A 42,422-nucleotide genomic window follows, 5' to 3' on the forward strand; every position below is an offset into this window, starting at 1 on the left:
TGAAGTCCTCCAGCGAGGGCCCGTGTCCGTAGACCGGCGCGTTGTCGAAGTACGGGCGGAACTCCCGTACCGCGTCCTGCGAGTTCTTCCGCATGAACACCTGGCCGCCGAGGCCCACGACGGCCTGCTCGGCGGTGCCGTGCCCGTAGTGCGCGTACCGCTGCCGGTAGAGCCTCACCATCTTCTTCGTGTGCTCCATGGGCCAGAAGATGTTGTTGTGGAAGAACCCGTCGCCGTAGTAGGCGGCCTGCTCGGCGATCTCCGGGGAGCGGATGGAGCCGTGCCAGACGAACGGCGGGACGCCGTCCAGCGGGCGCGGGGTCGCGGTGAAGGACTGCAGCGGCGTACGGAACTTGCCCTCCCAGTCGACGACGTCCTCGCGCCACAGCTTGTGCAGCAGGGCGTAGTTCTCGATGGCGAGCGGGATGCCCTGGCGGATGTCCTTGCCGAACCAGGGGTAGACCGGTCCGGTGTTGCCGCGGCCCATCATCAGGTCGACCCGGCCGTCCGCGAGGTGCTGGAGGGTCGCGTAGTCCTCGGCGATCTTCACCGGGTCGTTGGTGGTGATCAGCGTGGTGGACGTGGACAGGATCAGTTTCTCGGTGCGGGCGGCGATGTAGCCGAGCGTGGTCGTGGGCGAGGACGGGACGAACGGCGGGTTGTGGTGCTCGCCGGTCGCGAAGACGTCGAGGCCGACCTCCTCCGCCTTCTGCGCGATGGCGAGCGTGGCCTTGATCCGCTCGTGCTCGCTCGGTGTCCTGCCGGTCGTCGGGTCGGTGGTGACGTCTCCGACGGTGAAGATGCCGAACTCCATGGCGCCCGCCTCCTGAGCTGATGAATGGTTTTTGTTGAACGTTGAACTATGTGAACACACCCTACAACGGGGTGCCTCCCCGGCCTATTCCGCGCGGTGCCGTGGCGGCCGTACGTACCCTGGACAGGATGCGCGGGCCGGACGCGACCCGTGCCGGACGGAGGCACGGAGGCGGAACTGTGGGCGAGAACGACGGGAGTGCCGGCGATGGCGTCGGCGGCAGCGGTGGCGGCAGCGAGCGCTGGAAGGAGCGCGGTGTCGCGCTGAGGGTCTTCGTGTACGTCTTCGCCACGCACCTCTTCGCGGGCTTCGTCTGGATCCTCTTCTACGTGGGTGAGCACGCCGAGAAGTGACGGACGGCCGGGTGCCCCCGCTGTCCCCGCAGCAGCCGCCGTGAACCGGTACGGACCGGCACGGGGCCGGTCATGGAAATGACCGCCCGGGGCGCAGCCGCGCCGCTAGAATCGCCCCCATGATCCCCGTACCGTGCCGCAACTGGTGGCGCTCCTCCTAGGAGCGGCCACTCCATCTGCACGGAACCAGGGCCGTTCGAAACGGACGGCCCTTCTTCTTCGCCCTCGCACGGGTTTCGCCCTCGTACGGGTACGGATGCCGCCGAAGGCGGCGGGGCCGTCCTCCACGCAAACCGTACTCGCGAGGAGACAAGCCCCATGAGCAGCACAGCCGCGGTCACCGCCGCCGCATCCGCCACCACGGAACCCGACCCCGCCCGGCACCGCACCGCCGAGCTGGAGCAGCGGATCCTCCGCGCCCCGGACCGGTTCCGGGTGATGACCGGGGACCGGCCGACCGGGCCGCTGCACCTCGGGCACTACTTCGGCACCCTCCACAACCGGGTCCGGCTCCAGGACCTCGGCGTGGACGTCTTCGTGATCATCGCCGACTACCAGGTGCTCACCGACCGGGACGTCGCCGACCGGCTCACCGAGCACATGGAGGCCATGGTCCTGGACTACCTGGCCGTCGGGATCGACCCCGACCGCTCGACGATCTTCCACCACAGCGCCGTGCCCGCGCTCAACCAGCTCATGCTGCCCTTTCTCAGCCTGGTCTCCGTCGCCGAACTGAACCGGAACCCCACCGTCAAGGACGAGATCGCGCATTCCCGGCAGTCCGCCGTCAGCGGGCTGATGTTCACGTACCCCGTGCACCAGGCCGCCGACATCCTGTTCTGCAAGGGCAACCTGGTGCCGGTCGGACGGGACCAGCTACCGCATCTCGAAGTGACCCGGACCGTCGCGCGGCGCTTCAACGAGCGGTACGGGGAGGTGTTCCCGGAGCCGGACGCCCTGCTCTCCGCCGCGCCGCTGCTGCTGGGCACCGACGGCACCAAGATGAGCAAGAGCCGCGGCAACTCCGTCCCGCTGGCCGCCACCGCCGATGAGACGGCCCGGCTGATCAGAAGCGCGACGACCGACGCTGACCGGCGCATCACCTACGCACCGGAGACCCGGCCGGGCGTGTCCTCGCTCGTCCTGCTGGCGGCGCTCTGTCTGGACCGCGACCCGCACGCGGTGGCCGAGGAGATCGGCGACGGGGGCGCCGCCGCGCTCAAGCGGACGGTGACCGAGGCCGTCAACAGCCGGATGGCGCCGGTCCGGGCCCGGCGGGCGGAGCTCGCGCGGGACATGGGGTACGTGCGGTCGGTGCTCCGGGCCGGGAACGTGCGCGCGAACGAGGCCGCCGAGGCCACGCTGGGGGAGGTGCGGGAGGCGATGCGCGGCGTGGTGTGACGACCGCGGGCGGGGCCGTGCGCGGCATGGCCGGGGCCCGTACGTGGCGTGGGCGGGGCCCTGCGCGGCGCGGGTGACCGTGCTCCGTCCGTCTCTCGACCGCCGGCCGGTCGGGTGCCCGTGATCCGGCACCCGGCCGGCCGCTCAGGTGTCCTGTCGGTCCTCCGTCGGCCAGGCGCCCCGGGCCGCCGTGTCCAGGATCAGGGCGGCGATGTTCCAGGCGTCGTCGGCGCCGCTGTGGTGGCGGCCCTCCAGCGGGAGGCCCGCCACCCGCAGCGCCTCGGCCATGCCGGGGCGCTTGCGCAGACCGTGCGCGGCAGTGAAGGGCAACTTGGCGTTGGTGTGACGGTGACCGAACGGGTAGCGGGTGCCGGTGGCCCGGCACTGGCGGACGAACTGGTTGCGGTCGTAGTCGCCCCAGCTCGCCCAGGGACGTATGCCCGCCCGGTGCTCCGACGCCAGCAGCCGGCAGGCTTCGGCGAAGGACACGCCCGTGTCCACCTCGGCCTGGGTGAGACCGGTCAGTTCGGTGCAGAAGGCGCTGACCGTGGACCGGGCGGGCCGGACCAGGATCCGGTGGCGGGCCACCCTTCCCCGGGCTCCCGACCCCGTTCGCGCAGGGGAGACCCCGTCGGGCGCGCGCAGGTCGAGGACCGTCAGCCCGATCTCGATGATCTCGCTGACCGCACCCGGGGGCGGTTGCCCGTCCCAGCAGGTCGCCTCGATGTCGATCACGTTGAGGAGGTCGGGGAAGTCGGTGTCCATGGGGGCAGGGTAGGGGCGGGCGCATGGTGGGGCACCCGGATTTCGGCCGTGCGAACCGCCCCGAGCACCCCTCCCCGTGGACTGCTCCCGAGGCCTTCGGGGCCATCCGGCCGCCCTCAGGCCCCCGGGCTCATCCGGCGCCGCCCCCGCAGCAGTTCGGCGAGGCCGCGACGGGTCGCGGCGATCACCACGCGGTCCTGCGGGCGCAGTACGTACCCCGGGTGCAGGTCCCAGACCAGTCCCGACGGGCGGTCCGGGCCGCCCGGGGCGGCCATCGTCAGATCCGGGCTGCGGTCCTCGGGCGGGGTGGCGTCCAGGGCAAGCACCCGCCAGGCACCCGGCTGGAACGCCTGCTCCACGGTCCGCCCCTCCAGGTGCCGGTGGCCCGCCACCTCGATCGCCGCGAACAGCATCACCTTCCGTTCCACCGGGATGGCACCAAGAATCTGACGCCCCATCATGGCGACCGCGAACGACGGGGCCGCGAGGTGGGAGACGGACCGGGAGCGGGTCACGGCCTGCGGGTGGGCGGTGCGCAGGGTGCGGTAGACGGCGGTCGCGAACTCGTCGTCGAACAGCCGCAGCGCCACCCGCAGGTCCTGCTTGACCGAACGGGCGTAGAGCGCGGCCTCCAGGTTGGTGGTGTCGATGCTGGTCAGGGCGAGCAGGGCGCGGGAGCGGTGGATCTTCGCCGCCTCCAGTACGCCTTCCTGGGTGACGTCGCCGATGACCACCGGGACGTGCAGCCGACGGGCCACCGGGATGCCGCGCGCGTCCGGGTCCTCCTCCACGCACACCACGGGAATGTCCAGTTCGCGCAGCCGGACCAGGACCCGGGTGCCGATCTTGCCGAGCCCGAGCAGCACCACATGGCCCGACAGCCCCCGGGGCGGACGGCGCAGCGAGGACACCGTGCGCAGCGAGCCGAAGGCCTCCAGGACGGCCGCGACGAGCAGCGGGAGCAGCATCAACCCGGCGACACCGGAGAGGAGCTGGATGATCTGGCGCGGCGCCTCGTCCTCGACGGCGGGGTCGCCCATCGCGAACAGGTCCAGCAGCGTCAGGTACGCGGCCTGCAGCGGGCTTTCGCCGGTGGTGAGCGTCGACGCGACGGCGAGGGCGACGACGGCGAGGCCGACACCCAGCGCGGACCAGCGCAGCCGCCGCGAGAAGATCTGGCTGAGCGGTGCGCCCCTGCCGCCCATCCGGGTCGGCGGTGCGGTCGGGTCGGCCTGGCTGACCGCTTCCAGGACGACCGTGCCGCGGCCGGTCGCCGAGGCGATGTCCCTCTCGTCCGGGAGGAGTTGGGGGCCGTCGGCGCTGCTGTCGGAGCCCTCGGTGCCCGCCGGGTCGTGCGTGGTGGAGGACAGCAGGGCGAGGGTGCACAGGCCGGGGTCGGCGATCCTGCCGTCCTCGGGCGGGGTGCGCTCGGCGGCGCGCAGCAGCAGGCCCTCGGCCTGGATCACCTTGCTGGAACCGGTGAGCGCGGTCGCGGCGAGGGCGGGGGCGGCGGTGTCGGCGTCGGAGAGGACGGTGGTGGAGGCGTCCAGCGCGGCCCGGTCGAGGCCGGGGGCGGTGACGGCGGCGGCCTGGTCGAGCAGCGTCTCCAGATGCTGGCCCAGCTTGCGGTTGTAGAGCCGGATGACCAGCCGGAGGCGGGGGTTGAGGCGGCGTGCGGTCAGCGCGGCGCGGATGTTGCGCTCGTCGTCGTCGTAGACCAGGGCCAGTGCGGATGCCGTCTCGACTCCCGCCTCCTCGAACGCCTCGTCGGAGGGTTCGGGGGCCTCCAGGATGCGTACCGCCTCCACGCCGGCGTTGGTGTCGGAGCTGTCGATGGTGAGCACGCCGGAGGCGGTGTCGGACTGGTCGTCGCCCGGGGCTCCCCCGTTGCCGGCGCCGCCCAGGTTGCGGTTCATCGCCGCCGACATCCGGCCGAAGAGGGTGGCCGCGCGTCCGCGGCCGGTCAGCGGCAGCTCGGAGCGGCGTGCGTCGGGTCCCGGCGGGAGCAGCAGGGTGACCCGCTCGCCGTACACGTAGCGCAGTTCCACCGCCAGCCGGCGGGCGAGGGCGTCGTCGCCGCAGACGACCATGTGGCCGTGGGATGAGGACCGTTGGGGCTGTGGGGGGAGAGTCGACACGTGTCCCAGCATGCCTTGCCCTCCCCGTGTGTTCGAGTGTTTCGGACCGTTCAGTGATCGTCGTCGACCGCCGGGCGGGGGGCCGCGTGCCGGGGCGGTGGGGTGGTGAGGACGTGGCGCGGGTCGGCGACCCGGACGATCGCCGACTCGACCGCCGCGATCCGGTCCGCGAGCAGTCCCAGCGCGGCGACGGCCCGTGCCATGGGGTCGCCGTCCGGGCCGCCGAGGGCCTGGGTACGGACGTAGGAGGCGGTGATCTCCGCCCAGCGGGCCGCCTGTCCGGCGCTGAGCCCGCCGCGCAGTGCGGCCAGCTTCAGCAGGTTGGACTCGGCGCCCGTGGTGAGGGTCTGCGCCTCGCCGGAGTAGTGGTCGTCGATGACGGCCGCGATCTCGGCGTCGTTCATCACCGGCACGATCCGTTCGGCGATCTTGTTCATGTTGCGGTACGAGCCCTGGAGCCGGAACGGTGGTTCGGTGCGGGTCTCGTCGGTCTGCGCGGCCGAGGCGATGTACGCGGCGTTCACCGCGAGCACCGTGTCCCGGGCGGTCAGCAGATGGCGCAGCACCGCCGTGATCCGCTCCACCTCGGCGGGCGGGTACGGGTGGTCGAGCCGGTCCGGGCGGGCGTCGGGGTCGGTGCCGGAGGCGAGCCGCACGAACAGCGCGAGGTCCTCGCGGGAGCGTCCGGCGAGCGGTGCCAGCACCGGGTTCGCGGTGAGCGCGTTCTCGACGAAGCTCAGCGCGAAGACGTCCTCGCGGCCGGTCAGCACGTCGCCGAGGTTCCACACGTCGGCCCGGTTGGCGAGCATGTCGGGGATGCGGAACCTGGCCCCGGACTCGGTGTACGGGTTGCCCGCCATGCACACCGCGAACCGCTTGCCGCGCAGGTCGTAGGTGCGCGGCTCGCCGTCCCGCACGCCTTCGATCCGACGGGTGGCGTCGCACAGCGGGATGAACTTCTGGAGCAGTTCGGGCGAGGTGTGCTGGATGTCGTCGAGGTAGAGCAGGGTGTTGTTGCCCGCCTCCAGCGCGAAGTTGATCTTCTCGATCTCCTGGCGGGCGGTCGCGCCGCGTGCCTGGGACGGGTCGAGGGACGTCACGTCGTGGCCGAGGTTCGGGCCGCTGATCTTGACGAGGACCAGTCCGAGGCGGTCGGCGACGTACTCCATGAGCGTCGTCTTGCCGTATCCGGGCGGCGACACCAGGAGCAGCAGCCCCTGCGAGTCGGTGCGCCGGTCCGCGTCGGCGGTGCCGAGCTGCTTGGCGAGGCTGTCGCCGATCAGCGGCAGGTACACCTCGTCCAGCAGCCGGTTGCGGACGAACGCCGACATGACGCGCGGCCGGTGGTCGTCCAGGCGCAGCCGGGTGCGTTCTGCGGAGACGAGTTCGGTGCGCAGGCGTTGGTAGGCGCGGAAGCCGGGGACCGCGGTGGCGCGGAACTCGGCGGTGCGGGCGAGGAGTTCGTCGAGCCGGACGGTCATCCGTCCCCGGTCGACGCGGGGGTGGGTGCCGAGCAGGCCGTCGACGGTCGTGGTGAGCGGAGCCTCGCAGTCGTACCGGTCGAGCGCCGGTGCCGGGCACAGCTCCACGGCGACGGCCTCCGCCAGGTCGCCCGGGCCGATGTCGTGGCCGCTCGCCGACGCGTACGAGGTGAGCCATCCCTCGACGACCTGGCGGCGGGCGGGCAGGTCGTCGCGGAGGGCGGCCAGGTCCTCGTCGTATGCCGAGGAGCCGGTGGCGCGGCGGAACTTCTCCAGGAAGGTGCGGGCCCCGGCGCTGGTGACGAAGCCGTCCGGGCCGCCGGTCAGCTCCTCGAAGAGGTACCCGGCGACGGCTTGCGGGGCGACGGCCCCGAAGTCCCCGGCGCCGATGACGCCCGCCCATTCCTCCTGGAGGGCCGCCACGGCCGGGGCGAGGCCGAAGGTCTCCCGGGCGCGGGCCAGGGACGCGGCCCGCCGGGTCCAGGAGGTGCGCCTCGCCTCGTCCGTGCCGTGCGCCCAGAACAACTGGGCGGCGGCCCGGACGGCGGGCGGGAAGCGCAGCAGTCCGGCCCCGGCGCGCAGCTCCAGCAGGGCGGCGAGGATCGCTGTCGCGTCCTCGTCGTGCACCCCGCGCTGGTGCCCCTCGTCGTACGCGGCGGCGGCCGAATCCCGTACCAGAGAGGAGAGTTCGGCGGGTTCCAGGCCGGCGAGGGAGTCCGCGCCGTGCTCGTCGAGCAGTCGGGCGGCCAGGTGCTCGGCGCGGTAGACGTCCGCCGATTCGGAGGGCAGGGTCCGGTCCCAGTACGGGCGGGTCGATGCGAACTCCGGGTCGCCGACCGGGGCCCGGTAGTCGGTGCCGGTCAGGGCGAAGGCGAGGGCGTCGCCCTGCGGCACGAGCGTCAGGTCGAACGGCTGGGTGTTCACCGCGAACCGGTGCCGTCCCAGCCGGATCGTGGCGCCGCCGTCCGCGTACAGCTCGCCTCGGTCGCGCAGCGCCCGCCCGGCCTCCTGGCGGGCGGCCAGCAACCGCCCGTCCAGTTCCTCGGCACGCACCGGGTCGCCGAGTTCCCGCAGCTCGTCCGCGGTGCGACGGACCTTCGCGACCATCGGGTCGGACGCGAAGTAGGTGTGCACGGCGTCCGGGTCGGGCAGCGCGGCGATCCGCCGGGACACCGTCTCCAGGACCCGGGACGCCGAGTCCGCGAGCCTCTCCGCCCGCCGGGCGCGGGAGTCCTGGAGGGTCTGCTTGCGGGCCGAGAACGCCTCGTACACCTCGGTACGGCGTTCGCCCAGTTCCGCGAGGAAGTCGTCGAACTCCGCGAACCGCGACTCCAGGTTCTCCAACTGGAGCAGCAGACGGGCGAGTTGTTCGTCGCAGGCGTCGGGGGTGTTGGCGGCGGCCAGGGCCCCGGTGACGGCCTGTCCGAGCAGAGCGAACTCGGCGGCGAACTCGGCGCGGCCCTCGTGGTCGAGGAGTTCGCGGCGGCGCGCGTCCAGGGTCGCGCGGGCCCGGTTGACGCCGCCCAGGACCTCGGCGATCCGCTCCAGGATCGACGTGCGGACGGTGGCGTCGCCGATGTCGAGCCCAGCGACGACGTCCGTGACGGTGCTCAGCCCGTCCGTCATCCCGGTCAGCCGGTCGCCGAGCGCGGCGGCGTCCGCGACGGTGGCGAGTGCCGCCGCCTGTTCGGTGAGCCGGGCGATGTCGGCGTGGTGGTCGGCGAACGCGTCGTCCCTGCCGAGGAAGGCGACGGCGCGTCGGCCCGCCGCCTCGATGTCCTCGGCGGTGGCGGCGGTCAGCTCGGCGATCTTCTCGGTGTCCGCGTACCGCATCTCGGCGAGCGACACCACTTGGCCCTGGGCGTTGCGGAGTTCGGTGAGCTGGGCGACCCAGTCGGCGGCCGATCGCGGGGCCTCGCCGCGGATGCGGCGGACCAGCGCGGTGAGCCGGTCGGTGGTCCCGTCCAGCGCCTCGGCGGCCTGCCGGGTCAGCTCCCGTACCGTCTCGAACTCGCCGACGACCTGCTGCGCGGTGGCCCGCAGCTCCGCCAGCGGGTCGGCGAGGTCGCCGAGTTCGGCGTCGCCGAGCCAGTGGTAGCGGTCGGTGGTGCGGGCGCAGTCGGCGACCAGTCGCGCGTAGACGGCGGAGGTCGGGGTGGTCTCGGTGGCGCTGTGCGCGAGCGCCAGGCAGTCGGAGATGCCGCGCACCAGGTCGGCGTTGCCGATCCGGGCGAGCGGGCCCGTCCCGGCGGGCCGGGAGGCGGCGTGGGTGTCGGAGACGAACGGGGTCAGCCAGCGCTGCACCGGGTGGACCCGTGCCGGTTCGTCGCCCGCGGTGCCCGCCCGCAGCAGGACGAGGGTGCCGTCGTCGAGCAGGGCGTGGCCGCGGCCCTGGAGCGGGGTGGCGACCTCCTGCCGGATCAGGTTGTACGGCAGCAGCAGGCCGCGCCCGTCGACCGGGGAGCGGAAGACGTACAGGACGTCCTCGCCGTTCGGGGAACGGACCGCGCCCTCGAAGACCGGGTCGGTGAGCGGTTGTGCGATGTCGAAGGTCTTCACGGTGCCGGTGGTGAGGTAGTAGCCGCCGGGGAAGATGATCCCCTGGTCCTCCGGGAGGCGGTGACAGGCGGGCCCGATGCCGTCCAGGCGCTCGACGGTGCCGAGCAGCGTGTTGAAGACCAGGTGCCGCCGTTGCTCCTCGTTGTACGGGCGGACGCGCAGCAGTACCAGGGGGCCGATGACGGCGTACTCGACCTCGGCGTCGGCCAGCGACTGGAGGGGTTCGGCTACCGGCTCCTCGTAGATCCCCTCGGGGGTGTCGGTGTCGTTGACCGTCTTGACGGTGAGGGTGCCGCCCAGGGTGTCGACGAACAGGATCCCGCCCGTGCCGTCCGCGTCCCCGCCGATCGCGATGTGCGGGTGCCGGCCCGGCACGTGGGACTCCCGGCCCGCGACGGTCCAGGTGAAGTCGTGCGACGGCGGGAAGACGTGGTCGCGGTCGCCGCGCGCGTCGAGGAAGGCGCCGGGCGAGCCGTCCGGCCCGAGCGCCCAGCGCAGCACCCGGACGTCGTCGGCGTTCACGCCGGTGCGGAAGACGGCGAGCAGCTTGCCGTCCACCCGGCGCAGCCGCAGCAGCCGGGCGTCGCGGTAGTAGCGGTGCAGCGAGGCGAACTCGCGGACGAAGCTCTCGTCGGCGAGCAGACCCTCCCCGTCCGGTTCGGCCAGCTCGGGCCCGTAGAGCGCGAGTACGTCACCGACCGGGACCGGGTCCACCGCCCCGGGCCCGCGCTCGAAGCCGAACAGCAGCCGTCCGCCGACGGCCACCAGGTCGCGCGGTACGCACGCCTGCTCGGTGCGGATCTGCTCGGTGCCGGCCAGCCGCAGCTCGGTCGAGCCGAACTCCTCGGTGCGGCGGGCGTTGAGCTTCTCGGCGCGGCCCGCCAGTTCGGCGGCCCGCTCGTGGAGCCGACGGCGCAGCACCTCGTACGTTCCCGCGTCCACGGGGCCGCCGGCGGGCGGTGCGGTCGTGGTCTCGGTGTCCATGCGTACGGCTCCCTACGAGGTGTGCGGTGCGGGTGGTGCGGGTGGTGGGGCCCGTCCGGCTCTCAGGGCCTGCCGGGTGACCTCTGACCGGGTGGCCACGACCTGGCACGCACGCTTCCGGTGTTGCCGGAATGACCGAGCAGCTCCACCACTGGGTCATCCCGACACCTTGGAATCGCACGCACCGTGCCGCGCCCGCCTTCCGGTCGAAGGCCACCCGCCAGGCCCTGAGCCGTGCCGTCGAACCAGTGGCGTCCTGCCGGACGCCGGCGGATACCGGTGCGACGACACGACCCGGGGACGTGAGCGGTCGCCGGACGGGCCCTGTCGCCCGGTCCCGGAGGCCGCCGGGGCCGGGCCGTCTGGCCCGTCGGGCCGTGTCCGGCACGTCCCGCCGTTCCTCCGTGGGCACGGGGCGGGCCGGGCCGGACGCGGCCTACGCGACCGGCGACCCGTTCTGTGCGGCGGGCACCTCCGGGGCACCCGCCCCGGGCACGACGGCCCCGGGCAGTGTGCCGCTCGGCGCGGTCCCGCCGGCCGTCCCCGCCGTTCCGGTCAGCCCGGACACCGGCATGTCCGCCAGGCCCAGCTTCTGCGCGGCGGCCAGCAACTGCTGCACCTGCCCGGGAGCGACCCCGGCACCGGGCTCGCGCATCATCCGCATCAGCAGCGCCGACACCGTCAGGTTCCGCACGTCCCCGGTCGACACCGAGCCCAGCACCTTCGTCAGGTCGTCGGTGAACGACGAGGTGCCGTTCAGCCACGGTCCGGCCAGCGCCTTCGCGGTGTCCGAGTTCTCGACGAAGCCGTCAAGGCTCTTGCCCATCGAGATGGACGAGACCAGCCGGTCGAAGAAGACCGACTCCCCGCCGACGATGTCGATGTCGGCGTTCTCCAGACCGGTGGCCAGCACCGTGGCCTGTGCCTCGGCGACCTGCCGCTGCACGTCGAGCCCGGCCAGCCGGATCTCCTTCTCCGCGGCGAGCCGCAGCCGGTACTCCTCGTGCCCGCGCGAGGCGTCGTCCAGCGCCGCCATCGCCGCGGCCTTCTCGGTGAGTCCTTCCGCCTCGGCCTTCAGCTTCTCGCCGATCATCGCCGCGTCGGCCGTCGCCTGGGCCTGGGTGCCCTCGGCCTCGGCGAGGGCCTTGAGCCTGGCCCCCTCCGCCTCGGCCTTCAGCTTCTCGCCGATCATCGCCGCGTCGGCCGTTGCCCGGGCCTGGGTGCCCTCGGCCTCGGCGAGGGCCTTGAGCCTGGCCCCCTCCGCCTCGGCCCGGAGCCGGGCGGACGTGGCCTCGGCCTCGGCCAGACCGGTCTTCTCGATGACCTCGGCCGCTGCCTCCTGGACCTCGACCTCGGCGAGGCCGGGCGCCGCGGACTCGGCCCGCATGCCCTCGGCAAGCCGCAGCTTCGCCTGGGCGTCCAGGTCCGCGGTCTTCAGCCGGGCCTCGGCGAGCGTCAGCTGCTCGGCGGCCAGGTGGGCTGCCGCCGCCTCCGCGGCCTCGGCGGCCTTGATGTCCTTGACCAGCTTCTCCTGGGCCTCGGCCTCGGCGGCGATGATGACCGACCTGCGGGTGCGCTCGGACTCCTCGACGGCCCGCAGGGTCTTGATGGACTCCTCCTGCTCGGCGACCGTGCGGTCCACCGCGATCCGCTCCCGGATCACGTCGGCGACCTCGCGGCGCTCGGCCTCGACCTCCTTCGTCGCGGCGATCCGGTCGAGCTCGGTCTGCCGCTCGCGCCCGATGACCTCGATCAGCCGGTCCTTCTCGATGCGCTCGTTCTCCACGGCGATGACCCGCTCGCGGTTCTTCTGCGCGACGGCGATCTCCCGGGCCTGGTTCTCGCGCTGGATGCCGAGCTGCTCCTCGGTGCGGATGAACGCGGCCTGGGCGCCGAGCCGTTCCTCCTCCTGCACCTTGGCGGTCACCGCCTCCTCACGGGCCCGCAGCGTGTCGACCTCGCGGCGCTGCTTGATCTCCGCCTCGGCCTGACGGCGCTCCAGCTCCAGGATGGTCTCCCGGGCGTCGACGTTCTGCCGGGTGATCTCCTTCTCCTCGGTGCGCTGGTACTCGTTGGTGCGCACGTGCTCGATCGCCGTCAGCTCGGTGATCTTGCGGATGCCCTGCGCGTCGAGGATGTTGGCGCCGTTGAGCTGCGCCATCGGCGTCTGCTCCAGGAAGTCGATCGCCGCGTCGTCGAGGTGGTAGCCGTTCAGGTCGGTACCGATGACCCGGATGATCCGGTCCCGGAACTCCTCGCGCTTGGTGTACAGGTCGACGAAGTCCAACTGCTTGCCGACGGTCTTGAGCGCCTCGGCGAACTTCGCGCCGAAGAACTCCTGGAGCGCGGCCTCGTCGCTGGCCCGCCCGGTGCCGATCGACTGGGCGACCTTGATGACGTCCTCGACGGTCTTGTTGACCCGGACGAAGAACGTGATGTGGATGTCGGCGCGGATGTTGTCCTGGCAGATCAGGCCCTCGCGACCGGTGCGGCGGATCTCGATGGTCTTCACCGAGATGTCCATGCTCTCGGCCTTGTGCAGCACCGGCAGGACGACCGCCCCGGTGAAGGTGACATCGACCTTCTTGGTCTTGGAGATGATCAGCGCCTTGCCCTGCTCCACCTTGCGGAAGAGCCGCGTGATGACGAGGAGCAGGGCGACGGCGACGAGCAGGACGACGGCGACGAGTACGCCGAAGCCCAGAGTGATGGCATCCATGGCAGTCCTTGACGGCTGGTGCGGAAGGTGGAGATGAGGTGGGTGGGCGCCCGGGCGGGCGCGACTTCACCGCTCGGGTCGCGGTACGGCCGGGGCCCGGGGCGACGGACGCGCGGTTCGGCTCCTGCCGGACGCGTGGGCCGGGTCGGGTCGCGGTCCGGTCGGCGAGCGGTGCCCGGCGCGGCTGCGAGGTGTGGGGCGCGGTGACCGGTCAGCCGGAACGATGAGGGGCGCGACGCGCACCGGGCCGGGCGGCCGTGCGCGGGCCCGTGCGTGGCTCCGGCGGTCCGGGATCCAGCGCCTTGTCGTACGGCGAGACCCAGAAGAACTCGCCTTCGTCGTCGTACGCGTACAACAGCCCCGCGCTGCCCGAGGTGAGCGACGCCTCGTCCGGCGGGCGCAACAGCCTGACCTGGACGATCGCGGTGGAACCGTCGTCCGCCATGACCTCGGCCTGCCCGAAGTCGGAACTCACGGAACCGGTGCGGATCGTGCAGACCCGGCCGAGGAAGTCCTGTCGTGACGGAGGAGGCACCTCCGGGAGCCGTCGACGCAGCAGGCGCACCAGCGCCCGTGTGACGGTCCAGCCGATCAGCAGCGCCCCGGCGAGCACGGCGCAGGCGAGCACCGCGCGGACGGTGCCGGTGGCGTCGCTGCGGTGCAGCAGGACGGTGCCGGTGAGGCTGGTGAACCAGCCGACGACGACCACCGAGGACACCGAGACGGTGACAGGTACTCCGCCGATCCCGGCCAGTCCGGTGTCGAGATCCGTGTCGAACGAGTGGTGGTCGGCCGCGCCGGCCAGTACGAGGAGCCAGAAGAAGACGACCACGGCCAGTGCCGCGCCGAACAGTACGGCCGGAAAGGCGGTCGCCGCGCTCAGGAACTCCTGCATTGGTCCACCCCCTGTCTGTTGCGGCGGGGGCCCGGTGACGGCGCGGTGGCGGTTTCCGGGCGGCCCCGGCGCCGCGGCCCGCTCGGAGCGTGCCGCGACAGCCGGTTTCCTTCCCCGTGATCCCCCGTGATCCCCCGTGGACCCCGTGTTTTCCCGTGTTCCCCCGTGGTGCTGAACCGATCGTGCCATTCGGGGCGTGCGCATCGCACTGCCGGGATCCGGCAAACTTCATACGTCCTCGATGCCGGGCTCCGGCAGCGCCCCGCGGATGCCGTGCGGGCGCCGGACGGATACCGGAACCGTGTCAAGACGTGAGGAGTGCGCATGGCCGCACCGGAGATTCCCGACGAGTACCTGGGTGACTATGCCCGCATTCTGTCCGAAGTCGCCGTCACCGGGCGCCGATTGACCCGGGATGAGCTGGAGGCCCGTCGGCTGGTGGGCAGACAGGCCGCCGAGGAGGGCTTCCAGATACGCGCCCTGGTCGGCCTCCACCTCGCGGCCACCCGCACCCACTGGCCGTGCGGCCCGTCGGCCGACGCCGCCACGACCGACTCCGTGCTGGCCGCGGTCGAGCAGGCCGTCGACGCCTTCGCCGACGGATTCGAGCGGGCCCAGCGGCTCACCGTGCGCCGGGAGGAGGCCGCCCGGCGGGAGTTCATCGACGATCTGCTGTACGGACGCAGCGACCTGGGCCGGCTCGCCGCGCGGGCCACTCGCTTCGGGCTGCGGCTCTCGCGCGCCCACGCCGTCGCGGTGGCCACCGGTCCGGACGCGTACACGGAGACCGATTCCGTGCCGCGCACGGTCGAGGCGGCGATGCTCGCACGGTTCAGCGGCCGGAAGATCCTCATCACGACGAAGGACGGACGGCTGGTCTGTATCGCGCCGGGCACCCAGCCCGACGTGCTGCGGTACTTCGCCAAGCAGTCGCACGCGGCGACGGACGGCGGCCGGGCCGCGGTGGGACGCCCGCATCCGGGCCCCGGGGGCGTGGTCCATTCCTACGAGGAGGCGCTCGACGCACTCGATCTCGCGGAGCGGATGAATCTGGACGATCCGGTGCTGTACGCGTCCGATCTGCTGGTCTACCCGGTGCTGACCCGGGACCGGCAGGCCATGGCGGATCTGGTGCGCAGTCAGCTCGGCCCGCTGAAGCGGGCGCGCGGCGGGGCGGAGCCGCTGCTCAACACGCTCATCACGTACTTCGACGCGGGTTGTGTGGCCGCCGAGACGGCCCGTCGGCTGTCGCTGAGCGTGCGGGCGCTCACCTACCGGCTGGAACGGATTCACCAGTTGACCGGTGCCGATCCGTCCGACCCGATGCACCGCTACACGCTCCAGACGGCGGCCATCGGCGCCCGGTTGCTGGACTGGCCCGCCAAGGAACTGTGACCGGGAGCCGCGCGGCGCGACGGCCCGGAGGAGAGGTGGCCGGGGAAGCGGCGGCCGGGAAGGCGGCGGCCGGGAAGGCGTCCGGGCAACGGGCGCGGACGAACGGCGGGAAGCACTCGGACACGGGGCCCGGCCTGGGCCCGGCCCGGGCACGGCCCGGGCACGGCCCGGGAGTGGCCCGGGAGTGGCCGGGGGCGTGCGTCGGGGGAAGGCGCACGTCCCCGGCCCGCCGGATGCCGACCGGTGGTCAGCCGGTCCGCGGGTGTTCCGGCGGTATGGGGGCGGACCGGGCGACCGGTCCGCGGGCGGGAGACCCGGGACTACAGGTCGAACTCGTGCGGCGGCAGGTCGAGCGCGAAGCACGCCTCCCGCACGACGGCCCGTTCCGAGGCGTCGAAGTCGCCGTCGGCGCCGCCGATGACGATGCCGATCTGGATGACGGCACGCGCCTCGGCCGGCTTCTTCTTCGCCTTGCCGATCTCCTGGAGGATGGAGACCTTGCCGAAGTCGAAGTCGGCGGTGAGCTTGTTCACGTAGTCGTTGAAGCGACGCTGGAGGTCGTCCGCCGGGAAGTTCTGCAGGACGTTGTTGGAGGCGATCAGCGCGGCGACGCGCTGGCGCTCGGACGGGTCGACGGAACCGTCGGCGGCTGCGACAAGGGCGCACATGGCCATGCTCGCGTCACGGAACGCCCCGCTCTTCAGGTCGTTCTTCTTCGCTTCCAGCTGCGACTGCATCGACGAAGCGGATTCCTTGATCCGATCCCACAGTGCCATGTCGTCTCCATACGTTGCGTTGCGTTGTGTTGCCGGAACCAACTGAACTCTACAGGCGTGTAGAAGTTGGCGGGGGGTGTTCCCGGAGTGTTCCCCGTGTTCCGTGAACAGCACTGGGTACAACGAGCAGGCCGCCGGGGAAGTGCCCCGACGGCCAGTGACCTCTCCGGCCCGCGTCTCTCAGACTTCGTACCGGCCGTGCTCCAGGAAGTAACGCATCTCCTCCGGCGTGCCGTTGAGTGCCTTCTCGGCCGCCGCCCGGAGGGCCTTGTCGGCCTTCTCGTCGATGACGATCAGAAAGATGGCGTAGCGGTCGTCCTCGGCCCGGGCGAGGCGGTAGCCGGTTTCGAGGAAGGCGCGGAGGTGTTCGGGGGCTTCGGGGCTGTTGTCGTTGAGGACTTTGTTGATTTCCCGGATGACGGCTTTGTCGGTCTTGTTGTCGGTGCCGGCGAGGAGGGTGAGGATGGCGACGCGGTCGTCCTCGGTCTGGGCGACGCGGTAGCCGGTCCTGAGGAAGGCGCGCATGTCCTCCACGGTGCCGTTGAGGGCCCTGTTCGCGTCCCGGGCGACTCCCCTGCCGCTCTCCGGCTTCGCCATGATGCGAAGGATCGCCAGGCGGAGTTCCTCCTCGGACATCTCGTCCACCGGCGTGGTGGGCTCGTCCGTCGCCGGTGCCGCCGTGACGGCGGAGGCCGCGGACGCGGCGGTGGCCGGCGGGGCGGCGACCGCCGGGGCGGCCAGGAGCAGCGCCGGAGCCAGCGCGGTGGTCGCGAGAACGAGGGCCGGGCGGGTCAGTTTCATGCGTGGGCCTGCCTTGTGAGCGCGGTGGATTCAGGAATCCGGTAGCCGTGTGACACCTACCGGTACCGAGATGATGCTTCTCGTGGTCATTACAAGTCACTGCTGTGTCCCGGCAGTTGTGACTGACCCGTGGTTGCCGTGTGCACACTGTGCCGTTCGTTGCCGCCGTGTTCGCGGGTGGTGCGCGCCGCCCGCGAGCCGTCCGGTGCCGGTGCCGGTGCCGACGTGATGCTGACACCGAACTGAAACCGAAACCGAAACCGACGCCGACGCCGACGCCGACGCCGATGCGCGCGAGGGCGGTGCGACGCCCTCGCGCCGTACCGCCCTCGTCGTGCCGGGTGCTTCCCGGCCGGTCCTTCCGGCCGCGCCGTCTACTCGGCGGAGGCCGTGACCCCCTCCGGCGTGGCGGGCGCGGTGGTGGGGGTCGTTGGGGTGGTGGAGCCCTTGCCCGCGGGGGCCGCGGCGGCCGGGGTGCCGGTACCGTCGCGTCGGCTGAGGATCTTGGTGGCGATCGGCTGGGTCCAGCGCGCGGTGAGCGGCCCGGCGATCACGAGGATGAGAACGTACGCGGTGGCGATGGGCCCGATCCGGGGCTCGGTCGCCACGGCCAGACCGGCGATGACGATGGAGAACTCACCGCGGGCCACCAGTGTTCCACCGGCTCGCCAGCGTCCGTTCGATCCGATTCCGGCCCGGCGGGCCGCGTACCAGCCCGTGCCGATCTTGGTGAAGATGGTGACGACGGCGAGGATCGCGGCCGGGAGCAGCACCGGCGGGATCGCGGCCGGGTCGGTGGAGAGCCCGAAGAACACGAAGAAGACGGCGGCGAACAGATCGCGCAGCGGCGTCAGCAGCTTGCGGGCGCCCTCGGCGACCTCGCCGGAGAGCGCGATTCCGACCAGGAACGCGCCGACGGCCGCGGACACCTGCAACTCCTGCGCCACGCCGGCCACCAGAACGGTGAGACCGAGCACGACCAGCAGCAGCATCTCGGGGTTGTCGGAGGACACGGCCCGGCTGATCAGCCGTCCGTGCCGCAGGGCCAGATAGAGCACGAAGCCGACGGTGCCGAGCGCGATGAGCAGAGCGATGCTGCCCCCGGCGAGGCCGACTCCGGCGAGCATCGCGGTCAGCAGCGGCAGGTATACGGCCATCGACAGGTCCTCGATGACCAGCACACCGAGGATGACGGGCGTTTCACGGTTGCCCAGCCGGCCGAGGTCGGTGAGCACCTTGGCGATCACGCCGGACGAAGATATCCAGGTGACTCCGGCGAGCGCGACGGCGCCCACCGGGCCCCAGCCGAGCAGCAGCGCGGCCACCGCTCCTGGGGTGGCGTTGAGGACGAAGTCCACGGCGCCCGAGGGGTATTGTGTCTTGAGGCTGGTCACCAGCTCCGAAGCGCTGTATTCCAGGCCGAGCAGGAGCAGCAGCAGAATGACGCCGATCTCGGCGCCGACGGCGGTGAACTCCTCACTCGCGCCGAGGGGCAGCAGCCCGCCTTGTCCGAAGGCGAGCCCTGCCAGCAGATACAGGGGGATCGGTGAGAGACCCACTCTCCCTGCGAACCGCCCGATGATTCCCAGCCCCAGAATGACGGAGCCGAGCTCCACCAGCAATGCGGTCGTGTCGTGCACTGTCAGCCCTCCGCAATGATTTCGGAGAGCGCGTCGACGCCCTCCCTTGTTCCGACGACGACGAGCGTGTCCCCGATGCCCAGCCGGAAGTCCGGCCCGGGCGACGGATGCGCACTGTGCGTGCGCAGCACCGCGACGATCGAGGCCCCCGTACGGGTACGCGCCCGGGTGTCCCCGAGCAGTCGTCCGGCGTACGGGGAGCGCTTCCCGAGCGGGATGTGCTCGGTGACCAGGTCGATGCCCTCGGTGCGTACCGCGTCGATGGGTGCCGCGTCGATGAGGTGCGCGAGGCCGGTGGCCTCCTGCGGTGTCAGCGGTACCGAGAGGCGGCATGAATCAGGGTCGTCCTGGTCATAGAAGCCGATGAACCGACGCCCGTCGTGATGGACGACGACGGAGATGTGCTGACCCGACTCCGTGGTGTAGTCGTACTGCACGCCGACTCCGGGCAGAGTGGTGCGGTGGGTTCCCATGGCTTCCTCCCGAGGTGCGCGACGGCGGAACGCGTCGCACTTGGTGATCTTTTTATTCGCGCATTACTTTATCCGGAGGGTTTCGCCGCCCCCGGGGCGTGGGACTGCCGAGCGCGGAGGACGCGGGATTTTCCGGCTCGACCCGGACCACGGCTTCCTTCCCCCGAACCGGTCGTGTCCATGCCGCCACGCAGCGCCTCGCAGCAGGCGGCCCCGCAGCCCCCTGAACGCACACACCCCGCCGCCCTTCTCGGGCGGCGGGGTGTTTCGTCGTGCCGGATCAGGTGGAAGTGATGAAAAATGCTGTGCTGGCCGCGTAAAGTCCCAGGTCAGTCAGCCTGCTCCCCGCGTACGCGGGGATGGTCCGTTGTGCGCTACTGGAACACTCGCGCGGCTCTACTGCTCCCCGCGTACGCGGGGATGGTCCCCGGGTGTGGCAGGAGCCGTCGCTGCTGCCGTCGCTGCTCCCCGCGCATGCGGGGATGGCCCCTCGGTGTACGCCTGGACACGGTCCAGGTTCTGCTGCTCCCCGCGCACGCGGGGCTTCGCCCTTGGAATCCGCCGGCGCGGGGAGGGGCGGTCTCGTGCGTCCGGTGTCAGTCGAGTGGCGTGGACTGGTGCGCTGCCGCAATGGCATCGATCCGAGCCGCAAGGTCGAAGTCCGCCTCGGTCAGCTTGTAGTCGGCGTCGTGCGTCGTGACGGCGATGTGCAGGTGGTCGATCCGCAGGTCGATGTCTGCGTGGTGACCGATGCGTCGTTCCCGGTCGGCGATGTGCACGATCACCGCCACCCCTGCGTGATACCGGATGTCCACCCGTCGCGTGATTTCGTCGCCGTCCCGCGTCCACTCCGGAAGCCCGGCCAGCCGCGCCTCGATCTCCTCGTCCGTCAGCGGCTTCGGTACGCCTGCCACGTCATCCCCTTTCGGTCACGAGATCCAGGATCTCCGTAAGATCCCGGTCGGCCGGGGCACCCTGCCACGGCCGCACCGCTCGTTCCAGGGTGACCAACTCCCCCGCATCCCGGGCCGAGCGGGCCTTCACGGCCAGCCGGTTCCCCTGCTGCTCCACTCAGACCGCGCGCTCCAGCTCGATCCCGCCGCTTGGCCGGAGCCTCGTAGGCTCATCCGGGTGAAGACGAAGACGATCGTTTTCGACATCGGTGAAACCCTCGTGCGAGACGACCTCTACTGGGCGTCCTGGGCCGACTGGCTGCGTGTCCCGAGACATACCCTGTCCGCGCTCGTCGGCTCCGTCACCGCCCAGGGCCTCGACAACGCTGAAGCGCTCCGTCTCCTGCGCCCCGATATCGACATCGCGGCCGAGTACGCCGCGCGCGAGGCTGCTGGTCGCGGTGAACACCTCGACGAATCCGACCTGTACGACGACGTACGCCCCACGCTCGGCGCGCTGCGGGACCTCGGCATGCGGGTCGTCATCGCAGGCAATCAGACCGTGAAGGCAGGAAGTCTGCTTCGAGACTTGGACCTGCCAGCCGACTTCATTGCCACCTCCGGAGAATGGGGCTGTGCCAAGCCGGCCCCCGAGTTCTTCGCTCGTGTCCTCGGAGCCTCCCAGGCCCGGGCAAGGGACACCATCTACGTCGGCGACCATCCGATGAATGACACCTTCTCCGCCCACGCTGCCGGACTTCGCACGGCACATCTGCGCCGAGGGCCGTGGGGGCATCTGTGGGCAGACGATCTCCAGGTACGGAAGACTGCGGACTGGGTGGTCGATTCGCTCACGGACCTGATCACCGTCGTCAACGAGCAGTCGACCCCTTAACCGCACAGTGACAGAACGGATACGTTCGGGTCGTGACCGTCGACTCTCCGCGCGAGGTCGGTGAGCGGATCGCCGCGCGCCGCGTGGCACCTCTGCCAACGGCTGCTTGCCGAACTCGCTGCGGACGAAGACGGGTTCTTCGCACAGATCAAGGAGTGCACGACCCGCATCCGCGCGCACGAACGCGCCTGGTGCCGACACCTGCGGGCGGTTTCGTGCGTCCGGGGGCGGTCATTGTTTTCGGGATCGGCTGATGCCTCACTCGAAAAGGGCCCTGCCCCATACTCTGGCAGTGACGAGCTGTCCAGAGAAGGGGCAAGGCCATGCCAGACGATGCTACCCCGGACCCGTACACCGACCCGCTGGCTTTCGGGCAACGCATGCAGATTCTCCGTACGCGCCGCGGAATCTCTCGCCCGGTGGTAGCTGGTCTGCTGGGAATGTCCCCCTCATGGGTGAAGCAAGTCGAGGCGGGACAGATCGGAATGCCGAAGCTTCCTGTAATCCTGCGGATCGCCGAGTTGCTGCGGGTCCGTGACCTCTCCGACCTGACAGGCGATCAGAGTGCCCCGATCGAATTGTTCGTCGGGCCCGGGCACACACGCCTGCCAGCTGTCAGGGACGCAGTCAACGCCCTGACTCTCAGCGGAGATCGGGAGGCCCCGTCGACCGAGCACTTGGCGGCCCGGCTCGCGAAGGCATGGGCGGCCCGGCACCAGGCGGCAAACCACCGCGACGTCATCGGTGCGCTGCTCCCCGGCCTGATCCGTGACGCGCAACTCGCCGTACGGCAGTCGGAATCGGCATCATCCCGACGCGGGGCACAGGCCGCTCTCTCCGAGGTCTACAGCCTCAGTCAGTTCTTCATCGCGTACCAGCCGGACCCCGCCCTGTTGTGGCGGGTGGCCGAGCGCGGCATGGTAGCGGCACAGGAGTCCGAAGACCCGCACGCGATCGGCGTAGCCGCGTGGCTGGCCGCCCAGGCCCATCGCGACGCCGGCCCGGACCACTTCGACGCGGCCGACAGCATGGCTCTGGAAGCCCTGGCGTACATGGAACGGTTCCTGCCCGGTGCCGACGATCGCGTGCGTGCGATCGCCGGGGCGCTTCAGTTCGAAGCCGCATACACCGCGGCCCGGCGCGGCGAGACCGGGGCGGCGTGGGGATGGTGGGACAAGGCGAACGCGACCGCGCGGCGCCTGCCCGTCGGCTACTACCACCCCGTCACCAGCTTCTCCCAGGCCATCATGGGCGCGCATGCCGTCACCGTGGCGGTGGAGCTGCGAGCGGGTGGGGAGTCTGTGCGGCAGGCCATGGGGGCGGACGCAACGGCGATTCCGTCGCGGCCTCGGCTGGCCCGGCACCGGATCGAGGAGGCCCGGGCGTACCACCTGGACGGGCAGCCCGAGACCGCGCTCGCCACGCTGGAGAAGGCGCACAAAGCCGCACCTGAAACGATCCGGTACAACGGGTACGCGCGGCGCATCGTGCTGGAGGAGACAGAGTCGAAGGCCCCGGCCCGACGGCAGCGGGCCGCAGCCCTGGCGGACCAACTCGACCTTCTCGCCGCGTAGTACATGGTCGAACCCATGAGCGAGGGGCAGGATTCCTGCCTCTCGCTTTGTTTGTGCGCTCCTACCGTGCTGTGCACCAGCCACAAGGAGCCGAGCATGGCGATGACAATCAGGGTGTACGAGGTCGACCGGTTCGGTCGGACGCGTGTGGTGCGTCCGACGGCCGAGGTTGTTCCGCTCAGGCATCCGCCGATGACGGCCGATTATCCGGCCTGTGGGTGCGATCGGTGCGGTGGTCGCCGCCCGGCCGGGCAGGGGGCGTTGGTGGGTGCGCCGCGATGACGACCTGGCAAGAGCCGGTGATCGAACTGCCTCACTACAGCCTTCCCGAGGCTCCCGGCCCGGTCGGTGGCTGTGACGTCTGTGCCGCCCTGGCCGATCAGCGGGCGGCGGCGCAGCGGGTGGGCGACCTGTCGAGGGTGGTGGACTGCAATGTGGAGATGCGCAGGCACCCGCATCCGGGCCGACGGGGGCGGCGATGATGTACGACAAGCTGACGGCCGCCGCGCGCGGCGCCGTGGACGATGCACCGATCCGGCCCGCGAACCAACCTGCGAACCAATCCCCGAACCAATCCCCGAACCGGTCTCCGCTTGTTCCGGTTCCGGAGTTCATGGGACTGCCGAGCGCGGAGAACGCGGGATTTTCCGGCTCGACCCGAACCACGGCTTCCTTCCCCCCGCACTGGTCGTGTCCATGCCGCCACGCAGCGCCTCGCAGCAGGCGGCCCCGCAGCCCCGCTGAACGCACACACCCCGCCGCCCTTCTCGGGCGGCGGGGTGTTTCGTCGTGCCGGATCAGGCGGAAGTGATGAAAAATGCTGCGCTGGCCGCGTAAAGTCCCAGGTCAGTCAGCCTGCTTCCCGCGTATGCGGGGATGGTCCGACGATCGCCTCGCTACTCGCGTTCGTGATCGCCTGCTCCCCGCGTACGCGGGGATGCTCCGGGATCCGTGATCACGCGGCAGACGGAAGGCACCTGCTTCCCGCGTATGCGGGAGGGGGCGGGTTCGTGCGTCCGAGATCAGACTCTGCGGCGGGCACGTACAGCGTCGGTGTACAGCTCGCGCGTCAGGTCCTCATCGGCGATGCCGAGTTCGGCGAGCACCTCACGGACATCGGCGAGTGCGGCCCGCACGTGGTCGGCGTCGACGAAAGTCTCAACCTCCAGGAACGTCCCGTCGACCTCGGGTACGCGCACGAGAGTGGCAAGCATCTCGCGGCCCCGGGCCCTGAATACGTAGTTCCTGCAATGCTTCTCGAACGCGATTACCGGCACGTACCCGAGACCGCGCACAATGGCATGCGCCGCCTCGGCGTCTTGCACGCGGGTCTCGTGCTCAGGCTTAGAACCGGATGCCTCGTCCACCTTGGCACCCTTGTACGTCAGTACCGTACGGGTCTCCTCCGGGCCGTACACCGTTCGGATACGCAGCTCAGCGTCCCGGGCATCGAGCGCGCCGTCACGCGCGTCGTAATAGGTGTCCTGGTATACCTCGGGCACACCGGCCGCGCGCTCGTCGAGACGGCGCAGAAGATCCTCTGGCGCGTGCACACGGGCCTTGAGCTCAGCTTCGATCACGTTCATCTCCGTTCCCCACGGTGCACTCCGCGCCGTCGAGGAGCGCATCGAACATCCTTCGGAACCCTCTGAACAACGGGCCCTGTGGGGTCTCCATCAGCTTGTACATGGCCGACTCGTGCCCCTCCCAACCGCGGTCGAAGGTGCCGACGAACATAGTGCTGCCCGCACGGACGATTCGCCAGGTCGGCAGTTGGCCGTACCGGTAGACGTGGAGGTCGCCCGGGATTTCCCTCAGCCGTGCTTCGGCAAGGTGAATGCCGCCGGCCAAGGACTCAGCCGACTCTCCGATCTCGGCGGCGCGCCGGGCCAGAGATGGTGAACTGGGGTCCAGGAGAAGGATCCGCACCCGTAGTCCCCGGCCGCCCTGGTCGCGTGGCAAGCAGACGCCTCGCAGCACCGAGTCGTTCAGGCCGATCAGGCCGAGGCCACGTACGGCCAGGACGTCAAGCTCGGCAGCGGCTGCTGCGGTCTGACGGATCTCATCGCGCGCGGCAGCCTGAGATGCGTAGACCCGGACGATCTCGGGGAACGCGGCAAGATCGAACGCTGAACCGCCCACGCCTTTCTCACGGCCGGCCGCGAGCCCGAGAAGATGTCGGGCGTCGTCTGGCAGGTTGAGGCCGTCTGCGATCCGCTCGTACACGTCGAGACGACTGATTTCTCGACGGCCGTTGATGATCTCGTTGACCCTGCCCTGGGTAAGGTCGACAACGGCTGCGATCCGGGCCTGGCTCGCGCCACCGTATTGCTGGACATACCGGAACACGGCGCCTATGTCTCGTGCCCGCAGAGCCTGCCGGACTTCAGCGCGTTCCCACGCCCACGCGGGTAACTCGATCGATGCGACGCCCATAACACCCCCTCGTTCACGGTGAGATGGCAAGTCATCTCACCGTGAGATTACCTCTCGGGTATCGCTTGCGTACGCACTGTCATTAGAGCCTGAACGGCATGTCGATGACGCTCAAGGTGTACGAGGTCGATCAGCACGGCCGGACGCGGGTCGTCCGGCAGACGACCACGGTTGTACCACTCAGGCACCCGCCGATGACGGATGGCTTCCCGGCCTGTGAGTGCGTTCGGTGCGGTGGCCGCCGTCCGGCCGGGCACTTGCCGTTGGTGGGTGCGTCCCGGTGAGGCGGTCCCCCCGGCGACCGGGGCCCGACCTTTCCGCCATCTTCCCCAACGCCCCCGCTCCGGTTGTCGGTTGTGACGTCTGTGCCGCCCTGGCCGATCAGCGGGCGGTGGCGCAGCGGGTGGGCGATCTGTCGAGGGTGGTGGACTGCAATGTGGAGATGCGCAGGCACCCGCATCCGGGCCGACGGGGGCGGCGATGATGTACGACGAGCTGATGGCCGCCGCGCGCGGCGCCGTGGACGATGCCGTCGCGGCCGTGGTTGCCGAGGTGGCCACGGCACGGTCCCCGTACGGGCGTGGTCGGTACGAGGAGATGGCAGCCGAGCCCACCGAGTTACGTGTCAGTCGGTTGTGTGCCGTGGCCGTACGTACCTGCGTTGTCGAGGCGCATCAGGGCTGTTGCCTGCCCGGCTGCGAATGCCCGTGCCACTGACCCGACCGTGTGCTGTCCCCGATGCCGGAGCCCGCTGTCCGCGACGCAGCCCGCTGGCACGTACGGCTGCGCGGTGTGCCGGTACGAGATCACCGCCGAGGCATGGCACCTGCACCAACGGCTGCTCGCCGAACTCGCCGCTGATGAGGGCGCGTTCTTCGCACGGATCGAGGACCGCGCGACCCGCATCCGCGCGCACGAACCCGCCTGGCGCTGACCTCCACCACTTTCACGAAGGAGAGACGCGTGAGCGAGCAAGGGGAAGGTCGGCGAGACCAGATCCCCGAACCCGCCCCCGAACTCCGGCCCGTGCGCGTGGTTTCCGCCGCGCACAGGCCGGTTCACACCACCGTTATCAGTTGGTCCTGCCGCATTGCGGGACCAATTCGACACAGGAGGAATGCCACAGGAGGAATGCCACATGAGCGCTGCTATTACTGCTCTCGCGGATCCGCGGGAGGCTTTTCCGCTCGCGGCCGGGGTGTCGCGTGCCATGCGCGGCAGTGAGTCGCCGAGTGGGGCGGCGATCCGGCCGTGGGTTCTGCGGTTCGCCCGGGTTCCGGATGCGACGCGGGCCGTTGTGAGGCCGGTGGCCGTGTATGACAACGAGTCGCAGATGTCCGTCGGTCTTTACGGGGGGCCACTTCCGTTCATGCAGACCCAGACGCCCACTGTTCCCGACGGGAGCACGAGCAATCCGCCGCGGCTGGACGAAGGCCCGAAGGACTGATGCCGTCATGTCCACCGTTCTTGTGATCGCGGCGCGCGACGACTGGCCGACCGACCGGGTCGTCGAGGCGCTCGCGGACGGTGGGGCGGAGGTGTTCCGTATGGACACCGCGGAGTTTCCGCAGGAACTCACCCTGGCCGGGCGTATCGACGCCCGGCGGGGGTGGGCCGGCGGGCTCACCCCCGCTCATCGTGCCGTCGATCTCGCCGACGTGTCCGCCGTCTACTAGAGATCTGAGTCGCGCGTCCCAGGACGCGACTCTCATGATGTGGGCCCAGGACTGTATGCGCCGCGGACGCGGACGGGTTCTTCGCCCGGCTGCGGGCGTCGGGGTGACGCATCCGGCGAACCCATGGATCGTGAACCGGTGCCGCGCCCAGGAGTTCAGCGGTCCCAGCGGGTTTCGACCGTGCCTCGGGGATCAGGACCGTGACCGCATGTCCGCAGGTCAGGAAGTGCTTTTCCGGGGCGGCGGGGGACCGGGCCGGGGATTTCCGGTTGTGGCACAGGGGGTTGATCCCATGCGGTACCGTGATCGCGTCATCACACTCCGTGCGCTCCGGTGCATGGGGCGGCCCCCGGGGGTGTTAGCAGCACCGCACCGAGGGCCTTCACCACAAGTGGAAGCAGAGGTCCACCGGGATGCTTTGGCATGCTATCGCGCCCTCTCGGCGCTACACGAAGGCTTCGCACGATGTCGTGCGGCATCCGCGTCTGAGCAGTGACGCGAAGATCCTGCTCCTGTACGTGCAGGGGCTCCCCGAAGGCCAGGCCGACATGGCACTCAGCGAGCACGCGAAGAAGCTCGGGATCACCGGCAGGGGTTACCAGAAGGCCAAAAAATCGCTGATCACGAACGGCTTCGTGCATGAGTGGAAGCGGCAGGGGAAGCGCGGGTTCTGGGTGACCGACCAGCTCTTCGCCAATGTCCCCCTCACGGACGGCGAAGCCAGGGTGGTCCGGGAATCACGGGTGGGCGCCGACGCCGACCGTCCGGGTGCGCAGGTTCCGGCGGTCGGTCGGCCGGAGGCTCGGTCGGTCGGTGGCTGTGAACCGGTAGATGAAGAACGTGGGGAGAACTACTCCCACCCACCCTCCAAAGAGCCCCGAGAGCCCCGAGAGCCTGAAGGTGTCGGAGCGGCCGGAGGTGTCGGAGCGGCCGGAGGTGTCGGAGCGGCCGAAGTCTCCGAGGGGGAGAGGGTGTTGCTCTCGCTGCGGCATGTGAATCCGCAGCTTCACCTCGGGGTCCGTGAGGCGCGTGGCCTTGCCGAGATCGCCGGCGAATGGATCCGGCGTGGTGTGAGTGCCACGGATCTGCGGCGGACGTTGACCGGTGCGCTGCCCAAGGAGGGCGTACGTTCCGCCGTCGGGTTCCTGCGCCATCGGCTCGTCCAGAAGCTTCCGGAAGTGCCCGTGGCCGCCTCGGCCTCAACCGTCGCGCCCCCGCCCGTAAGGGAGTTCGTCGTCTGCGCGGGGGAGGGCGGGGATCACGTGTTCCGTCCCGTCGGGGACGAGGTCCTGTGCGGGCCGTGTGTTCGCGAGGCGAACCGGGCCCACGGGGCCGCCCGGCGGGCCGAGAGGCGGAACGAACCCGGTCCGCTGCCCTGGCGCGAGCGGATCGCGGCGGTCATCGAGAGCGAGCGGAGGCCGGAGCGGAGGCCGGAAGAAGGGCCGTCCGGGGTTCTCGCCGCCACGCGTACTTCCGGAAGCCTCCGGGACGCGGGGGCCAGGCCGTAAGCTCACGGTCACCGGCGGAAGGAGCGCGCGATGGCGGGCTTTCGGGACCTGAGGTTCAGGGCGGTCACTTCGCTTCAGCGGCATGTCGTCAACCCGCTCGCCAGACGGTCGAGGTCGCAGATCCTGCTGGAGACCACCGGCCGTACGTCCGGGCTGCGGCGCAGCACCCCCGTCGGCGGCCGACGCATCGGGCGGGAGTTCTGGCTGGTCTCGGAGTTCGGCGAGAGGTCCCAGTACATCCGTAACATCCGGGCCGACCCACGGGTCCGGGTCCGCATCGCGGGACGCTGGTACGACGGGGTGGCACATCCGCTGCCCCAGGACGATGCGCGCGCCCGGCTCAGGACCCTGCCGCGTTACAACAGCGCCGTCGTGCGGGCGGTGGGCGCGGACCTGCTGACCGTGCGGGTGGATCTCGCGGACTGAGTCCGGACGTGGGTGTGCCCGTGCATGGGCGTGCCCGTACATGGGTGAGCCCGTACATGGGGGTGCCGGGTCAACGACTCGGTGTGTGGGGAATGTTCCAGCTGGAGATGTCCGCAAGGAACTCCTGGTAGGAGCGATTTGTACCGCTGGGCTTCGCGAGCAGGCCCTGCTTCAATGCTGCGGATACGATCTCGGGCCCATCGCTCTCCCTGAAGCGCGGACTGGTGAGAATGCCTTCAAGGTCTTCTTTCGGAGTCTGCCGACGCCCGCTGTCCTTGCCCTGCCATGCCGCTGGGATCTTCCACGCGGGACGGTGGAGCGTGAACGCCCCCGGAAAGAGGAGCAGCCATGCTTCGGACTCCGCGGCGGCAAGCGCGTAGACGGAGGAGGCGGCGCCGGCTGCTTTGGCCAGCGCGGCCGACACGGCTTTCCGCGCGGAGTCGTAGGCAGGTCCGGGGCAGGTGTCCATGTCTTCGTGGACGGCGATTCCCACGAACTCGCCGGCCTTCAATCGGGCCTTGCCGCGCGCCTTGTTCACCAGGATGCCCGCCGCCGTTGTCAGTTCAGCACCGGATTTCTTCCGCAGTCGCACCGGATCGGTGATCTCGGTGAGAGCGACGGATTCCGCGAGGCCGGGGTGAGCGGCCTTGATGAACGTGGCCAGCATGCGACGGTCATTCGCGCTTTCGCCCGCGAGCACGACCACACCCCGCTTCGAAGGCTTGGGTATCCGCCTGCGGCTCACAGCTCGTCCTCTGTCAGGTCGCCACCCAGCACACCGGAGAACCACAGTTCACCGAGAGGCTGATCGCCTGTCTCCGCGACGATCGCCTCGATTTCCTCCGTCGTCAGGGCGGGAATGATGGATGCGCCGCCTTCGTCACGGTCGCACACGATGAACTCGTGGGGTTCCAATCGGTCGACGAGCGCGGGCGAGTGGGTCGCCACGATGAACTGCGTTCGCGTCGATGCTTCCCTCATCCGCTCCACAATGAGCTCAAGAGCCTGAGGGTGCAGACCGTGGTCGATCTCCTCGACACATGTCAGGGCCGGAGGCTGGGGATCGTAGAGCATGGCCAGCAGGCCCAGAAGGCGCACCGTTCCGAACGAGGCGTCGGAGAGCGGAGTGGTCCGACGCAGGCCGCGTTCGTGAAGTACCACCGCAAGCCGATCCGCGTAGCCACCCACCTGCTCGAATTCGATGGCATCCAACTGCGGGAGGATACGGCGGGCATCACGTGTCAGATCGTCCCAGCGCGCCTCGTCCGAGCTGAGTTGGATCAGGAACGCCGCCAGGTTCTCCGCATGGGACGCCAAGCGGCCGGCCCTGATCGAGTGAGCGCGTGTCGGCTGTCGAGCGGCGGCGACATCCACATCGAAAACTCTGAAGGACGACAAGCGTTCTGCGACTCTCGTCACCTCCTCGCCGCCGTCCGAACGCGCCAGCCGGGGCAAGGTGGACAGACCGCTGCTCAATCGCTGGATGCCGAAACTGCCTCCGTCGGACTCGCGACCGGCCCTCTTGTCCACGACACGGGCTTCGTCCCCGGAGATGGTGATGCGACGGCCCCGTCCCTGTGTCCGCTTGAACTGGAAGCTCTCCTGGCGTGACAAGGTGTAGGAGCCGCGACTACCAGGCGTGGAGCGCCTGCGAATGGTCAGCGAGTATTCATCCGGAGCCTTGGTGCTCGCGTGTGTCGTCCAGTCCGCCTTGAGACGGACCACCATGGACGTCGGCGGTTTGTCTCCGCCCCAGAATGCCACCTCGTCGAATCCACCGCGCTCGTCGAGCGCGGGCTGGAGATCGGTCCGGATGATCGCGGCGAGGAAGTCGAACACTTTGAGCACGTTTGACTTGCCCACTCCGTTGGGCCCCACCAGGACGGTGAGCGGTCCGAGCGGGATAGTCACGTCGCGAAGGCTACGGAAGTTCTCGACGTGTAGTTCCAGAAGGCGGCCGGGCATGGAGTGAACCTATCGGGTAGCAGATCGCCGGGTGACGCGAACGTCCTGAGCGAGGTTTCGCAATGCCGGCCCGGCGGGAGTGGCGCACTGTGTCGTTCGGCGGGCAACAGGGGCGAGCGGCTTTCCTTCGCGACTGTTTTCACACGCGGTCTCCGCAGCGAATGACGGCAGTGGCCGAGCCTTCGGGCGTCGGCCTTGCAGTGCAGCGTAGGCCGGGCGACTGACACCGCTGCCTTCTCCGCGCGGCCATGGGGACCGGGAGGGCTCTCGCCACGACGGCACTGTCGTCGTGGCGGAGGGCGCGCAGCCGCTGACGGCGCGGGGCGGCCTCGGAGACCGGGACCGGGACCGGGACCGGGACCGGACACGAGTGTGCCCGGGCGGTGCATGACCGGCCGGGCACACGTCGGTACCGATGCGATGAGTCAGTCGCTGATCTCGATCCTGCCCTCGGGGGCAGGACCGGGCTCCGGTGCGGGAGCGGGAGCGGTCTTGCCGCCCTTGAGGTTCTTCAGCAGCGCGGCGAGGTCGACCCCCGTGGCGGAGTTGAGGAGTTCCATGCCCTGGGCGACGTTGTCGGTGACCGTGCGCGACAACTGGCTCGCGCCGTCCGTGGAGATCACGGTCATCTTGTCGATGGCGCTCAGCGGCTCCGACGCCTTGGCGACGACGTTCGGCAGGACCTCCACCAGCATCTGGAGCACGGCCGCGTCGCCGTACCGGTCGAAGGCGTCCGCCTTCTTCTGCATGGCCTCGGCCTCGGCCGCACCCCGTGCCGCGATGGCCGCGGCCTCCGCCTCGCCCTCGATGCGCACGGCGTCGGCGAGGGCCGAACGGTGCAGCTTCTCGCCCTGACCGGTCAGCCGCGCGCGCTCGGCGTCCGCCTCGGCCTCCTTGACCTGGGCGATACGGCGGGCCTCCGCCTCCTGCTCGGCCTGGTAGCGGGCGGCGTCGGCGGGCTTGCGGACCTGGGTGTCGAGCTGGCGGTCGGTCAGCGCGGCCTGCCGCGCCGCCACCTTCTCCTGCTCGGCGAGGATGTCCTGCTGGCGGGCGGCGTCGGCGAGCGGGCCCGCCGCGTTGGCCTGGGCGGCGGCCTCGTCCGTCTGCGCCTTGATCTCGGCCTGCTTCAGGTAGAGGGTCCGCTGCGCGACCGCGATCTCCTCCTCCGCCTTGAGCCGGGCCTGCTCGGCCGCACGCCGGGCGACCGCCTCGGCGATGTCCGCCTCCTGCTTGGCGCGCGCGGCCTCCGGGCGACCGAGGTCCTCCAGGTACGAGCCCTCGGTGGTGATGTCCTGGATCTGGAAGGCGTCCAGGATCAGGCCCTGGCCGGAGAGGCTGGCCTCGGCCTCCTCGGCGACCTGGCTGGCGAACGCCGCCCGGTCGCGGATGATGTCCTCGACCGACATCCGGCCGACGATGGCGCGCAGCGCGCCGGAGAGCACTTCCTGGGTGAAGCGGACGATGCCGTCCTGCTGCTGGAGGAAGCGCTGGGCCGCGGCACGGATCGTCTCCTCGCTGCCGCCCACCTTGACGATCGCGACGCCGTCGAGGTTGGACTTCACACCGCGCAGGGTCACGGCGCCGCGCACGGCCACCGGAATGTGCCGGCTGGACAGGTCCAGGGTGAACTTCTGCTGGACGAACGGGACCACGAAGACCCCGCCGCCGACGACGACCTTCTGGCCGCTGTTGTCGATGCTGGTGCGGCCGGTCACCGGGTCCGTCGACTTCTTGCCTCGGCGTCCGGTGATGATGAACGCCTCGCTGGGCCCGGCGACCTTGTAGCGGGTGATGACGGCGAGAGCGAGGAACACCAGGAGTACGACGACTCCGATGATCGAGATCACGACTGGGCTCATGGACATGTCCCCCCTGCCCTCCCCGAGGGGGACGGCAGTTCGAGTCGGGCGGTACGCGCGGTCCGGTGCGGTCCGGTGCGGCGCACCACGGGTATATCGGTCGGGCGGTACGGCACGGCGCACCGCGGGTGTGTGGGTCGGCGGTCAGCGCTCGACGGGGCGGACCGTGACCGAGGTGGTCGACAGCGCGGCCTCCACCCAGATCTCGGCGCCGCGTTCGACCGGCACCGGACTCTTCGCGGCCAACTTCACCGGCTGGCCCCCGAGACGCAGCAGGACCTCGCCGTAGCCGTTGGCCGGGATGGCCGTGACGACCGAGCCGGACGTGCCGACCAGGTCGTCGCCGCGTGGTGTGGAGTCGGTCTGGTCCCGCATCAGGACTTTGCTGAACTTCCAGGTCAGCCCTGCCGCGACGATTCCGGCCAGGCCGCCGGCGACGATCGCGGCGACCGTGCCGAGCCCGGTGGTGCCGAGCACGATCGCACCTCCGAAGCCGAGCATCGAGAGGAATCCGGCGATGACCGGGAGGGACAGCAGGCCGTCGAAGAATCCGCCCAGGGCGCCCCCGAAGAGACCTTCGAGTAAGCCGTCGAAGATCAGGGACAGGACGAGCAGGACGATTCCCGCGATACCGAGACCGAGAAACAAGGTCACGCGATCACCCTTCCCGATCCCCGAAATCCCCCGAACATGTTTCCCCCGAACATTTCCGTCGAGTTGGCTGGATGATCCCATACGCGAACGGCTGCGCACACTGCCGGGATCCGGAAATCTTTCCTGCCTCCTTGATGCCGGATCATTGCCGGACGGGCCGGGTGGTCGCCGGGCGGGCGGTCCGCGCACGGGAGCCCGTCCGTACCCTTCTTCACGCCTGCGCGCGGGCTTCGGTTGCGGTCGAGGTCGCGTCCGTCGTTCCGGCTCGGATCGTGGCCGTCGTGGCCGTCGTGGCCGTCGTTCCGGCTCCGGTCGCGTCCGTGATCGGGTTCGGGTCGGGTTCGGGTTCGGGTCGTGTCCGTGGTCGGGCGGGTGCGGGGAGTGGTTCACGGGCCGCGACCGTCCACACCCTGTGGACGACGGTGGGTCGCGCGCCGGACAATGCGGGCGGGACCGTCCGGCGCGCACCGCCGCTCCCGGCGCGGCACGCTCGTCACGATCCGGTCTCCGCGCCGGGCGTCAGGCAGGAGAGACCTATGACAGAACGACGGCCGTCGCCGTCCGCGGCCGTGCTCCTGCTGCACGGCGGACGCGAGACCGGACTGGGGCCACCCCCGCCCGGCCCGCTGAACCTTCCCGCCCTGCGCATGCGGCCGTTCGCCCGGGCCGTCGCCGGGGCGCCGGACGAGGGAGCCGGGGACGACGTCCTGGTCCGCTCCGTCCGCTACTCCCATCGTGGCTGGAACGGTCCGCGAGAGGACCCGTTCCACGACGCGATGGACGCCCTCGACGCCCTGCGACGCGAGGCCGGGGAGGTTCCGGTGGTCCTGCTCGGTCACTCGATGGGCGCCCGTGCCGCCCTGCGCGCCGCCGGACACCCGCTGGTGCGCGGCGTGGTGGGCCTCGCTCCCTGGTGCCCGGCGGACGACCCCGTCGCCCAGCTCGCCGACCGTGACGTGATCCTGATCCACAGCACCCGCGACCGGATCACGAGCCCCAGGGAATCCCAGTCCTTCACCGGCCGCGCCCGCCGCGCCGGAGCCCGCGCCTGTCTGGTCGCGATCCGCGGCAGCGACCACGCGATGCTGCGCCGTGCCGGGGCCTGGCACACGCTGACGGCCCGGATCGTCGCCGGGCTGCTGGGCGCGGGCCCGCTGCCCGTGGAGATCGCGGCGGCGTTCCGGCTTCCGCAGGCCGCCACGGCGACGCAGGGCACACTCGACTTCGACCGTCTCGATCCCGCGCACACCCCGTCCCCGGCCGCCCCGGCGTCTTCGTCCCCGGCCTCCGCGCATGATCCGGCCGGGAGGTGAGGCAACGGGTGCCGTATCCCGTGAGCGCGGGCGTTCCGTGGTGCAGAGGTGCCGGAACGGGCGCACCCTGGTAGGGAGGTGATCGAGATGACGCGTACAGCTGTCGGTTGGCATGTGGATCTCGAATTCGAGGAGGACACCCACCGCACCCGTGCCGCGGCCCTGGTGAGACTGCCGGACGGCAACGAGGTGAGGGCCCACGGATACGCGAGCCGCCATCCCTCCGACAAGGATCAGCCGAGAGTCGGCGAGGAGATCGCGGGAGCCAGAGCGCTCAACGAACTGGCGATGAAGATGCTGACGAAGGCACACGACGAGATCGACGACGCGTCCGGCCGGACGTCGCACCCGCTGGCCTGAGAGCCGGTCGGGTGGCCTCCGCCCGGTCGGAGGTCACCCGACAGGCCATGGGGCAGCGCGACGGGGTCCGGGGACGTCAGCCCAGTTCCAGGCTGGTGATGCCGAACAGCCCGCCGTGGTCGATGTCCGGCGAGGGACCGGTGTACATGCGGGCTGTCTCGAACGACGGGGTGAGGCCGAGTCGTTCGACGAGACGCACGGCCGCCGGGTTGACGTCGGGTACGTCGACCGCCACGGGCGTGCCCGGATCCGCGGCGGCGAGGGCACCGATCAGGGCGCCCGCCACCTCCGGCGACTCCGCGTACACGGGGCCGATCCGCGATGCCGTGCGGCAGGGACGGCGCACGGCGAGGCCCCGCAGTTCCCCGTCGCGGACGGCGGCGAGCGGGACGTGGGCCGGGCCGGCGACCCACGGGGCGAGGAAGCTGTCGCGGTCCGCGGGGAAGAAGCGGCGGTCGTAGGCGGCGAGCCGGTCGAACGGGATGGCGCGGGCGTCGACGAGGACGGTGCCGGGCGGGGCGGCCGGGGCATCGGCGGGATGCCCCTGGTAACGCATGTTGGTCCAGACGGAACGGAACCCGGATTTACGGTAGTTGTGCTGCTGGGCGACCACGCCGTCGAGTCCGACGTTGCGCCCCCGGAGCCGTGCCATGCCCGCCTGCCAGGTTCGGAGGCCGTAGCCGCGGCCACGCAGTTCGGGCCGGGTGAGATAGAAGCCGAGGAACCCGAAGCCGGGTTCGTAGCGGACCACGGAGACGCAGGAGACCGGAGTGCCGTCGAGCCGGCCGACGAGGAAGCCGCGCGGGTCGGCGGCGAAGAAGGCATGACGGTCGGCCAGTCCGGGGTTCCAGCTCTCCTCGTGGGCCCATTCGGCCAGCATCGTGAGGTCGTGGGCGCTTGCGGTGGTGATCTCGAAGTTCGGCACGGGGCACCTGTACCCCGTCGGTGATCGGCTCAACGGCGCATTTTCCGTCACCGTACGTCGTCACCCCGGCGGGTGAGTGCTCGGGAAGGTTTCCGTTTCCGGCCGTGGTGCGAGCGCTCGCGTACCGCTCACGGGGTGCGTGCCGCCCACCGTGCGTGTGCCGTCCACCATGTGCGTGCTGTTCATTGTCCGCGTACTGCTCACCGTGCGGGTGCCGGTTCACCGCCCGCCCGCGACCCGCAGGACCGTTCCGGTCACGTAGGACGCCTCGTCGGACAGAAGCCAGGCGATGGCGGCAGCGATCTCCGGCGCCGCACCCGGGCGGCCGAGCGGGATTCCGGCGGCGGCGGTGTGTGCCCGGTTCGGGTCGCCCGCGGTGGCGTGCATGTCGGTGTCGATCATCCCCGGAGCGACAGCGTTGACCCGGACGCCGTCCGGTCCCAGCTCCTTGGACAGCCCGACCGTCAGGGCGTCCGCCGCCGCCTTCGTGGCCGCGTAGTGGACGAAGTCCCCCGGGCTGCCGAGGGTGGCGGCTGCCGAGGAGACGTTGACGATCGCGCCCGCCCCGGTGGCCGTCATGTCCTTCGCGGCCCGGCGGCAGCACAGCAGCACACCGAGCAGATTCACGTCGAGCACGCGACGCAGCGTGTCGGTGGAGGTGTCGGCGAGCCGTCCGAGAGGCCCGGTCACACCGGCGTTGTTGACCAGCCCGGTGACCGGGCCGAGCCGGTCGGCGGCGATGTCGAAGAGTCGTTCCACATCGGCTTCCACGGAGGTGTCCGCCCGCACCGTGACACAGCGCGCACCGGCGTCCCGGACCGCGGCGGCGGTTCGCTCGGCGGCCTCGGTGTCGCTGACGTAGCCCAGTGCGAGGTCGTGTCCGTCGGACGCCAGGCGGACGCAGGTCGCGGCACCGATGCCCCGGCTGCCACCGGTGACGACGGTGACGGGGCGGAGCCGCGGGGCGGGGTCGTCGATGGCCACGGGGGAACCTCTCGTTCTCGGGGTGGTCGCACGGATCGGCCCCCGGCCCGGCCAGGCCCGGTCCGTACGGTCGCGGTGGTGGCTTCGGGGGCGATGGTGGCGGTGGCGGTGGCGGTGGCGGTGGCGGTGGCGGTGCCTGTGGTGTCTGTGGTGCCTGTGGTGCCTGTGGTGTCGGTTGTGCCTGTGGTGTTGTGGTCGGTACGCGGATTGTACGGAGCGACCGCCGCCCGGGTGACGGCCGAGGCCCGGGCCCGCCGGGCGGGGCCGCCGTTGGAGTGGAGCCGGGCGCGACCGTTGGCGTGGTACGCCGTGGGGGAACGCGCGGCTGTCTAGGGTCGGCGGCTGACGGACCGCTGTCGGCGTGCCACGGGTTGAATCGCCCGACGCCGGTGACGGCTCCTCCTCAACGGCGTTCCCCTGCCATCGCCTCGCATTGCGGTGGCAGGGGGCGCCGACCGTCGGTGCCGGGCCCGGCCGTCGAACCCGAGGTACGGCAGGGGGATTGCCCCACCCCGGGATCTCGTGCCCGCCGGATGGGCCGAGGGGCCCGTCGCGGCCAGGCTTGCCGCATGACAACCCACCGCAGAACCCTCACGTTCGCCGCCCTCTCCGCCGCCGTCGCGGCCACCACCCTGACCGGGGCCGCGACCACGTCGGCCCACGCCGACAGCGCCTTACCCGCACTCGACTGGAAGCCCTGTGCCCGGGCGGACGGACCCGCCGCACAGGAGTGCGCCGAACTGCCCGTACCGCTCGACTACCGGTCCCCGGGCGGCCCGAGCATCTCGCTCGCGGTGACCCGGGTGCGCAGCGACCGCCCCTCGGCGCGGCGCGGGACGCTGCTGGTGATCGCCGGCGGCCCCGGTTCGTCCGGGGTGCAGCGGGTGACCCAGAAGGGGGAACAACTGCTGCGGGAGACGAAGGGCCGGTACGACATCGTGGGCCTCGACCCGCGCGGCGTCGGCGGCAGTCCGAAGGCGAGCTGCGGACTCGCGCCGCAGGACAGGGAGCTGGTGAACCTCCGGTCCTGGCCCGCCGCCGACGGCTCGATCACCGAGAACGTGGAGCGGTCGCGGCGGACCGCCGAGGCGTGCGCCCGCAACGGCGGGGCGCTGCTGCGCAGCCTCACCACGGCCAACGAGGTGCGGGACATCGAGCGCTTCCGGCAGGCCCTGGGCGAGGAGAAGCTGTCCGCCTGGGGAAGCTCGTACGGCACCTACGTGGGCGCGGTGTACGCCCAGAAGTACCCCGCTCGCACCGACCGTTGGGTGCTCGACAGCAGCGGCGACCCCGAGCCGTCGCGGGTCGCGCGCGGCTGGCTGGCGAACATGTCGGTGGGCGCGGACGACCGGTTCCCCGACTTCGCGCGGTGGGCCGCGGACCCGGCCAGGGAGGCGGAGGGGCTGCGACTCGCCGAACGGGCCGAGGACGTACGGCCGTGGGTGCTCGCGCTGGCCGCACGACTGGACCGCGAGCCGAAGGAGTCCACCACGCCCGGTGTGCCGCTGACCGGCAACCGGCTGCGGCAGGCGCTGCAGAACGCGCTGTACGACGACAGCTCCTTCGCCCCGTTGGCCACTCTGCTGCGGGCGGCGGGGGACGCCTCCGCGAAACCGGTCCTTCCCGCCCAGCTCGCCCAGCCGCTCCCGGACCCGGACGCCGCCGTCACGGTCGCCGTGGTCTGCAACGACGTCCGCTGGCCTGCCGCGAGCCCGGCGTACCGGCGTGCCGTGGCGCGTGCCGTGGCCGGGGACCGTGCCGCGCACCCGCTCACGGCCGGGGTGTCGCAGAACATCACTCCCTGCTCCTTCTGGAAGGACGCCCCGGCCGACCCGCCGACCAGGATCACCGACGAGGGGCCGTCCAACATCCTCATGATCCAGGGCCTGCGCGATCCGTCGACCCCGTACTCCGGGGCGCTGAAGATGCGCGCGGCCTTCGGCGACCGGGCCCGCATGGTCGCGGTCGACCACGGCGGGCACGGTGTCTACCTGGGCAACGGCAACGCCTGCGGGGACCGCGCGGTCAGCACCTTCCTGACGACGGGGGTCCGGCCGGAGCGCGACACGCTCTGCCCGAACTGACCGGTCGGCACCCGTGCGACGGCCTCCGGCGGGGGAGCGGCCCGCCCCTGCCGGAGGCAATGCCGAGCGACCCGGAGGCAATGCCGAGCGACCCGCCGCCGTTCCGGGCGGGCGACCGGGCCCTCAGTCCGTGCCGGGCGTGACGTGCCCGCCGTCCCCGGCCCGCGCCAGCAGGGCGACGACCTCCTCGTCCGAGGTCTGCGAGAAGTCGCGGTACCACTCCCCGACGGCGCTGAACAGACGCGGCACGGACAGGCACACCACCTCGTCCGCGCACCCCCGGAGCCGGGCGACCGCGTCGGCCGGGGCCACCGGAACGGCGGCGACCACACGTGCCGGGGCCCGTGCCCGGACCACCCGACAGGCGGCCTCGGCCGTGGCGCCGGTCGCGACGCCGTCGTCCACGACGATCACGGTCCGGCCCTCGACGGGTGTGGGCGCCCGGCCCGCCCGGTACGCCTGCGCACGGCGGACCAGCTCCGCCGTCTCGACCCGCTCGACCGCCGCGAGATCCTGTTTCCCGACCCGCAGATGGCTGACGACATCGTCGTTGAGGACCCGCACCCCGCCCTCGCCGATGGCGCCGAACGCCACCTCCTCGTGGTGCGGCACGCCGAGTTTGCGGACCACGATCACGTCGAGCCGGCCGCCGAGCGTCTGTGCCACCTGGAAGGCCACCGGGACCCCGCCGCGCGGCAGGCCCAGCACGACCGGGTTCTCCCGTTCCAGATGGCGCAGCGCCTCGGCCAATCGCTCGCCCGCGTCCGCGCGGTCGACGAACAGCACAGTGCCTCACCCCCGGGCGAGGGGACCGACAGGGAACCGGACGGAGGAGCGGGGACCCGCGCGGGCGCCTGCCGTACCCGCCGCGCCGCACATGTGCCGAGCCCGCCTCCCCTTCGAAACAACCCCATGCGGGCGTACTCCGCAACTCGGACGGAGCCGCCGGAGAGCGGCCCCGCGCGCCGACCGGCCCCGCGCGTCGACCGGCCCCGGGCGCCGACGCCGACCGGCCCCGGGCGTCGCACAGCACCGGCGGGGTCAGGACACCGGTGACATCCTGGGCATCTCGCCCTCGGTGGTGTCGACGTCGATCACGGAGAACGCCGCTCCCTGCGGGTCCGTCAGCGCCGCGAACCGGCCGAACGGCATGCTCATCGGGCCGAACCGCAGGACCGCGCCGCGCTCGGTCGCCCTCGCCACGGCCGCGTCGCAGTCCGCGACGGTGAAGTACACGTTCACGTGCGGCGGCACCTCCGGCGGGAAGTCGTCGCCCATCCTCATCCGCCCCAGGACCGTCCTGTCACCGAGGTTGTACACCCGGAAGTCGACGTGTTCGTCCGCCATCCGCATCATGCTGTAGGGGAAGACGGCGGAGAAGAAGGCATCGGCCCTCTCCGGCTCCCGGGTGAAGACCTCGGCCCAGCAGTACGCACCGGGCACACCCTGGGCCCCGAATCCCTCGTGGGAGTCCGCCTGCCACACGCCGAAGACGACGCCGGAGGGGTCGCGGGCCATCAGCATCGTGCCGAAGTCGCCGACCCGCATCGGGTCCATCAGCGTCTCGCCGCCGTTGTCGCGGATCTTCGCGGCGGTGGCGGCGGCGTCCGGCGAGGCGAGGTACAGGCACCAGGCCGCCGGAGTCTCCTGGCCGGGCATCGGCGGCACGACGGCGGCGACCGCCCTGCCGTCGACGTACGCCTGTGTGTAATTGCCGTACTCCTCCGCCGCCCCGCCGAACGTCCAGCCCAGCACGGCACCGTAGAAACTCTTGGCGGCCTCGGGATCGGGGAACATCGCGTCGGCCCAGCACGGCGCGCCCTCCGGTTGTACAGCCATGGCTCCGACTCCTTCGCGCTCGGCGGGCTCGTCCGGTGCGTGCGTTCGACACGCGCCCCGATGTGTCCGGTGCGTGTGTTCGACGCGCGTCCCCGATGTGTCCGTGCGTTCCGCGTGTTCGATATGCCCTGTGCGTTCGATGTGTCCGTGCGTTCCGACTCGTCCGCTGTTCCACGCTAGCCACGCGGGCCCGGTGGCGCGCGCCGGGGACACCCGCCCCCTGTCGCTCCCCAGGTCGTAAGATCCACTTCTGCCGGTGAGCGGAGCCGGCCTGCGGGGGCACCGTACGTCTGCGAGGAGACACGTCACACCATGTCCGACCAGGTCGCCGCACCTTTACGGCGTGCGATCGCCGTGCGCAGCCGCGGGATCGTGGACTCCCCGGCCTTCACCGGCGCCGTGTTCTGCCTCATCGTGACCAACGCCGCGCTGCTGGGCGTCGAGACGTACAGCGGTGCCGTGCAGCAGTGGTACGACGCGCTCAAGACGACGGAGCACGTCTTCCTCGCCGCGTTCACCGTCGAGATCCTGTTGCGGGCCGCCGCCCACGCCGACCGGCCCGGGGACTTCTTCCGTGACCCGTGGAACGTGTTCGACGTGCTCGTCGTCGTGCTCGCCTTCCTGCCGTTCGCCCGCGAGAACGCCACAGTGCTGAGACTGCTGCGGCTGGCCCGGGTGCTGCGGGCCGCCCGCTTCCTGCCCCAACTGCGCATCGTGATCGTGGCCGTGGGCAAGAGCCTGCCCGGCACGCTGAGCTTCCTGCTCGTCGGCACGCTCCTGCTCTACGTCTACGCCATGGTCGGCTGGGTGTTCTTCGCCGCGGACAACCCCGAGCACTTCGGCTCGCTCGGCCGCGCGGCACTCAGCCTCTTCCTCCTCATCACCCTCGACGGTCTCGGGGACGCGGTCCGTGCCGGGCTGGAGATCTCCCGCTGGGCGATCGTCTACTTCGCGTCGTTCGTTCTCCTCGGTTCGTTCCTGCTCGTCAATCTCCTCATCGGCGTGGTCATCAACTCGCTGGAAGAGGCACGCGAGTTGGAGAGGACACGTGATCAGCAGGAGGAGGCGGGGCAGCGACCGTCCGCGCACGGCGGCGACGCCCGGGAGGACAGCGGGAGCACCGGCACCGTCGGACCCGCCACAGCCCTCGGCGCGGTGGACATCGTGGGTGCCGTGGGTGCTGTGCGTGCTGTGCGTGCTGTGGACGCTACGGATGCCCTCGACGTCGTGGAGGCGACGGCGGTGCTGCGGGCCCAGCTCGCCGCTGCCCGAAGCGCCCTGGACGGCATCGAGGCGAACCTCGCGCGGACCGGGCACGCCTGCGCCTGCGGGGGCGTCGGCGAGGAACGACTCGTCACGGTCGCGGAACCCGCACCCGCACCCGTACCCGCGCCGTAGGGCGTGTCCGGTACGCCCCTCAGCCGTCGCCCGGCTCCGGCGGATTCACCCGCACCAGACCCGACTGGTAGGCCATGGCGACGAGTTGGGCGCGGTGCCGTGCCCCCAGCTTCGTCATCGCCCGCCCGACGTGGGTGCGCACGGTCAGCGGGCTGACATGCATCCGCTCGGCGATCTCGTCGTTCGACAGACCCTCGGCGGCCTGCGCCATGACCTCCCGCTCGCGGGCCGTCAGGGCGTCCAGGACCCCGGGCGCGGCGACCCTGCCCTCGGGCAGGGCGAGGTACCGGTTGATCAGGGCCCGGGTCGGGGGGGGGGGGGGGGGGGGGGGGGGGCCCCCCCCCCCGGGGGGGGGGGGCCGGGGGGGGGCGGGGGGGGGCGGGGGGGGGCGGGGGCCCCCCGCCCCCCCCCCCCCGCCCCCCCGGCGCGCCGACGGTGG

The 42,422-nt window shown here is 71.2% G+C and carries 36 protein-coding genes and 2 pseudogenes (1 of these 38 only partly in view); 15 read left to right on the forward strand and 23 right to left on the reverse strand.

Annotated elements, in window-relative coordinates; all coding sequences use genetic code 11:
* On the reverse strand, positions 1–814 hold the 5' portion of the coding sequence (locus ACF1CT_RS06375; RefSeq protein WP_391782592.1) for an LLM class flavin-dependent oxidoreductase. Its footprint begins 278 nt before the window's first position; only the first 814 of its 1,092 coding nucleotides appear in the window; it begins with the start codon at positions 812–814; its stop codon lies off the left edge, out of view.
* Positions 815–993: 179 nt separating this feature from the next.
* Here ACF1CT_RS06375 and ACF1CT_RS06380 point away from each other — a divergent pair, with 179 nt between their 5' ends.
* Positions 994–1,167, forward strand: a complete 174-nt coding sequence (locus tag ACF1CT_RS06380; RefSeq protein ID WP_391782593.1) for a DUF6126 family protein — start codon at positions 994–996, stop codon at positions 1,165–1,167.
* 318 nt (positions 1,168–1,485) lie between these two features.
* The gene (trpS, locus tag ACF1CT_RS06385; protein ID WP_391782594.1) at positions 1,486–2,568 is read left to right on the forward strand and encodes a tryptophan--tRNA ligase; all 1,083 of its coding nucleotides are present in this window, start codon (positions 1,486–1,488) and stop codon (positions 2,566–2,568) included.
* A 144-nt stretch (positions 2,569–2,712) separates the two neighbouring features.
* On the opposite strand, the gene ACF1CT_RS06390 is transcribed toward trpS, so the two are convergent.
* The 5 genes from ACF1CT_RS06390 to ACF1CT_RS06410 all read right to left on the reverse strand — a co-directional run bounded on the left by ACF1CT_RS06390 (position 2,713) and on the right by ACF1CT_RS06410 (position 14,109).
* On the reverse strand, positions 2,713–3,333 hold the full coding sequence (locus ACF1CT_RS06390) for an exonuclease domain-containing protein (protein ID WP_391782595.1): 621 nt from the start codon (positions 3,331–3,333) through the stop codon (positions 2,713–2,715).
* Positions 3,334–3,449: 116 nt separating this feature from the next.
* Positions 3,450–5,483: an NAD-binding protein gene (locus ACF1CT_RS06395; protein ID WP_391782596.1), complete on the reverse strand. Its 2,034-nt coding sequence runs from the start codon at positions 5,481–5,483 to the stop codon at positions 3,450–3,452.
* A 38-nt stretch (positions 5,484–5,521) separates the two neighbouring features.
* A complete protein-coding gene (locus ACF1CT_RS06400) occupies positions 5,522–10,495 on the reverse strand; it encodes a DNA repair ATPase (protein WP_391782597.1) in 4,974 nt (1,657 codons plus the stop codon).
* A 436-nt stretch (positions 10,496–10,931) separates the two neighbouring features.
* The gene (locus ACF1CT_RS06405; protein ID WP_391782598.1) at positions 10,932–13,214 is read right to left on the reverse strand and encodes a flotillin family protein; all 2,283 of its coding nucleotides are present in this window, start codon (positions 13,212–13,214) and stop codon (positions 10,932–10,934) included.
* A 211-nt stretch (positions 13,215–13,425) separates the two neighbouring features.
* Positions 13,426–14,109: a hypothetical protein gene (locus ACF1CT_RS06410; RefSeq protein WP_391782599.1), complete on the reverse strand. Its 684-nt coding sequence runs from the start codon at positions 14,107–14,109 to the stop codon at positions 13,426–13,428.
* Positions 14,110–14,433: 324 nt separating this feature from the next.
* On the opposite strand from ACF1CT_RS06410, the gene ACF1CT_RS06415 reads away from it, so the two are divergent.
* A complete protein-coding gene (locus ACF1CT_RS06415; RefSeq protein ID WP_391782600.1) occupies positions 14,434–15,504 on the forward strand; it encodes a PucR family transcriptional regulator in 1,071 nt (356 codons plus the stop codon).
* Between the two features lie 320 nt (positions 15,505–15,824).
* On the opposite strand, the gene ACF1CT_RS06420 is transcribed toward ACF1CT_RS06415, so the two are convergent.
* The 5 genes from ACF1CT_RS06420 to ACF1CT_RS06440 form a co-directional block, all read right to left on the reverse strand.
* A complete protein-coding gene (locus ACF1CT_RS06420) occupies positions 15,825–16,280 on the reverse strand; it encodes a tellurite resistance TerB family protein (RefSeq protein WP_391782601.1) in 456 nt (151 codons plus the stop codon).
* Between the two features lie 180 nt (positions 16,281–16,460).
* The gene (locus tag ACF1CT_RS06425; RefSeq protein WP_391782602.1) at positions 16,461–17,081 is read right to left on the reverse strand and encodes an ALF repeat-containing protein; all 621 of its coding nucleotides are present in this window, start codon (positions 17,079–17,081) and stop codon (positions 16,461–16,463) included.
* Positions 17,082–17,455: 374 nt separating this feature from the next.
* Complete coding sequence (locus ACF1CT_RS06430) at positions 17,456–18,721, reverse strand: cation:proton antiporter (RefSeq protein ID WP_391782603.1); 1,266 nt, start codon at positions 18,719–18,721, stop codon at positions 17,456–17,458.
* A 2-nt stretch (positions 18,722–18,723) separates the two neighbouring features.
* On the reverse strand, positions 18,724–19,194 hold the full coding sequence (locus ACF1CT_RS06435; protein ID WP_391782604.1) for a cation:proton antiporter regulatory subunit: 471 nt from the start codon (positions 19,192–19,194) through the stop codon (positions 18,724–18,726).
* Between the two features lie 596 nt (positions 19,195–19,790).
* Entirely contained in the window at positions 19,791–20,108 is a 318-nt protein-coding gene (locus ACF1CT_RS06440; RefSeq protein ID WP_391782605.1) for a 4a-hydroxytetrahydrobiopterin dehydratase, read from the reverse strand.
* Between the two features lie 217 nt (positions 20,109–20,325).
* On the opposite strand from ACF1CT_RS06440, the gene ACF1CT_RS06445 reads away from it, so the two are divergent.
* From ACF1CT_RS06445 to ACF1CT_RS06455, 3 genes are all read left to right on the forward strand, one after another.
* Complete coding sequence (locus ACF1CT_RS06445) at positions 20,326–20,982, forward strand: HAD family hydrolase (RefSeq protein ID WP_391782606.1); 657 nt, start codon at positions 20,326–20,328, stop codon at positions 20,980–20,982.
* Between the two features lie 323 nt (positions 20,983–21,305).
* On the forward strand, positions 21,306–22,556 hold the full coding sequence (locus tag ACF1CT_RS06450; RefSeq protein ID WP_391782607.1) for a helix-turn-helix domain-containing protein: 1,251 nt from the start codon (positions 21,306–21,308) through the stop codon (positions 22,554–22,556).
* 278 nt (positions 22,557–22,834) lie between these two features.
* Positions 22,835–23,038 (forward strand): hypothetical protein, encoded by a 204-nt coding sequence (locus tag ACF1CT_RS06455; protein WP_391782608.1) that lies wholly within the window; start codon positions 22,835–22,837, stop codon positions 23,036–23,038.
* A gap of 540 nt (positions 23,039–23,578) precedes the next feature.
* On the opposite strand, the gene cyaB is transcribed toward ACF1CT_RS06455, so the two are convergent.
* Positions 23,579–24,136, reverse strand: a complete 558-nt coding sequence (cyaB, locus tag ACF1CT_RS06460; RefSeq protein WP_391782609.1) for a class IV adenylate cyclase — start codon at positions 24,134–24,136, stop codon at positions 23,579–23,581.
* Complete coding sequence (locus ACF1CT_RS06465; protein ID WP_391782610.1) at positions 24,123–24,992, reverse strand: helix-turn-helix domain-containing protein; 870 nt, start codon at positions 24,990–24,992, stop codon at positions 24,123–24,125. Before ACF1CT_RS06465 ends, cyaB begins: the two co-directional genes overlap by 14 nt.
* A gap of 480 nt (positions 24,993–25,472) precedes the next feature.
* Between ACF1CT_RS06465 and ACF1CT_RS06470 the strand changes: the two genes are divergently transcribed.
* From ACF1CT_RS06470 to ACF1CT_RS06485, 4 genes are all read left to right on the forward strand, one after another.
* Positions 25,473–25,709, forward strand: a complete 237-nt coding sequence (locus ACF1CT_RS06470) for a hypothetical protein (RefSeq protein ID WP_391782611.1) — start codon at positions 25,473–25,475, stop codon at positions 25,707–25,709.
* 73 nt (positions 25,710–25,782) lie between these two features.
* Positions 25,783–25,926 carry a hypothetical protein gene (locus ACF1CT_RS06475; RefSeq protein WP_391782612.1) on the forward strand — a complete coding sequence of 48 codons (144 nt, stop codon included), beginning with the start codon at positions 25,783–25,785 and terminating at the stop codon, positions 25,924–25,926.
* A 276-nt stretch (positions 25,927–26,202) separates the two neighbouring features.
* Positions 26,203–26,439, forward strand: a complete 237-nt coding sequence (gene tgmA / locus ACF1CT_RS06480; RefSeq protein ID WP_391782649.1) for a putative ATP-grasp-modified RiPP — start codon at positions 26,203–26,205, stop codon at positions 26,437–26,439.
* Between the two features lie 7 nt (positions 26,440–26,446).
* Positions 26,447–26,668: an MvdC/MvdD family ATP grasp protein gene (locus ACF1CT_RS06485; protein ID WP_391782613.1), complete on the forward strand. Its 222-nt coding sequence runs from the start codon at positions 26,447–26,449 to the stop codon at positions 26,666–26,668.
* 737 nt (positions 26,669–27,405) lie between these two features.
* Here the strand turns inward: ACF1CT_RS06485 and ACF1CT_RS06490 are convergent.
* A complete protein-coding gene (locus ACF1CT_RS06490; protein ID WP_391782614.1) occupies positions 27,406–27,822 on the reverse strand; it encodes a hypothetical protein in 417 nt (138 codons plus the stop codon).
* Positions 27,823–28,206: 384 nt separating this feature from the next.
* Between ACF1CT_RS06490 and ACF1CT_RS06495 the strand changes: the two genes are divergently transcribed.
* Positions 28,207–28,602, forward strand: a complete 396-nt coding sequence (locus ACF1CT_RS06495; protein ID WP_391782615.1) for a nitroreductase/quinone reductase family protein — start codon at positions 28,207–28,209, stop codon at positions 28,600–28,602.
* A gap of 70 nt (positions 28,603–28,672) precedes the next feature.
* Here ACF1CT_RS06495 and ACF1CT_RS06500 read toward each other — a convergent pair whose 3' ends face one another.
* The 4 genes from ACF1CT_RS06500 to ACF1CT_RS06515 all read right to left on the reverse strand — a co-directional run bounded on the left by ACF1CT_RS06500 (position 28,673) and on the right by ACF1CT_RS06515 (position 33,080).
* Positions 28,673–29,269, reverse strand: coding sequence for a hypothetical protein (locus ACF1CT_RS06500; protein ID WP_391782616.1), 597 nt, complete (start codon positions 29,267–29,269; stop codon positions 28,673–28,675).
* A gap of 74 nt (positions 29,270–29,343) precedes the next feature.
* Positions 29,344–30,567 carry an AAA family ATPase gene (locus ACF1CT_RS06505; protein ID WP_391782617.1) on the reverse strand — a complete coding sequence of 408 codons (1,224 nt, stop codon included), beginning with the start codon at positions 30,565–30,567 and terminating at the stop codon, positions 29,344–29,346.
* Between the two features lie 425 nt (positions 30,568–30,992).
* Positions 30,993–32,426 (reverse strand): flotillin family protein, encoded by a 1,434-nt coding sequence (locus ACF1CT_RS06510; RefSeq protein ID WP_391782618.1) that lies wholly within the window; start codon positions 32,424–32,426, stop codon positions 30,993–30,995.
* Between the two features lie 144 nt (positions 32,427–32,570).
* Positions 32,571–33,080, reverse strand: a complete 510-nt coding sequence (locus tag ACF1CT_RS06515; RefSeq protein ID WP_391782619.1) for an NfeD family protein — start codon at positions 33,078–33,080, stop codon at positions 32,571–32,573.
* Positions 33,081–33,616: 536 nt separating this feature from the next.
* Here ACF1CT_RS06515 and ACF1CT_RS06520 point away from each other — a divergent pair.
* Positions 33,617–34,393 carry a serine aminopeptidase domain-containing protein gene (locus tag ACF1CT_RS06520; protein WP_391782620.1) on the forward strand — a complete coding sequence of 259 codons (777 nt, stop codon included), beginning with the start codon at positions 33,617–33,619 and terminating at the stop codon, positions 34,391–34,393.
* Between the two features lie 87 nt (positions 34,394–34,480).
* Positions 34,481–34,753 (forward strand): DUF1876 domain-containing protein, encoded by a 273-nt coding sequence (locus ACF1CT_RS06525; protein WP_391782621.1) that lies wholly within the window; start codon positions 34,481–34,483, stop codon positions 34,751–34,753.
* A gap of 76 nt (positions 34,754–34,829) precedes the next feature.
* On the opposite strand, the gene ACF1CT_RS06530 is transcribed toward ACF1CT_RS06525, so the two are convergent.
* A complete protein-coding gene (locus ACF1CT_RS06530; RefSeq protein ID WP_391782622.1) occupies positions 34,830–35,678 on the reverse strand; it encodes a GNAT family N-acetyltransferase in 849 nt (282 codons plus the stop codon).
* A 219-nt stretch (positions 35,679–35,897) separates the two neighbouring features.
* The gene (locus ACF1CT_RS06535; protein WP_391782623.1) at positions 35,898–36,662 is read right to left on the reverse strand and encodes an SDR family oxidoreductase; all 765 of its coding nucleotides are present in this window, start codon (positions 36,660–36,662) and stop codon (positions 35,898–35,900) included.
* Between the two features lie 569 nt (positions 36,663–37,231).
* On the opposite strand from ACF1CT_RS06535, the gene ACF1CT_RS06540 reads away from it, so the two are divergent.
* Positions 37,232–38,746, forward strand: a complete 1,515-nt coding sequence (locus ACF1CT_RS06540) for an alpha/beta hydrolase (RefSeq protein WP_391782624.1) — start codon at positions 37,232–37,234, stop codon at positions 38,744–38,746.
* 159 nt (positions 38,747–38,905) lie between these two features.
* On the opposite strand, the pseudogene ACF1CT_RS06545 reads toward ACF1CT_RS06540, so the two are convergent.
* A pseudogene (locus tag ACF1CT_RS06545) lies at positions 38,906–39,532 on the reverse strand (phosphoribosyltransferase); the annotation flags it as partial.
* 255 nt (positions 39,533–39,787) lie between these two features.
* On the reverse strand, positions 39,788–40,585 hold the full coding sequence (locus ACF1CT_RS06550; RefSeq protein ID WP_391782625.1) for a VOC family protein: 798 nt from the start codon (positions 40,583–40,585) through the stop codon (positions 39,788–39,790).
* 312 nt (positions 40,586–40,897) lie between these two features.
* Here ACF1CT_RS06550 and ACF1CT_RS06555 point away from each other — a divergent pair, with 312 nt between their 5' ends.
* A complete protein-coding gene (locus ACF1CT_RS06555) occupies positions 40,898–41,983 on the forward strand; it encodes an ion transporter (RefSeq protein ID WP_391782626.1) in 1,086 nt (361 codons plus the stop codon).
* Between the two features lie 19 nt (positions 41,984–42,002).
* Here the strand turns inward: ACF1CT_RS06555 and ACF1CT_RS06560 are convergent.
* Positions 42,003–42,299 (reverse strand): annotated as a pseudogene (locus ACF1CT_RS06560) (helix-turn-helix transcriptional regulator); the annotation flags it as partial.
* Positions 42,300–42,422 lie beyond the last annotated feature (123 nt).

This window comes from Streptomyces sp. NPDC014734 (genome assembly GCF_043083325.1).
Lineage (GTDB): Bacteria > Actinomycetota > Actinomycetes > Streptomycetales > Streptomycetaceae > Streptomyces.

What these genes read in the sequence shown, in the direction of transcription:
- ACF1CT_RS06550 (WP_391782625.1), bottom strand. Translation starts at nt 40,585, where the DNA reads ATGGCTGTACAACCGGAGGGCGCGCCGTGCTGGGCCGACGCGATGTTC.
- ACF1CT_RS06420 (WP_391782601.1), bottom strand. Translation starts at nt 16,280, where the DNA reads ATGGCACTGTGGGATCGGATCAAGGAATCCGCTTCGTCGATGCAGTCG.
- ACF1CT_RS06495 (WP_391782615.1), top strand. Translation starts at nt 28,207, where the DNA reads ATGGCGGGCTTTCGGGACCTGAGGTTCAGGGCGGTCACTTCGCTTCAG.
- ACF1CT_RS06450 (WP_391782607.1), top strand. Translation starts at nt 21,306, where the DNA reads ATGCCAGACGATGCTACCCCGGACCCGTACACCGACCCGCTGGCTTTC.
- ACF1CT_RS06410 (WP_391782599.1), bottom strand. Translation starts at nt 14,109, where the DNA reads ATGCAGGAGTTCCTGAGCGCGGCGACCGCCTTTCCGGCCGTACTGTTC.
- trpS (WP_391782594.1), top strand. Translation starts at nt 1,486, where the DNA reads ATGAGCAGCACAGCCGCGGTCACCGCCGCCGCATCCGCCACCACGGAA.
- ACF1CT_RS06525 (WP_391782621.1), top strand. Translation starts at nt 34,481, where the DNA reads ATGACGCGTACAGCTGTCGGTTGGCATGTGGATCTCGAATTCGAGGAG.
- ACF1CT_RS06505 (WP_391782617.1), bottom strand. Translation starts at nt 30,567, where the DNA reads ATGCCCGGCCGCCTTCTGGAACTACACGTCGAGAACTTCCGTAGCCTT.
- ACF1CT_RS06390 (WP_391782595.1), bottom strand. Translation starts at nt 3,333, where the DNA reads ATGGACACCGACTTCCCCGACCTCCTCAACGTGATCGACATCGAGGCG.
- ACF1CT_RS06435 (WP_391782604.1), bottom strand. Translation starts at nt 19,194, where the DNA reads ATGGGAACCCACCGCACCACTCTGCCCGGAGTCGGCGTGCAGTACGAC.
- ACF1CT_RS06520 (WP_391782620.1), top strand. Translation starts at nt 33,617, where the DNA reads ATGACAGAACGACGGCCGTCGCCGTCCGCGGCCGTGCTCCTGCTGCAC.
- ACF1CT_RS06455 (WP_391782608.1), top strand. Translation starts at nt 22,835, where the DNA reads ATGACGACCTGGCAAGAGCCGGTGATCGAACTGCCTCACTACAGCCTT.
- ACF1CT_RS06405 (WP_391782598.1), bottom strand. Translation starts at nt 13,214, where the DNA reads ATGGATGCCATCACTCTGGGCTTCGGCGTACTCGTCGCCGTCGTCCTG.
- ACF1CT_RS06490 (WP_391782614.1), bottom strand. Translation starts at nt 27,822, where the DNA reads ATGGCGCAGGAACCCGACGGCGGAACGTACGCCCTCCTTGGGCAGCGC.
- ACF1CT_RS06500 (WP_391782616.1), bottom strand. Translation starts at nt 29,269, where the DNA reads ATGCTGGCCACGTTCATCAAGGCCGCTCACCCCGGCCTCGCGGAATCC.
- ACF1CT_RS06415 (WP_391782600.1), top strand. Translation starts at nt 14,434, where the DNA reads ATGGCCGCACCGGAGATTCCCGACGAGTACCTGGGTGACTATGCCCGC.
- ACF1CT_RS06395 (WP_391782596.1), bottom strand. Translation starts at nt 5,483, where the DNA reads ATGCTGGGACACGTGTCGACTCTCCCCCCACAGCCCCAACGGTCCTCA.
- ACF1CT_RS06540 (WP_391782624.1), top strand. Translation starts at nt 37,232, where the DNA reads ATGACAACCCACCGCAGAACCCTCACGTTCGCCGCCCTCTCCGCCGCC.
- ACF1CT_RS06555 (WP_391782626.1), top strand. Translation starts at nt 40,898, where the DNA reads ATGTCCGACCAGGTCGCCGCACCTTTACGGCGTGCGATCGCCGTGCGC.
- ACF1CT_RS06470 (WP_391782611.1), top strand. Translation starts at nt 25,473, where the DNA reads ATGATGTACGACGAGCTGATGGCCGCCGCGCGCGGCGCCGTGGACGAT.
- ACF1CT_RS06510 (WP_391782618.1), bottom strand. Translation starts at nt 32,426, where the DNA reads ATGAGCCCAGTCGTGATCTCGATCATCGGAGTCGTCGTACTCCTGGTG.
- ACF1CT_RS06400 (WP_391782597.1), bottom strand. Translation starts at nt 10,495, where the DNA reads ATGGACACCGAGACCACGACCGCACCGCCCGCCGGCGGCCCCGTGGAC.
- ACF1CT_RS06425 (WP_391782602.1), bottom strand. Translation starts at nt 17,081, where the DNA reads ATGAAACTGACCCGCCCGGCCCTCGTTCTCGCGACCACCGCGCTGGCT.
- ACF1CT_RS06465 (WP_391782610.1), bottom strand. Translation starts at nt 24,992, where the DNA reads ATGGGCGTCGCATCGATCGAGTTACCCGCGTGGGCGTGGGAACGCGCT.
- tgmA (WP_391782649.1), top strand. Translation starts at nt 26,203, where the DNA reads ATGCGCGGCAGTGAGTCGCCGAGTGGGGCGGCGATCCGGCCGTGGGTT.
- ACF1CT_RS06485 (WP_391782613.1), top strand. Translation starts at nt 26,447, where the DNA reads ATGTCCACCGTTCTTGTGATCGCGGCGCGCGACGACTGGCCGACCGAC.